Annotated in this window: 49 protein-coding genes and 1 pseudogene (2 of these 50 only partly in view); 37 read left to right on the top strand and 13 right to left on the bottom strand. The window is 70.0% G+C overall.

Going from position 1 to position 55,929, the window contains the following annotated elements; translation table 11 throughout:
* Positions 1 to 925 carry the 5' portion of a PQQ-dependent sugar dehydrogenase gene (locus AC07RV_RS37525; protein WP_296784288.1) on the bottom strand. Its footprint begins 293 nt before the window's first position, so only the first 925 of its 1,218 coding nucleotides appear in the window; the start codon lies at positions 923 to 925; its stop codon lies beyond the left edge, outside the window.
* Positions 926 to 1,039: 114 nt separating this feature from the next.
* On the opposite strand from AC07RV_RS37525, the gene AC07RV_RS37520 reads away from it, so the two are divergent.
* The gene (locus AC07RV_RS37520) at positions 1,040 to 1,969 is read left to right on the top strand and encodes a LysR family transcriptional regulator (protein WP_093340459.1); all 930 of its coding nucleotides are present in this window, start codon (positions 1,040 to 1,042) and stop codon (positions 1,967 to 1,969) included.
* A gap of 6 nt (positions 1,970 to 1,975) precedes the next feature.
* Here the strand turns inward: AC07RV_RS37520 and AC07RV_RS37515 are convergent, their stop codons facing one another.
* From AC07RV_RS37515 to AC07RV_RS37505, 3 genes are all read right to left on the bottom strand, one after another.
* Positions 1,976 to 2,413, bottom strand: coding sequence for a hypothetical protein (locus tag AC07RV_RS37515; protein ID WP_208510009.1), 438 nt, complete (start codon positions 2,411 to 2,413; stop codon positions 1,976 to 1,978).
* 8 nt (positions 2,414 to 2,421) lie between these two features.
* Entirely contained in the window at positions 2,422 to 3,222 is an 801-nt protein-coding gene (locus AC07RV_RS37510) for a hypothetical protein (protein ID WP_296784283.1), read from the bottom strand.
* A 98-nt stretch (positions 3,223 to 3,320) separates the two neighbouring features.
* A complete protein-coding gene (locus tag AC07RV_RS37505) occupies positions 3,321 to 4,394 on the bottom strand; it encodes a LacI family DNA-binding transcriptional regulator (protein ID WP_296784280.1) in 1,074 nt (357 codons plus the stop codon).
* 112 nt (positions 4,395 to 4,506) lie between these two features.
* On the opposite strand from AC07RV_RS37505, the gene AC07RV_RS37500 reads away from it, so the two are divergent.
* The 19 genes from AC07RV_RS37500 (at position 4,507) to AC07RV_RS37410 (ending at position 27,708) form a co-directional block, all read left to right on the top strand.
* The gene (locus AC07RV_RS37500; RefSeq protein ID WP_296784277.1) at positions 4,507 to 5,544 is read left to right on the top strand and encodes a TRAP transporter substrate-binding protein; all 1,038 of its coding nucleotides are present in this window, start codon (positions 4,507 to 4,509) and stop codon (positions 5,542 to 5,544) included.
* A gap of 9 nt (positions 5,545 to 5,553) precedes the next feature.
* Positions 5,554 to 7,455: a TRAP transporter large permease gene (locus AC07RV_RS37495; protein ID WP_296784274.1), complete on the top strand. Its 1,902-nt coding sequence runs from the start codon at positions 5,554 to 5,556 to the stop codon at positions 7,453 to 7,455.
* A 31-nt stretch (positions 7,456 to 7,486) separates the two neighbouring features.
* On the top strand, positions 7,487 to 8,026 hold the full coding sequence (locus tag AC07RV_RS37490; RefSeq protein WP_296784272.1) for a VOC family protein: 540 nt from the start codon (positions 7,487 to 7,489) through the stop codon (positions 8,024 to 8,026).
* Between the two features lie 2 nt (positions 8,027 to 8,028).
* Entirely contained in the window at positions 8,029 to 9,318 is a 1,290-nt protein-coding gene (locus tag AC07RV_RS37485) for a ribulose-bisphosphate carboxylase large subunit family protein (protein WP_296784269.1), read from the top strand.
* Positions 9,315 to 10,613, top strand: coding sequence for a four-carbon acid sugar kinase family protein (locus AC07RV_RS37480; RefSeq protein ID WP_296784265.1), 1,299 nt, complete (start codon positions 9,315 to 9,317; stop codon positions 10,611 to 10,613). The genes AC07RV_RS37485 and AC07RV_RS37480 overlap by 4 nt, the downstream gene beginning before the upstream one ends.
* Positions 10,614 to 10,814: 201 nt before the next feature.
* Positions 10,815 to 12,467, top strand: a complete 1,653-nt coding sequence (xdhA, locus tag AC07RV_RS37475; protein WP_296784262.1) for a xanthine dehydrogenase small subunit — start codon at positions 10,815 to 10,817, stop codon at positions 12,465 to 12,467.
* A 4-nt stretch (positions 12,468 to 12,471) separates the two neighbouring features.
* Positions 12,472 to 14,922 carry a xanthine dehydrogenase molybdopterin binding subunit gene (xdhB, locus tag AC07RV_RS37470; RefSeq protein ID WP_296784261.1) on the top strand — a complete coding sequence of 817 codons (2,451 nt, stop codon included), beginning with the start codon at positions 12,472 to 12,474 and terminating at the stop codon, positions 14,920 to 14,922.
* 193 nt (positions 14,923 to 15,115) lie between these two features.
* Positions 15,116 to 16,093 (top strand): LysR family transcriptional regulator, encoded by a 978-nt coding sequence (locus AC07RV_RS37465; protein ID WP_057592004.1) that lies wholly within the window; start codon positions 15,116 to 15,118, stop codon positions 16,091 to 16,093.
* A 141-nt stretch (positions 16,094 to 16,234) separates the two neighbouring features.
* Positions 16,235 to 17,536 carry an NCS2 family permease gene (locus AC07RV_RS37460; protein WP_093340442.1) on the top strand — a complete coding sequence of 434 codons (1,302 nt, stop codon included), beginning with the start codon at positions 16,235 to 16,237 and terminating at the stop codon, positions 17,534 to 17,536.
* Between the two features lie 148 nt (positions 17,537 to 17,684).
* A complete protein-coding gene (locus tag AC07RV_RS37455; RefSeq protein WP_203202314.1) occupies positions 17,685 to 19,226 on the top strand; it encodes an ABC transporter ATP-binding protein in 1,542 nt (513 codons plus the stop codon).
* Positions 19,219 to 20,364, top strand: coding sequence for an ABC transporter permease (locus AC07RV_RS37450; RefSeq protein ID WP_057591999.1), 1,146 nt, complete (start codon positions 19,219 to 19,221; stop codon positions 20,362 to 20,364). The genes AC07RV_RS37455 and AC07RV_RS37450 overlap by 8 nt, the downstream gene beginning before the upstream one ends.
* A 321-nt stretch (positions 20,365 to 20,685) precedes the next feature.
* Complete coding sequence (locus AC07RV_RS37445; RefSeq protein ID WP_093340438.1) at positions 20,686 to 21,606, top strand: ABC transporter permease; 921 nt, start codon at positions 20,686 to 20,688, stop codon at positions 21,604 to 21,606.
* Positions 21,607 to 21,656: 50 nt separating this feature from the next.
* Positions 21,657 to 22,829 carry a BMP family ABC transporter substrate-binding protein gene (locus AC07RV_RS37440; RefSeq protein ID WP_057591996.1) on the top strand — a complete coding sequence of 391 codons (1,173 nt, stop codon included), beginning with the start codon at positions 21,657 to 21,659 and terminating at the stop codon, positions 22,827 to 22,829.
* A gap of 76 nt (positions 22,830 to 22,905) precedes the next feature.
* Positions 22,906 to 23,298: a hypothetical protein gene (locus AC07RV_RS37435; RefSeq protein ID WP_296784255.1), complete on the top strand. Its 393-nt coding sequence runs from the start codon at positions 22,906 to 22,908 to the stop codon at positions 23,296 to 23,298.
* Positions 23,289 to 24,038, top strand: coding sequence for a 2-phosphosulfolactate phosphatase (locus tag AC07RV_RS37430; protein ID WP_296784253.1), 750 nt, complete (start codon positions 23,289 to 23,291; stop codon positions 24,036 to 24,038). Before AC07RV_RS37435 ends, AC07RV_RS37430 begins: the two co-directional genes overlap by 10 nt.
* 113 nt (positions 24,039 to 24,151) lie before the next feature.
* Positions 24,152 to 24,904 carry a hypothetical protein gene (locus tag AC07RV_RS37425; RefSeq protein WP_296784251.1) on the top strand — a complete coding sequence of 251 codons (753 nt, stop codon included), beginning with the start codon at positions 24,152 to 24,154 and terminating at the stop codon, positions 24,902 to 24,904.
* A 47-nt stretch (positions 24,905 to 24,951) separates the two neighbouring features.
* On the top strand, positions 24,952 to 25,473 hold the full coding sequence (locus AC07RV_RS37420; RefSeq protein ID WP_296784248.1) for an SMI1/KNR4 family protein: 522 nt from the start codon (positions 24,952 to 24,954) through the stop codon (positions 25,471 to 25,473).
* Positions 25,474 to 25,510: 37 nt separating this feature from the next.
* A complete protein-coding gene (locus AC07RV_RS37415; RefSeq protein WP_296784245.1) occupies positions 25,511 to 26,701 on the top strand; it encodes a glycoside hydrolase 100 family protein in 1,191 nt (396 codons plus the stop codon).
* An 89-nt stretch (positions 26,702 to 26,790) separates the two neighbouring features.
* Positions 26,791 to 27,708 (top strand): protein NO VEIN domain-containing protein, encoded by a 918-nt coding sequence (locus AC07RV_RS37410; RefSeq protein WP_296784243.1) that lies wholly within the window; start codon positions 26,791 to 26,793, stop codon positions 27,706 to 27,708.
* Between the two features lie 4 nt (positions 27,709 to 27,712).
* Here AC07RV_RS37410 and AC07RV_RS37405 read toward each other — a convergent pair whose 3' ends face one another.
* The 6 genes from AC07RV_RS37405 to AC07RV_RS37380 all read right to left on the bottom strand — a co-directional run bounded on the left by AC07RV_RS37405 (position 27,713) and on the right by AC07RV_RS37380 (position 32,029).
* The gene (locus tag AC07RV_RS37405) at positions 27,713 to 28,117 is read right to left on the bottom strand and encodes a nuclear transport factor 2 family protein (RefSeq protein WP_208508465.1); all 405 of its coding nucleotides are present in this window, start codon (positions 28,115 to 28,117) and stop codon (positions 27,713 to 27,715) included.
* A 65-nt stretch (positions 28,118 to 28,182) separates the two neighbouring features.
* A complete protein-coding gene (locus AC07RV_RS37400; RefSeq protein WP_296784236.1) occupies positions 28,183 to 28,521 on the bottom strand; it encodes a hypothetical protein in 339 nt (112 codons plus the stop codon).
* 13 nt (positions 28,522 to 28,534) lie between these two features.
* Positions 28,535 to 29,827, bottom strand: a complete 1,293-nt coding sequence (locus AC07RV_RS37395) for an NAD(P)/FAD-dependent oxidoreductase (RefSeq protein ID WP_296784233.1) — start codon at positions 29,825 to 29,827, stop codon at positions 28,535 to 28,537.
* On the bottom strand, positions 29,824 to 30,570 hold the full coding sequence (locus AC07RV_RS37390; protein WP_209544154.1) for an amino acid ABC transporter ATP-binding protein: 747 nt from the start codon (positions 30,568 to 30,570) through the stop codon (positions 29,824 to 29,826). Before AC07RV_RS37390 ends, AC07RV_RS37395 begins: the two co-directional genes overlap by 4 nt.
* On the bottom strand, positions 30,567 to 31,235 hold the full coding sequence (gene ehuD / locus AC07RV_RS37385; RefSeq protein ID WP_057591978.1) for an ectoine/hydroxyectoine ABC transporter permease subunit EhuD: 669 nt from the start codon (positions 31,233 to 31,235) through the stop codon (positions 30,567 to 30,569). Before ehuD ends, AC07RV_RS37390 begins: the two co-directional genes overlap by 4 nt.
* 14 nt (positions 31,236 to 31,249) lie before the next feature.
* A complete protein-coding gene (locus AC07RV_RS37380; protein ID WP_203202304.1) occupies positions 31,250 to 32,029 on the bottom strand; it encodes an ABC transporter substrate-binding protein in 780 nt (259 codons plus the stop codon).
* A 170-nt stretch (positions 32,030 to 32,199) separates the two neighbouring features.
* On the opposite strand from AC07RV_RS37380, the gene AC07RV_RS37375 reads away from it, so the two are divergent.
* Entirely contained in the window at positions 32,200 to 33,024 is an 825-nt protein-coding gene (locus tag AC07RV_RS37375) for an IclR family transcriptional regulator (RefSeq protein WP_093340419.1), read from the top strand.
* Between the two features lie 95 nt (positions 33,025 to 33,119).
* On the top strand, positions 33,120 to 34,190 hold the full coding sequence (locus AC07RV_RS37370; RefSeq protein WP_203202302.1) for an adenosine deaminase: 1,071 nt from the start codon (positions 33,120 to 33,122) through the stop codon (positions 34,188 to 34,190).
* Here the strand turns inward: AC07RV_RS37370 and AC07RV_RS37365 are convergent.
* Complete coding sequence (locus AC07RV_RS37365) at positions 34,145 to 35,473, bottom strand: MFS transporter (protein WP_296784225.1); 1,329 nt, start codon at positions 35,471 to 35,473, stop codon at positions 34,145 to 34,147. The genes AC07RV_RS37370 and AC07RV_RS37365 overlap by 46 nt on opposite strands.
* Positions 35,474 to 35,556: 83 nt before the next feature.
* Here AC07RV_RS37365 and AC07RV_RS37360 point away from each other — a divergent pair, with 83 nt between their 5' ends.
* The 3 genes from AC07RV_RS37360 (at position 35,557) to AC07RV_RS37350 (ending at position 40,132) form a co-directional block, all read left to right on the top strand.
* Positions 35,557 to 36,507: a LysR substrate-binding domain-containing protein gene (locus AC07RV_RS37360; protein WP_296784223.1), complete on the top strand. Its 951-nt coding sequence runs from the start codon at positions 35,557 to 35,559 to the stop codon at positions 36,505 to 36,507.
* A 119-nt stretch (positions 36,508 to 36,626) separates the two neighbouring features.
* The gene (locus AC07RV_RS37355) at positions 36,627 to 37,442 is read left to right on the top strand and encodes a helix-turn-helix domain-containing protein (RefSeq protein ID WP_296784220.1); all 816 of its coding nucleotides are present in this window, start codon (positions 36,627 to 36,629) and stop codon (positions 37,440 to 37,442) included.
* Between the two features lie 140 nt (positions 37,443 to 37,582).
* Positions 37,583 to 40,132: a penicillin acylase family protein gene (locus AC07RV_RS37350; protein WP_296784216.1), complete on the top strand. Its 2,550-nt coding sequence runs from the start codon at positions 37,583 to 37,585 to the stop codon at positions 40,130 to 40,132.
* A gap of 153 nt (positions 40,133 to 40,285) precedes the next feature.
* Here AC07RV_RS37350 and AC07RV_RS37345 read toward each other — a convergent pair.
* Positions 40,286 to 41,509, bottom strand: a pseudogene (locus AC07RV_RS37345) (MFS transporter); the annotation flags it as partial.
* Positions 41,510 to 41,656: 147 nt separating this feature from the next.
* Between AC07RV_RS37345 and AC07RV_RS37340 the strand changes: the two are divergent.
* The 7 genes from AC07RV_RS37340 (at position 41,657) to AC07RV_RS37310 (ending at position 48,758) form a co-directional block, all read left to right on the top strand.
* A complete protein-coding gene (locus tag AC07RV_RS37340) occupies positions 41,657 to 42,049 on the top strand; it encodes a carboxymuconolactone decarboxylase family protein (RefSeq protein WP_057591963.1) in 393 nt (130 codons plus the stop codon).
* Positions 42,050 to 42,122: 73 nt separating this feature from the next.
* Positions 42,123 to 43,232 carry a BMP family ABC transporter substrate-binding protein gene (locus tag AC07RV_RS37335; protein WP_296784210.1) on the top strand — a complete coding sequence of 370 codons (1,110 nt, stop codon included), beginning with the start codon at positions 42,123 to 42,125 and terminating at the stop codon, positions 43,230 to 43,232.
* Positions 43,233 to 43,496: 264 nt separating this feature from the next.
* Positions 43,497 to 44,033, top strand: coding sequence for an Rrf2 family transcriptional regulator (locus AC07RV_RS37330; protein ID WP_296784209.1), 537 nt, complete (start codon positions 43,497 to 43,499; stop codon positions 44,031 to 44,033).
* A 165-nt stretch (positions 44,034 to 44,198) separates the two neighbouring features.
* Positions 44,199 to 45,485: a guanine deaminase gene (gene guaD / locus AC07RV_RS37325; protein ID WP_296784206.1), complete on the top strand. Its 1,287-nt coding sequence runs from the start codon at positions 44,199 to 44,201 to the stop codon at positions 45,483 to 45,485.
* 72 nt (positions 45,486 to 45,557) lie between these two features.
* Complete coding sequence (gene dcd / locus AC07RV_RS37320; RefSeq protein ID WP_057591958.1) at positions 45,558 to 46,124, top strand: dCTP deaminase; 567 nt, start codon at positions 45,558 to 45,560, stop codon at positions 46,122 to 46,124.
* Positions 46,125 to 46,259: 135 nt separating this feature from the next.
* Positions 46,260 to 47,141 carry a KPN_02809 family neutral zinc metallopeptidase gene (gene ypfJ, locus AC07RV_RS37315; protein WP_296783251.1) on the top strand — a complete coding sequence of 294 codons (882 nt, stop codon included), beginning with the start codon at positions 46,260 to 46,262 and terminating at the stop codon, positions 47,139 to 47,141.
* Positions 47,142 to 47,294: 153 nt separating this feature from the next.
* A complete protein-coding gene (locus AC07RV_RS37310; protein ID WP_093340402.1) occupies positions 47,295 to 48,758 on the top strand; it encodes a DEAD/DEAH box helicase in 1,464 nt (487 codons plus the stop codon).
* Positions 48,759 to 48,821: 63 nt separating this feature from the next.
* On the opposite strand, the gene pdxR is transcribed toward AC07RV_RS37310, so the two are convergent.
* A complete protein-coding gene (gene pdxR / locus AC07RV_RS37305) occupies positions 48,822 to 50,360 on the bottom strand; it encodes a MocR-like pyridoxine biosynthesis transcription factor PdxR (RefSeq protein ID WP_296783256.1) in 1,539 nt (512 codons plus the stop codon).
* Between the two features lie 149 nt (positions 50,361 to 50,509).
* On the opposite strand from pdxR, the gene AC07RV_RS37300 reads away from it, so the two are divergent.
* The 5 genes from AC07RV_RS37300 to AC07RV_RS37280 all read left to right on the top strand — a co-directional run.
* The gene (locus AC07RV_RS37300; RefSeq protein ID WP_057591954.1) at positions 50,510 to 50,911 is read left to right on the top strand and encodes a nuclear transport factor 2 family protein; all 402 of its coding nucleotides are present in this window, start codon (positions 50,510 to 50,512) and stop codon (positions 50,909 to 50,911) included.
* Between the two features lie 28 nt (positions 50,912 to 50,939).
* Positions 50,940 to 52,391 (top strand): NAD(P)/FAD-dependent oxidoreductase, encoded by a 1,452-nt coding sequence (locus AC07RV_RS37295; protein ID WP_444814298.1) that lies wholly within the window; start codon positions 50,940 to 50,942, stop codon positions 52,389 to 52,391.
* Positions 52,392 to 52,600: 209 nt separating this feature from the next.
* Positions 52,601 to 54,202, top strand: coding sequence for an ABC transporter substrate-binding protein (locus AC07RV_RS37290; protein ID WP_296783259.1), 1,602 nt, complete (start codon positions 52,601 to 52,603; stop codon positions 54,200 to 54,202).
* 12 nt (positions 54,203 to 54,214) lie between these two features.
* On the top strand, positions 54,215 to 55,189 hold the full coding sequence (locus AC07RV_RS37285; protein ID WP_208512633.1) for an ABC transporter permease: 975 nt from the start codon (positions 54,215 to 54,217) through the stop codon (positions 55,187 to 55,189).
* Between the two features lie 29 nt (positions 55,190 to 55,218).
* On the top strand, positions 55,219 to 55,929 hold the 5' portion of the coding sequence (locus AC07RV_RS37280) for an ABC transporter permease (protein WP_093341230.1). The gene runs 210 nt beyond the window's last position; the window shows 711 of its 921 coding nt (coding positions 1-711); the start codon lies at positions 55,219 to 55,221; the stop codon falls past the right edge of the window.

Here is a 55,929-nt window from a genome sequence, read left to right as displayed (position 1 = left end):
CGGCGTGCGGGCCCAGCAGCGCGGCGGGCCTGGCGTAGTCGGCGCAGCTCTTGCCCCAGCCGAATTCCGAATCGAGGATGTTGCCCTGGTGGCAGTACGGATAGCCGAAGTGCTGGTCGGCCTTGGTCACCACGTTGAGCTCGTCGTTGGGCAGGTCCTCGGAGAGCCAGTCGCGCCCGTTGTCGGTGAACCAGAGGTTGCCGGTCTTCGGATCGAAGTCGAAGCCCACCGTGTTGCGCACGCCGCGCGCGATGGTCTCGATGCCGCTGCCGTCGAGGTTCATGCGGAAGATGCGCGCATGCGCGTCGTCGGGCTCGCAGAGGTTGCAGGGCGCGCCGACCGCGTAGTAGAGCTTCTCGTCGCGGATGCGCAGGTAGCGCCAGCTGTGGTCCTGGCCGCCGGGCAATTTGTCGTAGAGCACCACCGGCTGGCCCGGGTTGTCGAGCTTGTCCTCGATGCCGTCGTAGCGCTGGATCTGCTTGTGCGTGGCGAGGTAGAGCGCGCCCTTGTGGAATTCGATGCCGGTGGCGAACTCGGTCTTGTCGACGATGGTCTTCGGCTTGCGGTCGCCCTTCTCGGCGATCGCATAGACCTTGTTGCCTACGAACAGCGTGCTCACGAACACCGTGCCCTTGGCGCCCTGGCGCAGCGAGCGCGCATCGAGCACGCCCGAGGCCCAGGTCTCGACCTTGAAGCCGGGCGGCAGCTTGAACTTGGCGGTGGGCAACTGGTCGGCCGCGGTCGGGATCGGAAACGAAGGCACGGGCGCCAGCCGCGTGGCCGCGTCGTTCTTGGGCCGGCCCTTGGCCCAGCCGGGTTCCTCGGTGGGCGGCTGCTGGGCCCAGGCGGCGCCGGCCGCGAGGAGCAGGGAGGTTGCAAAGGTCGCGAGCACCGCTGACATCGAATGCGGGCGCAGTCTGGCCATGTCGTGTCTCCTTCTCGTTGTGGTGGCGCTTTCGTCGGGGGCGGCGAATTCACGCCGGGCGCCAGTGTGCGGAGCTTGCGGCCCGGCTTCAATAAAATAAGCGAGCTAAGCAATATGAACGGCATGCATATTGAAACCATAGACCTCAACCTGCTGCGTCTCTTCGATGCCGTCTACCGCGCGCGCAGCGTGAGCCGTGCCGCCGAGTCGCTGGGCCTGACCCAGCCCGCGGCCAGCCACGGCCTGGGCCGGCTGCGGCTGCTGCTGAAAGATGCGCTGTTCACGCGCGCCCCTGGCGGCGTGGCGCCCACGCCGCGCGCCGAGCGCCTCGCCGCGGCCGTGCAGGCTGCGCTCGCGCTGCTCGAGGAGGCGCTGCACGAGCCCGCGCGCTTCGAGCCGCAGGCCTCGCGCAAGGTCTTTCGTATTCACATGAGCGACATCGGCGAGGGCCGCTTCCTGCCCGCGCTGATGGCGCGGCTCGGCGAGCTCGCGCCCGGCGTGCGCATGGAGACGCTGCCGCTCGCGCCCGGCGAGATCGCGCCCGCGCTCGACAGCGGCCGCGTCGACTTCGCCTTCGGCTTCCTGCCCAAGGTGCGCGACACGCAGCGCCTGCATCTGCTGAAGGACCGCTACATCGTGCTGCTGCGCAAGGGCCATCCGTTCGCGCGCGGCCGGCGCACCAGCCAGGCGCTGATCGAGGCGCTGCAGACGCTCGAGTACGTGGCGGTGCGCACCCATGCCGAGACCCTGCGCATCCTGCAGCTGCTGAACCTCGAGGACCGCGTGCGCCTGACCACCGAGCACTTCATGGTGCTGCCGGCGATCGTGCGCGCCACCGACCTCGCGGTGGTGATGCCGCGCAACATCGCGCGCGGCTTCGCGCAGGAGGGCGGCTACGCGATCGTCGAGCCGGCCTTTCCGCTGCGCGACTTCACGGTGTCGCTGCACTGGAGCAAGCGCTTCGAGGCCGACCCCGCGAACCGCTGGCTGCGGCAGGTGATCGCGGAGCTGTTCGCCGAGCGCGCGGGCCGCGCCGAGCGCTGAACCGGCTCAGCGAAAGAACGCGCGCAAGTAGTCCGCCGCGGCGTCGGAGATGCCGACGATCTTGTCGGTGGCCTGGCGGTAGAACTTGAAGTTGAGCTCGGTCTCGGGCCGGCCGTCGTTCCAGTCGGCATGGGGCTTGAGTTCGCGCCGCCCGAGCGGGGCCTTGGCAAGCGCGGTGCGCCGCACCGCGATGCTCACGCGCGGCGTCTGCCGCTCGAGGTCGGGCAGCAGCGGCAGCGCCTCGGCCGCGGTCACGATGCCCATCGCGACCAGGCCGGCGCCGCCCGCGTTCTCGCTCGCGAACACGAACACCGTGTCACCGGGCGCGATCTGCTTGCCGCCGTACATGGTCTTCTGGGCCGCGAATTCGAAGCGCGTGGCGCGCGGGTCGGCGACCTCGGTCTTGATCGCGTAGCAGGGGCGTGGGGGCGGGGTTTGCGGCATCGGTCGTGTCACCAGAGTTTCCACCAGCTTTTCTTCGCGACCGGGTCGGCGGGTGGCGATGGCGGTGTCTGTTCGATGGTCCTTTCTTCGGCGAGGGGTGCCTGTTCCTGCGGCGCATCCTCAATGTCCGGTGGTTCAGGACAGCCGAGCCGGATCCATTCGGCGTACCGCAGGCCCAGGTATCCCGTGGCCCCTTTCTTCATCAGGGCCCGTGCCGCCTCGAGTCCCCGCGCCCGATATACGGCGCGAATGACGGCGGTCTCCTTCCTGGCTTGCCGGTCCAGGGCATCCGTCCAGGGCGGACGTGCCGGGAGGCTCACCGGTGGAAGCTCGTCGAGCATCTCTCGAACGCTGATCGCGTGGGCATGAGACTTCAACAGCTCCGGGGCAACGAGGCTGCAGCCCCCGCATGCGGCCATGGCTAGATGGATGCCCGGACGCGCATATTTCCACCGAGATTCCGCCTCGATGAGCAGCGGCAGGTACTCGGGCCTGGGCGCAAGAAGGGTCAGCAGCGCGCCATAGTTCGCGCCATGCCATCCGTGGGTGGACAACAGATCCTGTGCGATCGGAAGGTTCAACAAACCGGTTGCGCGGCGAAGGATGTAGAAAAGCTCCAACGGTTCGCACATGACTTCGGGGAAGAGCCGAAGGTACTTGCGATAGTTGGTCCCGTCCCGGACCAGCAGGGATATCTTGCCTTGGATGCGGTCGTCGCTGAGGGTGACTGGACTCCACGGGATGGACGCCATGAGCTCGAGCACGTCGGAATAGTTTGCCGACCAATAGCTGTAGAAGCTGGATTCCATGGCGTGACTGACTTTGCGTAGAGGCGAGCAAGGGGCGTGGCGCCGAATCTACCCGGTTGCTCGCGAGGAGCGCGGCGTTGCAATGGATGCACGGCGCCTCAAGGCAGGTTCTCGCGAAAGATCACCACGCTGCGCGTCGTCTCCACCCCGCTGAGCACGTCGCGCCCCTCGCGCAGGTTGGTGAAGATGCGCACGCAGCTCATCAGGGTCGCATGCGGGCTCTGCGTGATCACCGCGTCCATGCTGCCGTCGATCAGCAGCGCGCGCGTGTCGGGCGTGAGGCCGTGGCCGATGAAGGCCACCTTCTGGTCGCGCTGCGCTTCCTTGAGCGCGCGCGCCACGCCGTCGGAGGCGCCGCCGATGTTGTAGATGCCCGCGAGCTCGGGATGCTGCTCGAGCAGGGCGCGGGTCTGGCGGTAGTTCTTGTCGGCATCGTCCTGGCCCTCGCGCAGGCCCACCACCTGCAGCGGCTCGAACATCTCGTCGATCACCTGCAGGAAGCCGGCCTCGCGCTCCTGGTGCGCGCTGTAGCGCAGGCTGCCCGCGATCAGCGCGACCTTGGCGGCGCGCGCTCCGATGAAGCGGCCGATGAGGTAGCCCGCGGTGCGGCCGGCGGCGCGGTTGTCCAGCCCGATGTAGGCCGCGCGCTGCGAGTTCGCGAGGTCCGAGATCAGCGTCACCACCGGCACGCCGCGCGCGGCCAGCGCGGCCACGGCCTCGCGCACGGCCGGATGCTCGAGCGCCATCATCGCGATGCCGTCGCAGCGCCCGCCCAGGCGCAGCAGCGCGGCGGCCAGCGCCTCGGGGTTGAAGCTCTCGGTGAGCTCGGTGCGGCACACCACGTTGAACGGCGCCCAGTGCTCCTGCGCGTAGCCGACCATGTCGCCGAGCATGCGGATGAAGCGGTTGGTGCCGCTGGGCAGCAGGAACACCAGCCGCAGCGGCCGCGGCGCCAGCGCCGCGTAGAGGTCGCGCTCGGGCAGGTAGCCGAGCTCGGCGGCGGCCTTGAGCACGCGCTGCACGGTGGCGTCGCGCACGCCGGGGCGCTTGTTGAGCACGCGGTCGACGGTGGCGGTCGAGACCTGCGCGGTGCGCGCGATGTCGGCCACGGTGGCGCGCGCCGCGGCGCTATCGCCCGGCTCGGAGGATTGGTTTGAAGGGTTAACCCGCATACATCAAAAACCATCAAACCGTAGTTTGACGGTACAGGGTGAGGCCTATATCTTCGAGGAAATTCAATCAATGATGCATCAATTCGCATCATCCACACAACGGAGACACAGCATGGCACCGGTCACCCGCCGCAGCGCGATTCGCACCCTGTCCGCCCTTCCCGCCATCGCGGCCGTTCCGGCCGCCGGCGTGTTCTCGGCCCTGCCGCGCACGGCCCGCGCGGCGGAGTTCTCGTACAAGTACGGCAACAACCTGCCGCTGAGCCATCCGCTGAACATCCGCGCGCAGGAAGCGGCCGACCGCATCGCCAAGGAGACCAACGGCCGGGTCGAGATCAAGATCTTCCCGAACAACCAGCTCGGCGGCGACACCGACATGCTGGCCCAGGTGCGCTCGGGCGGCATCGAGTTCTTCACGCCCTCGGCGCTGGTGATCGCCACGCTGGTGCCGGTGGCCGCGATCAATGCGGTGGGCTTCGCCTTCGCCGACTACAAGCAGGTCTGGGCCGCGATGGACGGCAAGCTCGGCGCCCACGTGCGCGGCGCGATCGCCAAGTCGCGCCTCTATGCCTTCGAGAAGATGTGGGACAACGGCTTCCGCCAGACCACCAGCAGCAAGGCCGCGGTCGCCACCGCCAAGGACATGGACGGCCTGAAGATCCGCGTGCCCGTGAGCCCGCTGTCGATCTCCATGTTCAAGGGCCTGGGCGCCGCGCCCGCGAGCCTGCAGTTCAGCGAGGTCTACTCGGCGCTGCAGACGAAGATCGTCGATGCGCAGGAGAACCCGCTGCCGATCATCCAGGTCGCCAAGCTGTTCGAGGTGCAGAAGTTCTGCTCGCTCACCAACCACATCTGGGACGGCTACTGGTTCATCGCCAACGGCCGCGCCTGGGACGCGCTGCCGGCCGACCTGAAGACCATCGTCGCGCGCGCCATCAACGAGGCCGGCCTGCAGCAGCGCGAGGACATCCGCAAGCTCAACGAGTCGGTGGTCGGCGACCTGCAGGCCAAGGGCCTGACCATCAACCGCCCGGCGGCCGACAGCTTCCGCGCCAAGCTGCGCGACTCGGGCTTCTACGGCGAATGGAAGGGCCGCTTCGGCCCCGAGGCCTGGGCGCTGCTCGAAGAGGCCGTGGGCAAGCTGGCCTGAGCGTCACCCATGTCCTCGCACGTGCTTCCCGCCGACGCGCTCGCCCCCGGTGGCGCCGCCGCGTCCCATCCGAACGCGCTGGCGCCGCTGGCCGGCCGCCTCGACCGCTGGCTCGGCGGCACGGTGGAATCGCTGGCCGCGCTGCTGGTGCTGGCCGAGATCGTGGTGCTGTTCGCGGGCGTCACGGCGCGCTATGCCTTCCATGCGCCCCTGGTGTGGTCCGACGAGCTGGCCTCGATCCTGTTCCTGTGGCTGTCGATGCTCGGCGCCGTGGTGGCGCTGCGCCGCGGCGAGCACATGCGCATGACCGCCTTCGTGGCGCGGCTGCGGCCCGACACGCGTGCGCTGTTCGACACCTTCGCCATCACGGCCTCGGTGGCCTTCCTCGCGCTGGTGGCCTGGCCGGCCATCGACTACGCGCACGAGGAGTCCTTCGTCGTCACGCCCGCGCTCGAGATCAGCAATGCCTGGCGCGCCTCGGCCATCCCCGCGGGCATCGCGCTGATGGGGGTGGTGGCGCTGCTGCGCCTGCTGCGCGTGTGCACCTTGCGGCAGATCGCCGTGGCCGCGCTCGGCACCGTGGCGCTGGTGGCCGCCTTCTGGCTCGCGGGGCCGGTGCTGGCGCCGCTGGGCAAGCTCAACCTGCTGATCTTCTTCGTCGGCGTGGTGGCCTTCACCGTGTTCGCCGGCGTGCCGATCGCCTTTTCGTTCGCGCTCGCCACCTTCGGCTACCTTGCGCTGACCACGCGCACGCCGATGCTGGTGATGGTGGGGCGGCTCGACGAGGGCATGTCGCACCTGATCCTGCTGGCGGTGCCACTGTTCATCTTCCTCGGCGCGCTGATCGAGATGACCGGCATGGCGCGCGCCATGATCCAGTTCCTCGCCAGCCTGCTGGGCCATGTGCGCGGCGGCCTGTCGTACGTGCTGATCGGCGCCATGTATCTGATCTCGGGCATCTCGGGCTCGAAGATCGCCGACATGGCGGCCATCGCGCCGGTGCTGTTCCCCGAGATGACCCAGCGCGGCGCCAAGCCCGGCGACCTGGTGGCGCTGCTGTCGGCCACCGGCGCGCAGACCGAGACCATCCCGCCCTCAATCGTGCTGATCACCATCGGCTCGGTCACCGGCATCTCGATCGCGGCGCTGTTCACCGGCGGCCTGATGCCCGCGGTGGTGCTCGGCGCCATGCTCTGCGTGGTGGTCTGGTGGCGCTACCGCCGCGAGGACCTGAGCCGGGTGAAGCGCCACGGCGCGCGCGAGATCGGCAAGCTGCTGCTCGTCGCGCTGCCCGCGGTGCTGCTGCCCTTCGTGATCCGCGCCGCGGTGGTCGAGGGCGTGGCCACGGCCACCGAGGTCTCGACCATCGGCATCGTCTATTCGGCGCTGGTCGGCCTCTTGATCTACCGCCAGTTCGACTGGCGCCGGCTGCGCCCGATGCTGGTCGAGACCGCCTCGCTCTCGGGCGCCATCATCTTCATCGTCGGCTGCGCCACCGCCATGGCTTGGGGGCTCACGCAGTCGGGCTTCTCGCAGGACCTCGCCAAGCTCATGGCCGGCATCCCGGGCGGCGCCTACGGCTTCCTCGCGGTCTCGATCGTGGCCTTCATCGTGCTGGGCAGCGTGCTCGAGGGCATCCCGGCCATCGTGCTGTTCGGGCCGCTCTTGTTCCCGATCGCCAAGGCGGCCGGCGTGCACGAGGTGCACTACGCCATGGTCGTGATCTTCGCGATGGGCATCGGCCTGTTCGCGCCGCCCTTCGGCGTCGGCTACTACGGCGCCTGCGCCGTCAGCAAGGTCGATCCCGACGAGGGCATCCGCCACATCTGGGGCTACATGGCCGCGCTGCTCGCGGGGCTGGTGCTGGTCGCCGCGATCCCGTGGTTCTCCACCGGTTTTCTCAAAGTCTGACAACAACACGCACAACGGAGCGCGCAAGAAAATGAGTCGATTCCTCGGCGAGATCCGCCAACTGGGCTACGTGGTGCCCGACATCGAGGCCGCCATGGACTACTGGAGCCGCGAGCTCGGCGTCGGTCCCTGGTTCTACAACCCCAAGGTGCCGATCCGCAACTACCGCTACCGCGGCGAGGCGCACGAGCCGCACAACTCGGTGGCGCTGGCCAACTCGGGCTATGTGCAGGTCGAGCTGATCCAGACCCGCAACGACGTGCCCTCGATGTACCGCGACTTCCTGCGCGCGGGCCGCACCGGCCTGCAGCACGTGGCCTACTGGACCGCCGACTACGACGCCGACCTCGCGCGCCTCACGGCGCAGGGCTTCAAGCCGGTGATGAGCGGCGAGGTGGGCGAGCGCGGCCGCTTCATCTACTTCGACACCGAATACCACCCGGGCACCGTGATCGAGCTGTCGGAAGTGGCCGGGCCGAAGGGCAAGATGTTCGACCTGATCCGCGCGGCCTCCGAGGGCTGGGACGGCAGCGAGCCGGTGCGGCCCTTCCCCGACCTGTCGAAGCTCTGACGATGGCGCAGGCAGAACAGCGCATCCGCGCGCGCTACCGCATCGAGACGCCGCTCGAGCCGGCCGCGGTGGCCGAGGTGATGGCGGGCGAGCAGTCGTGCGGCACCTTCACGCGCGTCGAGGGCGAGACCGACGACCTGCGCGCACGGGCGCGCGCCACCGTCGAGGCCATCGCCGAACTCGAGCCGGCCGCGGCACCCAGCCTGCCCAATGCGCTGCTCGAGCGCCAGGGCCGGCGCGGGCCGTGGCGGCGCGCGCTGGTCGACATCTCCTTTCCCGTCGCCAACATCGGCGCCAACCTGCCGACGCTGGCGGCCACGGTCGCGGGCAATCTCTACGACCTCGGCGAGGTCACGGGGCTGCGGCTCGAATCGCTGCAGCTGCCCGCGGCCTACCGCGCGCAGTTCGAGCGGCCGAGCCACGGCGTGGCCGGCACCCGTCGCGCCACCGGCGTGGAAACGGGCGCGCTGGTGGGCACCATCATCAAGCCCAACGTCGGCTTCTCGGCCGCGCAGACCGCCGAGCTGGTGGCGCGGCTGTGCGCCGCGGGCGTGGACTTCATCAAGGACGACGAGGTCTCGGCCGATCCGCTGCATGCGCCGCTGGCCGAGCGCGTGCCGGCCGTGATGGCGGTGGTGCGCGACCATGCGCAGCGCACCGGCAAGCAGGTGATGGTGGCCTTCAACATCAGCGACGAGACCGACGCCATGAAGCGCCATGCCGACCTGGTCGAGCGCGAGGGCGGCAACTGCGTGATGGCCAGCCTCAACTGGTGCGGCCATTCGGGCATCCAGACGCTGCGGCGCCACACGCCGCTGGCGCTGCATGGCCATCGCAACGGCTACGGCGCGCTGTCGCGCCATCCGCTGCTGGGCATCTCGTTCCAGGCCTACCAGGCGCTGTGGCGGCTGGCCGGCGTCGACCACATGCACGTGCACGGGCTGCAGGGCAAGTTCTCGCAGCCCGACGAGGAGGTGATCGAGTCGGCGCGCGACTGCCTGGCGCCGTTGGTGGCGGGCGAGGGCGAGGGCGCCTTCGACGACCGCGTGATGCCTGCCTTCTCCTCGGGCCAGTGGGCCGGCACCGTGGCGCCGACCTGGGCCGCGGTCGGCAGCGACGACCTGCTGTTCATGTCGGGCGGCGGCATCCTGGCCCATCCGGGCGGGGCGGCCGCGGGCGTGGCGAGCATCCGCCAGGCCTGGGCCGCGGCGCGCGCGGGCGTGCCGGTGGCGGAGGCCGCGCGCGCGGCGCCGGAGCTGGCGCAGGCACTGGCCTTCTTCGGCGCCAAATGAGCACGCCGGTGCCGCTCGCCTACTACGGCGACGACTTCACCGGCGCCACCGACACGCTCGCGACCGCGGCGCGTGCCGGGCTGCGCACCTTGCTGTTCCTGCGCGTGCCCGACGAGGCGCTGCTCGCGCGCGCCGGCGCGCTCGACTGCCTGGGCATCGCGGGCGCGGCGCGCTCGATGGCGCCGGACGCGATGCGCGCCGAACTCGCGCCGGTCGCGCGGCTGATGGCCGGGCTCGGTGCGCGCGTGTTGCACTACAAGACTTGCTCCACCTTCGACAGCGCGCCCGGCGTCGGCAACATCGCCGTCGCCATCGAGGCGCTGCGCCCCGCCGCCGGCCAGCCCTGGACCGCGATCGTCGGCGGCCAGCCCAACCTCGAGCGCTACTGCCTGTTCGGCCACCTGTTCGCCGCGGCCGGCAGCGGCGGCACGGTGCACCGCATCGACCGCCATCCGACCATGAGCCGCCATCCGGTCACGCCGATGCGCGAATCGGACCTGCGGCTGCACCTTCAGGCGCAGGGCCTGGGCGAGACCGCGCTGCTGCCGTATCCACGCCATGCCGCGACGGGCGAGGCGCTGGCCGCCGTGCTGGACCAGCGGCCCGAGGCCGTGCTGTTCGACGTCGCGCGGCCCGAGGACCTCGAAGCCATCGGCGCGGCGCTGTGGCCGCTCGCCACCGCCGACGCGCCACTGCTGGCCGTCGGCCCGAGCAGCGTGGTGCAGGCCTTCGCGCCGCGGCTGGCGCAGGCGCCCGCGGCGCCGGCCGCCGTGGCGCCCGCGCGCGGCCCGGTGTTCGTGCTGGCCGGCAGCCTCTCGCCGGTCACGGCGCGGCAGGTGGCGGCCGCGCGGTCCTTCGAAATCGTCTGGCTCGACGCGGCGCGGCTGGTCGACCCCCATTCCGATCACCTGGCGCAGGCCGCGCGCGAACTGGCCGACCGGCTCTCGGCCGGCGCCCACGTGCTGGCCTGCACCGCCACCGAGGCCGCGCGCGCCGGCCACACCCGCGTGCCCGCGCGCGCGCTGGCCGAGGCCGGTGGCGAACTGCTGGCGAGGGTGCTCGCGGCCGTGCCGCTGTCGCGCGTGGGCGTGGCCGGCGGCGACACCTCCAGCCTCGCCGTGGGCGCGCTCGACGCCTGGGGGCTGTCCTATCTCGCGCAACTCGCGCCCGGCACCGCGCTGTGCCGGCTGCACAGCGAGGCGCCGGGGCTCGACGGGGTCGAGATCATGCTCAAGGGCGGGCAGATGGGGTCGCAGGGCGTGTTCGAACGGCTGGTGCACGGCACCGGCGGCTGAGCGGGCGCCAGGCCCGTTTTTTCGGCGCGGCCATGGCGCCCGCGCCGCCATGGCACGAGAATTGCCCCGAATCCAGGGTTTCCCCGTACGTCGCATACCGGGCCCTGCATACGCAATATGGGCACCACGGTATGCGTGCGGCGGCGCAAGCCGCTAACGTCCAGGCCTGGCCACCACGCGCCACCCCACGAGCACGACAGCATGAGTACCGAGAGCAGCAGCCACAGCCCCAGCCAGCCCATCCGATTCTTCCATCGCGGACAGGTCGTCGACGTCAGCGGCGTCCACCCGACCCGCTCGGTGCTCGACTGGCTGCGCGAGGACGCGCGTTGCACCGGCACCAAGGAGGGTTGCAACGAGGGCGACTGCGGTGCGTGCACCGTGGTGATCGGCGAGCTGGCCGAGGCCGGCGCGCCCGACGCGGTCGGCGGCCTGCGGCTGCAGACGGTCAATGCCTGCATCCAGTTCCTGCCCACGCTCAACGGCAAGGCGCTGTTCACGGTCGAGGACCTCAAGGACCAGTGCCAGTCCTCCCAGGCTGCGCAGGCGGCCCCCGCCCCCGCGCTGCAGGAGGGCGACAAGCGCCCGCACCCCGTGCACTGCCTGCACCCGGTGCAGCAGGCGCTGGTCGACTGCCACGGCTCGCAATGCGGCTTCTGCACGCCGGGCTTCGTGATGTCGCTGTGGTCGGCCTACGAACACCACCAGGCGCGCGGCACGCAGCCCTCGCGCCAGCAACTGGCCGACGACCTCTCGGGCAACCTGTGCCGCTGCACCGGCTACCGCCCGATCCTCGACGCGGGCCAGCGCATGTTCGACCTGCCGCCGGTGCGGCTGGACAGCCGCGCGGTGGTGGCCGCGCTCACCGCGCTGAACCCGCCCTCCGACGCCCCGGGCTTCGAGTACGCGGCCCCGCTGGGCGCGCGCATCGACCGCTTCCATGCGCCGCGCTCGCTCGAGCAGCTGGCCGCGCTGCGCGAGCAGAAGCCGCGCGCGCAATTGCTGTCGGGCTCGACCGACGTGGGCCTGTGGGTCAACAAGCAATTCCGCGACCTCGGCGACATCATCTACCTGGGCGACGTGCCCGAGCTCAAGACCGTCGAGGTCCGCGGCGACCACCTCTACATCGGCGCCGGCGCCTCGCTCGAGTCGGCCTTCGCGGCGCTGGTCGAGCGCGTGCCCAGCCTGGCCGACGTCTGGCTGCGCTTCGCCTCGCCGCCGATCCGCCATGCGGGCACCATGGGCGGCAACGTCGCCAACGGCTCGCCGATCGGCGACTCGCCGCCGGTGCTGATGTCGCTCGACGCCGAGATCGAGCTGCGCCGCGGCGCCGAGGTGCGCCGCATGCCGCTGCCCGACTTCTACGTCGACTACATGAAGAACCAGCTGCAGAGCGGCGAATTCGTGCAGGGCCTGTGGCTGCCGCTGGCCGCGATGCGCCGCCAGGTGCGCGCCTACAAGATCAGCAAGCGCTTCGACTGCGACATCTCGGCGCTGTGCGCGGGCTTCGCGCTCGAGCTCGAGCCCGGCGGCAACAAGGTCAAGGCCGTGCGCCTGGCGTTCGGCGGCATGGCCGCCACCGTGAAGCGCGCGGCGCAGGCCGAGGCCGCGCTGGTCGGCAAGCCCTGGACCCAGTCCAGCGTGAACGCCGCCAAGCTGGCGCTGGCGCAGGACTTCAAGCCGCTGTCCGACATGCGCGCCTCGGCCGACTACCGGATGCAGGTGGCGCAGAACCTGATCCAGCGCCTGTGGCTCGAGACCCGGGCCGAGGATGCGCTGCCCGGCAGCGCCACCAGCGTCTGGAGCGTGATGCCGCACGCCGCCACCGCCAAGCCGGCCGCGCAAGGAGTCTGAGACCATGAACAAGCCCCTCGATGCCCGCCTGCTGCAACCCGCAGAGGCCTTTGCCGACTACCTGAAGAACACCGCCGCCCGCATCGACCAGGGTGCCGAGGCGCTCGCCCACGACCAGGGCGTGCGCGTGGGCATCAGCCGCCCGCACGAATCGGCGCACCTGCACGTGGCCGGCGAGGCCACCTACATCGACGACATCCCCGAGATCGCCGGCACCCTGCATTGCGCGCTGGGCCTGTCGCCCGCGGCCAACGGGCGCGTCACGGCGCTGTCGCTCGACGCCATCCGCGCCATGCCGGGCGTGGTGTCGGTGCTCACGGCCGACGACATCCCGGGCACCAACGACTGCGGCTCGATCATCCACGACGACCCGATCCTGCTGTCCGTGAAGGACGGCGGCGAGATCCGCTACCTGGGCCAGCCGGTGTTCGCCGTGATCGCGCGCACCCGCGACGCCGCGCGCCGCGCCGCCGCGCGCGCCAAGGACGCGCTGACCATCGAGGCGCAGCCGCCGGTGCTCACGCCGCAGGACGCGCATGCGCGCGGCCAGTACGTGGTGCCGCCGATGCACATCGTGCGCAGCGGTGGTGCCGCCAACGGCGGCGACGAGGCCGCGGTGCGCGCCGCCATCGCGGCCGCGCCGCACCGCCACAAGGCCACGCTCGACGTCGGCGGGCAGGAGCAGTTCTACCTCGAGGGCCAGATCAGCTACGCGATCCCGAAGGAGGGCGGCGCGCTGCACATTTACTGCTCGACCCAGCATCCGAGCGAGATGCAGCACCTGGTCGCGCATGCGATGCACCTGCAGTCGAACGAGGTGCACGTCGAGTGCCGGCGCATGGGCGGCGGCTTCGGCGGCAAGGAATCGCAGTCGGCGCTGTTCGCCTGCGTGGCCGCGGTGGCCGCGAGCAAGCTGCGCCGCCCGGTCAAGCTGCGGCTGGACCGCGACGACGACTTCATGGTCACGGGCCGGCGCCACTGCTTCTGGTACGAGTACGAGGTGGGCTACGACGCCGAGGGCCGCATCCTCGGCGCCGAGATCACCATGGTCTCGCGCGCCGGCCACTCGGCCGACCTGTCGGGCCCGGTGATGACGCGCGCGCTGTGCCACTTCGACAACGCCTACTGGCTGCCCAACGTCAGCATGCACGGCTACTCGGGCAAGACCAACACGCAGAGCAACACGGCCTTCCGCGGTTTCGGCGGCCCGCAGGGCGCGATCGCGATCGAGAACATCATGGACTCGGTGGCGCGCGAGCTGGGCCGCGATCCGCTCGACGTGCGGCGCGTCAATTTCTACGGCAAGGGCGAGAACAACGTGACGCCCTACCGCCAGACCGTGACCGACAACATCGTGCACGAGCTGGTGGCCGAGCTCGAGGCCACGAGCGACTACCGCGCGCGGCGCGAGGAGATCGCCGGCTTCAATGCCGCGAGCCCGGTGCTCAAGCGCGGGCTGGCGCTGGCGCCGCTGAAGTTCGGCATCTCGTTCAACGTCAAGCACTTCAACCAGGCCGGCGCGCTGGTGCATGTCTACACCGACGGCTCGATCCTGGTGAACCACGGCGGCACCGAGATGGGCCAGGGCCTGAACACCAAGGTGGCGCAGGTGGTGGCGCACGAGCTCGGCGTGAGCTTCGAGCGCGTGCGCGTCACGGCCACCGACACGACCAAGGTCGCGAACACCTCGGCCACGGCGGCCTCGACCGGCGCCGACCTCAACGGCAAGGCCGCGCAGGACGCCGCGCGCCAGATCCGCGAGCGGCTGGCGCAGAGCGCGGCCGAGCGCCATGGCGGCGAGCCCGGCGCGGTGCGCTTCGCCAACGACAAGGTCGAGGTCAACGGCCGCACGCTGGCCTTCAGCACCGTGGTGGGCGAGGCCTATCTCGACCGCAAGCAGCTGTGGTCCGACGGCTTCTACGCCACGCCCGGCCTGAGCTGGGACAAGGACAAGATGCAGGGCCGCCCGTTCTACTACTACGCCTACGGCGCTGCGGTCAGCGAGGTGATCGTCGACACGCTCACGGGCGAATGGAAGCTGCTGCGCGCCGACATCCTGCACGACGCGGGCAAGTCGCTGAACCCGGCGGTCGACATCGGCCAGGTCGAGGGCGCCTTCATCCAGGGCATGGGCTGGCTCACGACCGAGGAGCTGGTGTGGCATCCGCAGAGCGGCAAGCTCACGACCCACGCGCCCAGCACCTACAAGATCCCGACCGCCAACGACTGCCCGCCGGTGTTCAACGTGCGGCTGTTCGAGGGCCAGAACTTCGAGGACTCGATCCACCGCAGCAAGGCCGTGGGCGAGCCGCCGCTGCTGCTGCCGTTCTCGGTCTTCTTCGCGATCCGCGACGCCGTGTCGGCCGCGGGCGGCCACCGCGTCGACCCGCCGCTGCGCGCGCCCGCCACGAGCGAATCGATCCTGCGCGCCGTGACGGCCGTGCAGGTGGGATGAGCGCCGGACACGCGGACAGCCGAACGCAGAAGACGCGAAGAACACGCGGAAGCCGCAGCAAGGAACCCGGGGAACATCGTCATGTCTTCCTTTTGCGATTTCCGCGCAAGCTTCGCGCCCTGCACGTCCGGCTGTCCGATCGCGAGGTCCGGCGGTATAACGGTCCGCATCGACCACTTCCGTGCGAGCGGCCATGAGAGACCAGGCGCTTTTCGACAAGATCGACCTTCACCTGATCCGGGTGCTGCACACCGTGCTGACCGACCGCAGCGTCTCGCGCGCCGCGATCCGGCTCGGGATGTACCAGCCGGCGGTGTCGGCCGCGCTCAAGCGGCTGCGCGAGCTCTCGGGCGATCCGCTGCTGGTGCGCTCGGGCTCGGGCATGGTGCCTACCGATGCGGGGCTGCGCATGATCGAGCCGGCCGCGAGCATCCTGCGCGCGGCCGAGATGCTGTTCTCCGATGCGCGCGGCTTCGACCCGCAATCGGCCAGCACCACCTTCCGCATCGCGGCCAGCGACTACATGGACCCGATCTTCCTGCCCATGCTGGTGGCGCAGGTCAAGCGCGAGGCGCCGCTGTGCCACATCGAGATCCATCCGCTGTCGCCCGACTCCGACTACCACGGCCACCTGTCGCTGGGGCAGGTCGACGTGGTGATCGGCAACTGGCTCAAGCCACCGGAGGACCTGCACATGGCACGCCTGTTCGGTGACGAGGTGGTGTCGCTGGTGAACCAGGACCATCCGGCGGTGCGCCGCGGCTGGGACCTCGAGACCTGGCTGCAGGCCGAGCACATCGCGCCCACGCCCATGCACCCGGGCGGGCGCGGCATCATCGACCAGATGCTCGACGAGCTCGGGCGCCAGCGCAACATCACGGCGCGCTGCGCGCACTTCGGGCTGATCCCCGACATGGTGGCCTCGAGCCTGCTGGTGCTGACCACCGGCCGCCAGTACTGCGAGCGCTTCGCCGCGCGGCTGCCGCTGAAGATCCTCGACTGCCCGGTCGCGCTGCCGCGGCTCATGTACTACCAGCTCTGGCACGAGCGCACCCACTCGTCGAGCTCGGCGCGCTGGCTGCGCGAATGCATCAAGGACGTGGCGGCCTCGCTGCGTCCGCCCACCCCGCCCGCGCGCGATGCGCGCGATCCGCCGCCCCTGGGCGCCTGACGGCGCCGGCCCCCTCACCAGAACCCCAAGGACCTCGAGGCGCGAGCGAGCTCGCGCCAGGGACGGGCTTGGCCCGCTTTTTCTTCAGAACAACGCCGCACGACGCGACACGAGACAACACATCCCGGAGACAAGAAACCCATGAACTGGATCGACAAGGTGTTCAAGCTCAACGAACACAACACCACCGTGCGCACCGAGGTCATCGCGGGGCTCACCACCTTCCTGACGATGGCCTACATCATCTTCGTCAACCCATCGATCCTTGGCGACGCGGGCATGCCCAAGGGCGCGGTCTTCGTGGCCACCTGCCTGATCGCGGCGCTGGGCACGCTGATCATGGGCCTGTACGCCAACTACCCGATCGCCATGGCGCCGGGCATGGGCCTGAACGCCTACTTCGCCTACGTGGTGGTGCTCGGCATGGGCTACACGTGGCAGACCGCGCTGGGCGCGGTCTTCATCTCGGGCTGCCTGTTCCTGATCGTCACGGTCACCGGGCTGCGCGAGCTGTTCATCCAGGGCATACCGCAGTCGCTGCGAACGGCGATCACGGTGGGCATCGGCATGTTCCTCGCGCTGATCGCGCTCAAGAGCGCGGGCGTGGTCGCGGCCTCGCCGGCCACCTTCGTGACGCTGGGCGACCTGCACTCGGCGCCGGTGGTGCTGGCCACGCTGGGCTTCCTGATCATCGTGGTGCTCGACAAGCTCAAGGTGCGCGGCGCGATCCTGATCGGCATCGTCACGGTCACGGTGCTGTCCTTCTTCTTCGGCGGCAACAAGTTCCACGGCGTGTTCGCGCCGCCGCCGTCGATCGCGCCCACCTTCATGCAGCTCGACATCCTGAGCGCGCTCAAGGGCGGCATCCTCAACGTGGTGCTGGTGTTCTTCCTGGTCGAGATGTTCGACGCCACCGGCACGCTGATGGGCGTGGCCAAGCGCGCCGGCCTGCTGGTGCCCGGCAAGATGGAGCGCATGAACAAGGCGCTCCTGGCCGACAGCGGCGCGATCTTCGCGGGCTCGCTGCTCGGCACCTCGAGCACCACGGCCTACGTGGAGAGCGCGGCCGGCGTGCAGGCGGGCGGGCGCACCGGCCTCACGGCCGTGGTGGTGGCGGTGCTGTTCCTGGCCTGCCTGATGATCTCGCCGCTCGCGGGCTCGGTGCCGGCCTATGCCACCGCGCCGGCGCTGCTGTTCGTGGGCTGCCTGATGCTGCGCGACCTGGTCGAGCTCGACTGGGAGGACACCACCGAGGTCATCCCCGCGGCCGTGACCGCGCTGGCCATGCCCTTCACCTATTCGATCGCCAACGGCCTGGCCTTCGGCTTCATCACCTACGCCGTGCTCAAGCTGTTCACCGGCCGGGCACGGGAAGTGCATGCCATGGTGTGGGTCATCGCCGCCATCTTCCTGTTCAAGTTCGTCTACGTGACGGGCCACTGAACCCGAAATCAGCCGAAGCCCCGGAGTCGGGGTCTTCCATCGCCCGGATTCCGTGGGCACGCTATTAAACTTATAGCTATCGACGTACATCGGAACCCGCGAGACGAGGCCCATTCCTGTACCGAACGAGACAACCCACGGAACCGGCATGACAACACCCAGACTCCAGCTCGCGCACATCACCAAGCGCTACCCGGCGGTGGTCGCCAACAGCGACATCTCGCTGGCGGTGCAACCGGGCGAGATCCACGCCGTGCTCGGCGAGAACGGCGCCGGCAAGTCGACGCTGATGAAGATCATCTACGGCTCGGTCAAGCCCGACGAGGGCAGCGTCGCCTTCGACGGCCAGCCGGTGAATCTGCGCAACCCGCAGCAGGCGCGCGCGCTGGGCATCAGCATGGTGTTCCAGCACTTCAGCCTGTTCGACACCCTCACCGTGGCCGAGAACGTCTGGCTGGGCCTCGACAAGTCGCTGGCGCTGGCCGACGTGGCGCGCAGCATCACGGCCAAGGCGAGCGAGTACGGCCTCGACATCGATCCCGCGCGGCCGGTCCACACGCTGTCGGTGGGCGAGATGCAGCGGGTGGAGATCATCCGCGCGCTGCTGACCGACCCCAAGCTGCTGATCCTCGACGAGCCGACCTCGGTGCTCACGCCGCAGGCGGTGGTCAAGCTGTTCGGGGTGCTCAACAAGCTGGCCTCCGAGGGTTGCAGCATCCTCTACATCAGCCACAAGCTGCACGAGATCCGCGAGCTGTGCACCGCCTGCACGGTGCTGCGCGGCGGCAAGGTCACGGGGGTGTGCAACCCGAAGAACGAGAGCAACGAGTCGCTGTCGCGGCTGATGATCGGCAGCGAGCCGCCGCCGCTCGAGCACCGGCCGGTGCATGCGGGCGCGGTGGCGCTGCGCGTGCAGGGCCTCACGCTGGCGCGCGAGGACCAGTTCGGCGTGGACCTCGAGGGCGTGTCCTTCGAGGTGCGCGCGGGCGAGGTGGTGGGCATTGCGGGCGTGTCGGGCAATGGCCAGAAGGAACTGCTCTACACGCTGTCGGGCGAGGACGTGCGCGCCGAGGCGGCGATGGTGCGGGTGTTCGACCAGCCGGCCGGCCGGCTGCGCCCGCGCGCGCGCCGTGCGCTGGGCCTGCACTTCGTGCCCGAGGAGCGGCTGGGCCGCGGCGCGGTGCCCACGCTGGGGCTCGCGCACAACCTGCTGCTGACGCGCGGCGACGCGGTGGGCCGTGGCGGCTGGATCCGCACCGGCGCGCTCGAGCGCCAGGCCAGATCCATCATCGAGCGCTTCAAGGTCAAGGCCGGCGGCCCGAAGGCGGCGGCGCGCTCGCTGTCGGGTGGCAACCTGCAAAAGTTCATCGTCGGCCGCGAGATCGATGCCAACCCGAAGCTGTTCATCGTCTCGCAGCCGACCTGGGGCGTGGACGTGGGCGCGGCCGCGCTGATCCATGCCGAGATCCTCGCGCTGCGCGACGCGGGCTGCGCGGTGCTGGTGATCAGCGAGGAGCTCGACGAACTCTTCAACATCAGCGACCGGCTGCACGTGATCGCCAAGGGGCGGCTGTCGCCCTCGATCGACCGCGCGGCCGCCACGCTGGCGCAGATCGGCGAATGGATGAGCGGGCTGTGGCCGGGCCCATCGGGCAAGAGCAACAAGAACCAGGAGGCGGCCCATGCTTAAGCTCGAACCCCGTCCGGAGCTCTCGCGCTTCTGGACCTTCGCTTCGCCGATCCTGGCGCTGCTGATCACGGTGCTGATCGGCGTGGCGCTGTTCGCCGCGCTGGGCAAGGACCCGGTCAAGGGCCTGCTGGTGTTCTTCTACGAGCCGATCAAGAACGGCTATGCGCTGGGCGAGCTGACGGTGAAGGCCACGCCGCTGCTGATCATCGCGCTGGGCCTGGCGGTGTGCTTCCGCTCCAACGTGTGGAACATCGGGGCCGAGGGCCAGTTCGTGTTCGGCGCGATCGCCGCGGGCGGCGTGGCGCTGATGGCCGACAAGACCACGGGTGGCTGGATCGTGCTGGCGATCCTGGTGGCGGGCACGCTGGGCGGCATGGTCTGGGCCGGCATCGTGGCCTGGCTGCGCGACCGCTTCAACGCGAACGAGATCCTGGTGAGCCTGATGCTGGTGTACGTGGCGACGCTGCTGCTGAGCTACATGGTGTTCGGCCCCTGGAAGGATCCCAACGGCTACAACTTCCCGCAGTCGAAGACCTTCGAGGCGGTGACGCAGATCCCGCGCCTGTTCAAGGGCTCGCGCGTGACGATCGGGGTGATCATCGCGCTGGTGGGGGTGGGTGCGCTGTGGGTGTTCCTGTTCCGCACGCGCGCGGGCTTCGCGCAGCAGGTCGGCGGCCTCGCGCCCGCGGCGGCGCGCTATGCGGGCTTCTCGGCGCGCCGCGCGGTGTGGATCGCGCTGCTGACCTCGGGCGGCGCGGCCGGCCTGGCCGGTGCGCTCGAAGTGGCGGGCCCGCTGGGTCAGCTCACGCCCTACGTGCCGGCTGGCTACGGCTTCGCGGCCATCATCGTGGCCTTCGTCGGCCGCCTGCATCCGGTGGGGATGGTGTTCTCGGCCATCCTGATGAGCATGTTCTACATCGGCGGCGAGCTCGCGCAGTCGCGGCTCGGGTTGCCGAAGTCGCTGACGGGGGTGTTCCAGGGGCTGCTGCTGTTCACGCTGCTGGCTTGCGATACCTTGATTGCCTATCGGGTTCGTCGCAAGGCCGCTGCGAAGGCTGCTGTGCTCACGACGAGTTCTTTGCAGGCGAGTACGCCTTTGACGGCGCCTGTTGCGCGTACGACCGAGGGGGCGCTGTGATGAATTCTTGTTCGTTGTTTGTGCAGATCGACCGATCGGGGTGGGCTCACGCCGACGGGGTACTCCCCTCCGCGAATGTCCCCCGGCCTGCGGCCTCCTCCTTGATTTCGCTGCGGGGAGTACCCCATCGACGTGAGCCTGGCGCAGGACGGTTGAACCGGCCCGCACAACGACTGCGCCTCCGTGCGCAGGGCAGTGGGTGCTTCCCGCAGCGAAATAAAGGAGGAGCCGAAGGCGGGGGACATTCGCGGAGGGAAGTACCCGCTGTCCTGTGCACGCGCCCCGAACGCATCCTCTCGAACACCAACAGGAGCTAAAAAGATGGACAGCTACGCACTCCTGCTCGGCTCCACCCTGAGCGCCGGCACCGTCCTCGCCATCGCCGCGCTCGGCCTGCTCATCAACGAGAAGGCCGGCATCGTCAACCTCGGCGCCGAGGGCATGATGCTGTGCGCCGCCATCGCCGGTTTCGCCACCGTGGTGACCACCCACAACCCCTGGCTCGGCCTGCTCGCCGGCATGGCCGCCGGGGCCCTGCTGGCCGCCTTCTTCGGCGTGCTCGTCATCTGGCTCAACACCAACCAGTACGCCACCGGCCTCGCGCTGAGTTTGTTCGGCGTCGGCTTCTCGGCCTTCGCGGGCATCAACTTCGTGCAGGCCAAGCTGCCCGAGAGCGCCAGCTATGCGATCCCCGTGCTGGCCGACATTCCGCTGCTCGGCCCCGCGCTGTTTCGCCATCACCCGATGGTCTACGTCGCCGTGCTGCTGACCGTCGGCCTGATCTGGTTTCTCTACCGCACGCGCGCCGGCCTCGTGCTGCGCTCGGTCGGCGAGTCGCCCGAATCGGCGCATGCGCTGGGCTATCCGGTGCGGCGCATCCGCCTGCTGGCCGTGATCGCGGGCGGGGCGCTGTGCGGCCTCTCGGGCGCGTACCTTTCCACCGTCTACACCCCGCTGTGGGTCGAGGGCATGGTCGCGGGCCGCGGCTGGATCGCGCTGGCGCTCACCACCTTCGCCACCTGGCGGCCGATGCGCGTGCTGCTGGGTGCCTACCTGTTCGGCGGCGTCTCGATGCTGGGCTTCCACCTGCAGAGCAGCGGCGTCGATGTGCCCTCGCAGTTCCTCAGCATGTTGCAGTACATCGCGCCCATCGTGGTGCTGGCCCTGATCTCGCGCAACCCCGCATTCATTCGCGTCAACATGCCGGCTTCGATCGGGAAACCGTTCTACCCCGGCTCATAATCGCGGTTTTCGTTTTTCCGCCAACCCGTCCTTTTTGAGGATTTCCGACAATGAATGATCTGAACAAGCGCTCCCTGCTCAAGCTCGCCGCCCTCACGGCGGTCGCTTCGGCAGCCTTGATCGGCTGCGGCAAGAAAGAAGAAGCGGCAGCACCGGCCGCCGCGCCCGCACCGGCTCCGGCACCCGCCGCCGCCGCGCCGGCCCCGGCAGCGCCGCTCAACATCGCATTCGCATACATCGGACCCGTGGGCGACGGCGGCTGGACCTTCGCGCACGACAACGGCCGCAAGGCACTCGAGAAGGAATTCGGCGACAAGATCAAGACCACCTTCGTGGAAAGCGTGCCCGAGGGCGCCGACGCCGAGCGCGTGTTCCGCGACATGGTCGGCCAGGGCAACAAGCTGATCTTCGGCACCACCTTCGGCTACATGGAGCCCATGCTCAAGGTGGCCAACGACAGCAAGGACGTCAAGTTCGAGCATGCCACCGGCTACAAGACCGCCGAGAACATGCGCACCTACGACAGCCGCACCTACGAAGGCGCGTACATGGCCGGCATCATCGCGGGCGCCATGACCAAGTCGAACACGCTCGGCGTCGTCGGCTCGGTGCCGATCCCCGAGGTGCTGCGCAACATCAACAGCTTCACGCTCGGCGCCCAGTCGGTCAACCCGAAGATCACGACCAAGGTCGTGTGGGTCAACGAGTGGTTCAGCCCGCCGAAGGAAACCGAGGCCGCCACCGCCCTCATCAACGGCGGCGCCGACATCCTGTTCCAGAACACCGACTCGCCGGCCGTGCTCAAGACCGCGCAGGAAAAGGGCAAGCGCGCCTTCGGCTGGGACTCCGACATGACCGCCTACGGTCCCAAGGCCCACCTGGGTTCGGCCACCATCAACTGGGCGCCGTACTACATCAAGGCCACCCAGGACGCGCTCGACGGCAAGTGGGCCACCGGCCAGGCGTGGTGGGGCGTCAAGGAAGGCGCCATCGACCTCGTGTCGATCGCCGAGGACGTGCCGGCCGAAGCCAAGGCCAAGGTCGACGAAGTCAAGAAGGGCCTGAAGGACGGCAGCTTTTCGATCTGGAAGGGCCCGATCCTCGGCCAGGACGGCAAGGAAGTGGTCGCCAAGGACGCGGTCGCCGACGACAAGTTCCTGACCGGCATCAACTTCTACGTCAAGGGCGTCGAAGGCAAGGTGCCGGGCGGCGACAAGAAGTAAACAAGCAGGCTGCTTCGCGTCGCGATGCAGGCAAGGCCGCCTTCGGGGCGGCCTTTTTTCATGGAGGATCCGTTCGATGCTGCGCAGTCTTCGCCCCTTCGTTGCCGCCGTCCTCGCGGCGCTGGTCTCGCTGCCCGCCGCCGCGGCCGGCGAGACGCCGCCGCGTTTCTCGAAGGACGAGCAACCGCTGCGCCAGGCCGTCGAGGATGCCGCGATGTGCTTCCACTTCGCCGGTGAATTCGGCGGCGATGGCTCGGCGCGCGACCGCGAGGTGAAGCGGGAGATGGCCAAGGTCTGCAAGGACGAGAGCCAGCAGCGCGTGATGCAGGCCTACCGCAAGAACCCGCGCGACCGGCGGCTCTATCCCGCGGTGCTGATGCTCGACGGGATGGTCAAGGGGCCGGCGCTGACCGAGGCCGAGAAGGCGCGGCTGTGCGCGGTGGCGAAGACGGAGCTGGTGTGTCCCTGAGCCCGTTCGCGCAGCACGGCTTCTCGGTGCGCCTCGAATGGGGCCTGGCGGCCATCGAGCGGCTCGGGCCCGACGCGGACTGCATCGTCGTCGTCGACGTCATGTCCTTCTCCACCTGCGTCAGCATCGCCGTGGACCGGGGCGCCATCGTTCATCCCTATCCCTGGAAGGACGAGAGCGCGCAGCGCTACGCCGAGGCGCGCGGCGCCGAGGTGGCCAGCGGCAGGCAGCGCTTCGCGCGGGGCTGGTCGCTGTCGCCGCAGTCGATGCTGGCGGCGCATCAAGGCCTGCGCCTCGTGCTGCCGTCGCCCAACGGGTCCGCCTGCGCCTACCGTGCGAAGGCGCTGGGCAAGGCCGTCTACTGCGCCGGCCTGCGCAACCTGCGCGCGACCGCGGCCGCCTGCGCGCCGCATGCGCGCGTGCTCGTGGTGCCCTGCGGCGAACGCTGGCCCGGCGACGCGGGCTTGCGCCCCAGCCTCGAGGACCACGTCGCGGCCGGCGGCATCGTCTCGGCGCTCGGGCGCGCGGACGCCTCGCCCGAGGCGTGCGCCGCCGCGCTGGCCTACGAGGGGCTCGGCGCGCAGCGGGCGCGGGTGCTGGCCGCATGCGGCTCGGCCGTGGAGCTGCGCGAACGCGGCTTCGTCGACGACGTCGCGCTGTGCCTGCAGGAGGACGCGAGCCGCATCGCCTGCCGGCTCGAGGGCGATCGCTTCGTCGCCGAACCGCAGCCGCAGGGCTGAGCGGCCGCGCCTGCGTCCTGGGCCTACAGCCGCGTTCCGGCCGCCCGGGGATACTCGGCACACGGCCGGCGTCGCGAGCGCCGCCGTTCCCTGTCGCCTCCCTGGGTTCACCGATGCGCAACTCGATCGACTTCACATCCTGGCAAGGCCTGCTCTCGACCCTGCTCGGCCTTGTGCTGGTGTCGCTGGTCGCGGTCGGCATCCGCATCGTCGTGATGCTCAGCGTGCAGCAGCGGCGCGAGCGGCAGAACCGGCAGATCAACGAGCGGCTCAAGACGCTGATCGCGGCCTACAAGGTGCTCGGCGGCTCGTTCACCGGCGAGCTCGCGGTCGACCCCAGCCATCTGCGCGAGCTGCGCACGCGCGGCCTGCAGGCCGAGGCCGAAGGCGGCGCCGACGCCGGCCTGCCCGCCTCGGACCGGCGCCGCCGCATCCGCGATGCGGTCGAGACCGCGCTGTCCGACGTGATCCTGCTCGGCACCGAGGAGCAGGTGCGGCTGGCCGCGAAGGCCGCGGCCGACATGGTCGCGGGCCGCAGCGTGGAGACGGCCGAGCTCGTGGTCTCGCTGCGCACCTTCATCCGCGCGGTGCTCGACCTCGATCCGGTGCCGCCGACGCTCGGCATCCCGAAGCAGGGGCCGCTGCGGCTCAAGGGCACGGCCACGCGCGGCGAGCGCGCGGGCGGTGGCGGCGGCAATGCCGGTGGTGGTGGCGGTGGCAAGGGCGGAGGAGGCGGCATGGGCGGCGGTGGCATGGGTGCCGGCATGGGCGCGGGCCTCGGGGCCGGCGTGGGCCTGCACCATGGCGCGGCCGAGGCCGAAGCGCTGCCCGCGTCGCTCGGCCTGCCGCGCGAGACCGATCCCTGAGATACGCCGCCATCGAACAGACACCTCCCACGTCCACAGTCATTCCCATGCTCGAACGCAGCGCAGCCCACTTCCCCCAGTTCTCCCGCCTCGCACCCGACTTCGATCTCGAGGACGTGCAGCCGCCAGCCACCGACGCCGAGATCGCGGCGCTCGAGCAATCGCTGGGCGTGCCGTTGCCGGAGTCCTACAAGCAACTGCTGCGCTGCAGCCGCGGCTTCATGCTGATGGGCGGTGTCGTGCAGTTCGGCGACCAGCATCCGTTCTTCCACGAGTTCGAGCCGCTCGATCGGCTCGGCGAAGCGCAGCGCGCGGTGATCAAGCGCCGCGGCGGCGACTGGCCGCCACCGTCGAACGGCATGCTGTGCTTCGCGGAGTTCTTCATGGAGGCCGATGGCGACCAGGTGCTGTTCGACGTGAGCCAGGGGCTGGTCGATGGCGAGTACCCGGTCGTCTACTACGCGCATGCCGCGTCGCCGGCCTCGGTGCGCGTGCTCGCGCGCTCGTTCGCCGAGTTCATGGAAGCCTTCCTGCGCTACGAGGAATTCGCCGACGAAGACGATGAATGAACGAGGATCCCTTGATTCGCGCACCGCGCCGACGCCCATGACCCACGATTCCCTCGACGCCCCTTCGCTCGCGCTCGTCGACGCCTGCAGCCAGGCCTCGCTCGCGCTGCTCGAAGCCAACCTCACGCCGCACGGCATCCTGGCCGCGAGCCGCACCGAGGCCGCGGTGGCGCGGCGCTACACGCGCATCTTCGGGCGCGACGCCGCGATCTGCGTGATGGCGATGTGCGGCAGCGGCGTGCCGGCGCTCGAGCAGGGCGCGGTCGCGAGCCTCGACGCGCTCGCGGCGCAGCAGGCGGCCAACGGGCAGATCCCGAAGTACGTCGACCCCGAGGGGCAGGACGCCGACTTCTGGTATCTGGGCTGCATCGACGCCACGCTCTGGTGGCTGATCGCGGTGGACCACGTGCGCCGCCACGGCAAGGTGGGCGCCACGCACTGGGCCGATGGCGTGCAGCGCGCGATCGGCTGGCTGCTGGCGCAGGAGCACCAGCACTTCCGGCTGCTGCAGCAGAACGAGGCCAGCGACTGGGCCGACATCATGCCGCGCTCGGGCTACGTGCTCTACACCAACGCGCTGTGGTTCGACGTCAAGCGCCGCTTCGCGATCGCGCAGGCCGACGAGACGCGGCACCACTTCAACCACCTGTTCAATCCGTTCCAGCGCGACCTGCCCGAATACCACCGCGCGCGGCTGCTGCAGCACTACGCGCGGCGCGGCCGGCGCGATCCGGGGCTGTACCTGAGCTTCGTCAACCTCGCGGTGGTGGGCGACGAGGGCGACGTGTTCGGCAACGTGCTGGCGATCCAGGCCGGGCTGGCCGACGAGGCGATGGCGCACCGCATCGTCAACACCATCGAGGGCGCGCGCGCGAGCGATCCCTACCCGGTGCGCGTGGTGCTGCATCCGCTGTCGCCGCAGCACGAGCTGTGGCGCGCCTACATGGGCCGGCACCGGCAGAACCTGGTGCACCAGTACCACAACGGCGGCATCTGGCCCTTCGTCGGCGGCTTCTGGGCCATGGCGCTCGCCAGGCTGGGGCTCGCGGCCGAGGGCTGGGCCGAGCTCGCGAAGCTGGCGCGGGCCAACGAGCTCGACGGCTGGCGCTTCACCGAGTGGTTCCATGGCCGCACGCTGGCGCCGATGGGCATGGCGGGCCAGAGCTGGAATGCCGCCACCTTCCTGCTGGCGCGGCGCGCGCTCGAGGGCGACGCCACGGCCTGGTGAGGGGGCGCTCGAGGGCGACCGGTTTCCGGTTGCGGCATACTCGCCACCCCCCGCAATCTCCAATCTGCCTCTCGCAAAAGACCCCCCGCATGGACAAGGAAGTCGACCCCAAAGTACTCGCCGTCATCGATGAGATGCGCCTCTCCGGCCCCCGGCTCACGCCGGTCGACATCGTCGCCAAGATGGGGGTGTTCGACGCGCGCGAGAAGGCCTCGGACCACGCCTGGCTCGCCACCGGCGACAACGTGATCGCCACCATCTGGGGCGAGTACGTGAACCTCGGCGATGGCGGGCGCTGGTTCTGCCTCGAGTCGCTCGACGTGCAGTTCCGCCCCGGCGGCGGCCCGCGCTCCGCGTTCCAGTCGCAGCGCGCCGCCGACCGCCTCGCGCTGCTCAAGCGCACCTTCGACGCCGGCCAGAATTTCCGCGCCGTGGTGCAGACCAACCGCATCGCCATCGGCGAGATCGAGACCAACCGCAGCGCCAAGGTCTCGACGCGCGTGCGCGACGACGCCGAATGGCACGTCGCGAGCTGGGAGCCCGAGCGCAAGTTCGCGGTGCTGGTGCGCGGCCCGCGCGGCTGGGTGCCCGACGAGGCCGCGATCCAGGCCGCTCGCGCCAAGGGCAACGTGCCCGACGAGGCCGTGGCCGGTGCCGACGGTGCCTCGAGGCTGGGCTCGGCCGACGCCGTGCAGGAGGCCGCCATGGACTACGTGATGCGCCACTTCAAGGGCTACGGCTACAACGCCGAGGACGTGCGCAGCCAGAAGACCGGCTACGACATCGTGGTGTCGAACTCGAAGGGCGCGACCCTGCTCAAGGTCACGGTCAAGGGCACGGCCTCGGGCTTCCCGACCTTCCGCCTCACGCGCGAGGAGCAGCTGAGCTCGGTCGGCGAGCCGCTGTGGCGCCTGCTGGTGGTGTCCGACGTGGCGACCACCACGGCCGCGCACAAGATCTACAAGCCCACCGAGATGACGCAGGCGCCGGGCTTCGAGCCGCTCTGAATCGTCAGGCCTGGGGCTGCTGCTGCGCGGCCTGCAGCTGCGCCGCCATCTTCTGGTGGATCAGGTTCACGGCCTTCAGCGGGCGCAGCATCACCTTGAACTCGGTGATCTTGCCCGCGTCGTTCCAGCGGATCATGTCGACGCCGTTGACCACGATGCCGTCGAGCTCCACTTCGAACTCGAGCACTGCGTCGCGCTCGGCCTTCACCTCGCGCACATAGCGGAAGCTCGGGTTGAAGAAGACCTCGAAGGCCGCGGCCAGGTAGCGGCGCGTGATCTCCTTGCCGACCTGCGGCTTGTGCACCACCGGCGAATGGAAGACGGCGCTCTCGTCGAGCAGCACGTCGAGCCCCGCCGCGTCGCGCGTCTTCACGAGCTGGTGCCAGGTGGAAAGGGTGTCGATCGACATGTCGTGTGTCCGATGCTGTGGGTGGATGGAGCACGCCATGGTATCGGCTGGCGGCCCTGGGCGTGCTATTCGTCGGCGCTCGAAAACGCCCTGAGCACGGCCACGCCCCTGAAGACACGCCAGAGCCCGAAGGGCACCAGCAGCGCGCTGGCCAGCCGATGCATCGGCGGCGCCAGGGACAGCGCGCCCCAGATCCCGAGCGCGGCGATGAACAGGCCGCCGACGATGTTGACCACGCCCCCGCCGAGCCACTGCACCTGGAGCAGCCGCGCCGTCAGCGACAGCATGCGATCGGCCACCTTCAGTCCGAGCCGGTCGGCCAGCACGTAGAGCCCGAGCAGCAGCAGCGGCGCCACGGCGATGCCGATCAGGAGATACGCCGCGATGCCGATCAGGGTGTGCATGCGGCCCAGCTTATCAAGCGAATCGATCGAGCAGGCTGTACCAGGCCACGCCCGCCGCGATGTAGAAGCGCTGCAAGCCATGCAGCGGGATCGGCTGGAGCGGTGTCACCGGGTACGGGAAATCCGCCCCCGGCTGCAACAGCCGCGCCGCCACGTGCCGGCCCATGCTGGTGGCCAGCGCGATGCCGCGCCCGTTGTAGCCCAGCGCGATCGTGAGGCCCGGCGCGGGCGTGTGCACATGCGGCATGAAGTCGCGCGTGACGGCGATGCGGCCGGCCCAGCGGTACTGGTAGCGCAGCGGGCCCAACTGCGGATACAGCAGCGCGAGCGAGCGCTCGAGGTGCGCGAAATCGGCCGGCCCCGCCGGATCGGCGAAGTGGCCGCGTCCGCCCATCAGCAGCCGGCCCTGCGCGTCCTTGCGGAAGTACAGCAACAGGCGCTGCGAGGTCGACGCGGTCTCGCCGCCCGGCAGGATGGCGTGCGCGGCCGCGCCCTGCAGCGGCGCGGTCGCGACGATGAAGCTGTTGGCCGCGAGCACCGTGCGCGAGAGGCCGGGCCACAGGCCGCCGGTGTAGCCGTTGGTGGCGATCAGCACCTGGTCGGCGACCACGCTCGCGCCGCTGGCCGTGGTCGCGTGCCACTGCGTACCGCGGCGCTCGAGCGAAGTGACCGCGCTGCTGCCGTGCACCGACGCGCCCGCCGCCTGCGCGGCGCGCACCAGCCCGCGCGTGTAGGCCAGCGGCTGGATGCCGCCGGCGCGGCCGTCGAGCCAGCCGCCCGCGAAGGCGTCCGTCCCCAGGCGCGCCGCGACCTCGTTGCGGTCGAGCATCTGCGTGGCTGCGCCGCGCCGCGCCCATTGCTCGGCGCGCGCATGCATGGCGGCGATGTGCTGGGGCGAATAGGCCACCTGCAGCCAGCCCTTGCGCACCGGCTGGCAGTCGATGCCGTGGCGTTCGATCAGCTCGAACACCAGGTCGGCCGAGCGCGAGACCGCGTCGATCAGCGGTTCGGCGCGCGCGGCGCCGTAGAGCCGCACGAGCTCGTCGGGATCGTGCTTGAGCGTGGGATTGACCTGGCCGCCATTGCGCCCCGAGGCGCCCCAGCCCGGCTCGTGCGCCTCGAGCACGCAGACCCTGGCACCGGCCTCGGCCAGGTGCAGCGCGGCCGACAGGCCCGTGAAGCCGGCGCCGACGATCAGCACGTCGGCGCGCCGCGAACCCGCCAGTGGCGGCGTCGGCGGTGCCGCTGGCGCGGTGGCGGCCCACAGCGAAGGAGGCAGCGTCGATGGCGATGTGGCGATGCTCACGCGCGCACCTCCGCCGACGGATGCAGCACGCGGCGCAGGAAGTCCTGCGTGCGCGCCTGGCGCGGCGCGCCCAGCACCTGCGCGGCCGGGCCTTCCTCGACGATGCTGCCGCTGTGCAGGAAGCACACGCGGTCGGCCACCTCGCGCGCGAAGCCCATCTCGTGCGTGACCACGATCATGGTCATGCCCTCGTCGGCCAGCGCGCGCATCACGCCGAGCACGTCGCCCACGAGCTCGGGGTCGAGCGCCGAGGTGGGCTCGTCGAACAGCATGGCCTCGGGCTTCATCGCGAGCGCGCGCGCGATCGCCACGCGCTGCTGCTGGCCGCCCGAGAGCTGCGCCGGCCAGGCCTGCGCCTTCTCGGCCAGCCCGACCTTGGCGAGCAGCGCGAGCGCTTCCTCGCGCGCCTGCGCCGGGTTCTGGCGCAGCACGTGCACCGGGCCCTCCATCACGTTCTCGATCACGGTGCGGTGCGGGAACAGGTTGAAGCGCTGGAACACCATGCCCATGCGGCTGCGCAGCCGGTGGATGGCGGGTGAGTTCCGGTCCACGCGCTCGCCGAAGGCGCGCACCTCGCCGCCCTCGTACGACTCGAGCCCGTTGATGCAGCGCAGCACCGTCGACTTGCCCGAGCCCGATGGGCCGATCAGGCACACCACCTCGCCCTTGTCCACGCGCAGGCTCACGCCCTGCAGCACGCGGTGCGCGCCGAAGCGCTTCTCCAGGCCTTCGACGTGGATCATGGCTTTCTCCTTCCGGCACCGAAGCGCGCCTCGAGCCGGCGCAGGCCCCAGACCAGCGGCAGGCTCATCAGCAGGTAGAGCAGCGCGACCAGCGTGTAGACCGTCATGTTCTGGAAGGTGGAGGAGGCGATCAGCTGGCCCGCGCGCGTCATCTCGGCCACCGTGATGGTCGAGACCAGCGAGGAGTCCTTGAGCATCATCACCAGCGTGTTGCCGTAGGGCGGCAGTGCGATGCGAAAGGCCTGCGGCAGGATCACGCGCCGCATGATCAGCGCCGAGCGCATGCCCATGGCCTGCGCGGCCTCGCGCTGGCCCGGGTCGACGGCCTCGATGCCGGCGCGGAAGTTCTCGGCCTGGTAGGCCGAGTAGGCGATGCCCAGCCCGATCACGCCGGCCTGGAAGGCCGTGAGCTGCACGCCGAACTCGGGCAGCACGAAGTAGATGTAGAACAGCTGCACGATGATCGGCAACCCGCGGATCACGTTGACGATCACCGCGCCGGTCCACGAGACGGCGCGCACCGGCGACAGCTTCATCAGCGCCAGCGCGAGGCCGAGCACGCTGCTCAGCAGGAACGACAGCACGGTGACCTGCACCGTGACCACCGCGCCCTGCAGCAGGATCGGCAGGAAGTCCTGCGCGTGTTGGAGAAACGAGGAGGCCATGGCTCAGCGCGCGCTCAGATGCCCCATTTCTGGACGATCTTCGCCAGCGTGCCGTCGGCCTTGATCGCGGCGATGGCCTTGTTCAGCCGCGCCAGCGTCTCGGTGTCGCCCTTGCGCACCACCAGGCAGACGTCGCCCACGTTCACCGGCTTGTAGCTGTCGACCAGCTTCACGCCCGGGAAGGTGTTCTGCCGGATCTGGTAGGCCATGATGGGCTGGTCGCCGAGGCCGGCCTTGATGCGGCCGAGCGAGAGGTCGCGCGTCATGTCGGCCACCGAGTCGTAGCTGCGCACCTCCTTGAAGATGCCCTTCTTGGTGAGCATGTCGAGGAACACGGTGCCGACCTGCGCGCCCACCACCTCGCCCTTGAGCTCGTCGAGCGTGGCGTAGGCGCGGGTGTCGTCGGCCTTGACGATCAGGCCCTCGCCGTACGAATAGACCGGGTCGCTGAAGTCGACCACTTCCTGGCGCGCGGGCGTCTTGAGCATGGCGGCCGAGACGATGTCGATCTTGCGCGCCGTGAGCGAGGGGATCAGCGCCGAGAACACGGTCTGCTGCACGTTGACCGTGAAGCCGCCCGCCTTGCCGACCGCGGTGACGGTGTCGACCATCATTCCCTGGATGCTGTTGCTCTTCACGTCGAGGAAGGTGAAGGGCACGCCGGTGGCGGTGGCGCCCACGTTGAAGCTGGCCGGGGCCGCGCCCTGGGCCGCCGCGAGCGAGGCGGCGCCGGCGATGCAGAGGCCGAGCGCGAGGCGGCGCAGCGGGCGGAGGTGGCGAACGATGCGATTCATGGAAGCACTCCTCAGGACAAGAGACAGAGAAAGGAAGGAAGCGGGGTCAACGCAACATGCATGCCAATAATCGATTTGATCGACTCTTTAATCAATAAATGAAAACCACTAGTCGAATTGATCGTATCGATATTCGATATTTCATCGGGCGCTGGCTATACTTCGACGCCATGGACCCCACGACCGCCCCCACCGGGACCGCCGACGACGCGGCGCCCGAGGACAGCCAGAGCCTTCTCTTCAACCAGTCGCTCGAGAAGGGCCTGGCCGTGCTGCGCGCCTTCAGCGCGCGCCGGCGCACCATGACGCTGGCCGACGTGGCAGCGGCCACCGACATCACCAAGAGTTCGGCCCAGCGCATGGTCTTCACGCTCGAGAAGCTCGGCTACCTGCGCAAGCATCCGAAGACGCGGCGCTACCAGCTCACGCCGCGCGTGATGGAGATCGGCTTCAACTACCTCGCGGCCAATGCGCTGATCGACGTGGCGAACCCGTACCTGTCGGAGCTCACCAAGGTGACGACCGAGACCTCCTGCCTCACCGAGCCCGACGGGCTGGACATGGTCTACGTGGCGCGCTTCGTGAGCGCGCAGTTCGTGCCGGTGCACATGCCGATCGGCAGCCGCATCCCGATGTACTGCACCGCCTCGGGCCGCGCCTTCCTGAGCGCGCTGCCCGAGGACGAGGCGCGCGCGCTGATCGAGGCCTCGGACCGGGTGGCCCACACCACCCACACGCTGACCGAGGTCGAGGCGATCCTGGCCACCTTGCGCCAGGCGCGGCTGCAGGGCTTCGCGACCAATGCCGAGGAGCTGTTCCTCGGCGACATGACCATCGCCGCGCCGGTGCTCGGCAGCCAGGGCCGGCCCGTGGCCTCGGTGCACGTGGTCGCGCCCACCAGCCGCTGGACGCTGGAGGAGGCGGTGCGCAAGCTGGCGCCCACCCTGCTGCTGTGCGCGCGCTCGCTCACGAGCTCGGCGCGCAGCCTCGATTGAGGCCATACGGTTTCGCGCATTGCGCGGCCGCGGGCAGCCTTTATGCTCGCGCGAACGCAACGCCCTACGGCGCCCCCCATGCGCCAGACCCCACCATGACCGACTTCCGCCCCGCCGCCGACCACCTGCGCTTCGACGCCATTCCCGCCGAGCGCCTGCCCGAGCTGCTGCGCGCCATGCCCAAGGCCGAGCTGCACATGCACATCGAGGGCTCGCTCGAGCCCGAGCTGATCTTCGCGCTCGCGCAGCGCAACGGCGTGGCCATTCCCTACGCCAGCGTCGAGGAGCTGCGCCAGGCCTACGCCTTCACCAACCTGCAGAGCTTCCTCGACATCTACTACGCGGGCGCGAGCGTGCTGCTCAAGGAGCAGGACTTCTTCGACATGGCCTGGGCCTACCTCGAGCGCGCCGCGGCCGACCACGTGGTCCACACCGAGATGTTCTTCGACCCGCAGACCCACACCGCGCGCGGCGTGGCGATGCAGACCGTGGTCGACGGCCTGCACCGCGCCTGCGTCGAGGCGAAGGACAAGCTGGGCGTGAGCGCCTCGCTGATCCTGTGCTTCCTGCGCCACCTGAGCGAGGAGGAGGCCTTCGAGACCCTGGAGCAGGCGCTGCCCCATCGCGACAAGTTCATCGGCGTGGGGCTCGACTCGAGCGAGGTCGGCCATCCGCCCGAGAAGTTCGCGCGCGTGTTCGCGCGCTGCCGCGAACTGGGCCTTCACCTCGTGGCCCATGCGGGCGAGGAAGGCCCGCCCGAATACGTGTGGAGCGCACTCGACGTGCTGAAGGTGGAGCGCGTCGACCACGGCGTGCAGAGCGCGAAGGACCCGGCGCTGATGCAGCGGCTGGCGCAGGACCGCATCCCGCTGACCGTGTGCCCGCTGTCGAACCTCAAGCTGTGCGTGTTCCCCGACCTCGCGCAGCACAACCTCGGCACCCTGCTCGACGCGGGACTGGTCGCCACGGTGAACTCCGACGACCCGGCCTACTTCGGCGGCTACATGAACCAGAACTTCACGCAGACCTTCGAGGCCACCGGCCTGGGCGCGCGCCACGCCTGGCAGCTCGCGGCCAACAGCTTCGAGGGCAGCTTCATCGACGAGGCCGCCAAGCGCGCCTACGTGGAGCGGCTCAACGCCGTCTTCGCCGACTTCGGCGCCTGACAGGCACCGGCGGAGGTCGAAGGCGCGCGCGGCGCCAGCAGCGGCACCGCGACCAGCGCGCAGCCGGCCGCCGCCAGCCACACCAGCGGCCAGCCCTGCGCCGCCATCAGGTGCGGGATCGAGAACGGCGTGACGAAGCAGACCAGGAACACGCTGGTGTTCGCCATGCCCAGCGCCGTGCCGGCGCGCGCGGCACCGGCCAGCGTGGCGAGCTCGGTGTAGGCCACGCCGTGCCAGGCCGAGACGCAGATGCCGCTCACGCCCAGCAGCACGACCAGCGCGATGCGCAGCGCCGGAGACTCGGCCGCGACCTGCGCGCCGGTGCAGAACACCAGCAGCGCGAGCAGCGCGAACAGCGCCACGCTGAGGCTGGCGCAGGCGCGCAGGTAGGCCGGCCGGTTGCCGCGCCGGTCGGTCCAGCGCCCGCTCCACACGCGCATCGCCATCGCGCCGGCCTGCAGCGTGACCATGGCGGCGGTGATGGTCGCCAGGCCCGCATGGCCGAAGTCGTGCAGGAACACCGTGCCGAAGGACAGCACCGCGAACTGCGGCGCGCAGAGGATGCCGATGCCCGCGACGATGCGCCACACGCGCGCATCGCGCAGCGGGCCGGTGCGCGGCGCGCTCGATGACGTCGATGCGATGGCGGGCCGCGCGGCGCGCTCGGGCGGCGGCTCGTGCACCCAGGCCCAGGCCATCCAGGCGCTGAGCGCGCACAGCAGCGCGAGCACGCCGTAGAGCGCCGCGAAGCCGAGGTGCAGCGCGAGCCACGGCAGCACCAGCGCGCCGATGGCGCCGCCCAGCGGCACGGCGGTCTGGCGGATGCTCATCGCGAGGCCGCGCTCGCCGGCCGCGAACCAGGTCATCACCGCGCGGCCGCTGGCGCCGTTGACGCTGCCGCCGAGCAGCCCGACCAGCAGCAGCCCGCCGCCGAGCAGGCCCAGGCCCGGGACGTGGCCGGCCGCGGGCGCGGCCCACAGCGCCATCGCCGCCAGGGCCAGCGCGGTGGCGCCCAGGCCCAGCAGCAGTACCGGGCGGTCGCCCCAGCGGTCGGTCAGCAGGCCCCAGGGCAGCTCGCTGACCGCGATGCCCAGGCCCATGAGGCCGAGCACCAGGCCGAGCGTGGCGTTGTCGAGCTGGTAGCCCGAGCGCATCAGCACGGCGGTCATCGGGATGCCGCTGAAGGCGACCGAGAAGGCGGCGTTGGCCGCGACACCAGCGCTCAGCACTTTCCAGCGGTGGCGCGGCGGGAGCGGGGTGGGGGAAGGGGCGGAATGGGTCATAGGCGACGCAGTCTCCGCGCTTGCGAAGGTTTTGAAAATCAGAAAATAATCGTCGCATCGTTCGAAAAAACAGGATGGTTGCGATGTCCCAGGTGATGTTCGATCTCGACGTGCTGCGCAGCTTCTCGACCGGCGTGGCGCTAGGCAGCTATGCGCGCGCGGCCGACCGGCTCGGCCGCTCGACCTCGGCGGTCAGCGCCCAGCTCAAGAAGCTCGAGTCGCAGGCCGGCACGGTGCTGTTCCGCAAGGCCGGCCGCGGCCTGGAGCTGACCGACGCGGGCGAGACCCTGCTGGCCTACGCGCACCGGCTGCTGGCGCTCAACGAGGAAGCGGGCGCCGCAATGCGCGGCGTCGACCTCGAGGGCTGGGTGCGGCTCGGGCTGCAGGAGGATTTCGGCGAGACGCTGCTGCCCGCGGTGCTGGGCCGCTTCGCGCGCGCCCATCCCAAGGTGCGCATCGAGGCCTGCGTGGCGCGCAGCGGCGACCTGCGCGAGCGGCTCGAGCTCGGCAAGCTCGACCTCGCGCTGGCCTGGGACGCGGGCGAGCAGCCGATCTCCGCCCATGCGCAGCGCGTGGCGCGGCTGCCGCTGCAGTGGATCGGCCCGGTCGATCCGGCGATGTGCGATGCCCCCTGGTGGAAGGAGCGCGAGCGCGGCGCGGCCAGCGCGCGCAAGACGCAGGAGCCGCTGCCGCTGGTGCTGCTCGACGCGCCCTGTCCGCTGCGCGCCATCGTCACCGACGCCCTCGACCGCGCGGGCGTGCCCTGGCGCCATGCCTTCGCGAGCAGCAGCCTGGCCGCGCTGTGGGCCGCGAGCTCGGCCGGCCTCGGCCTCTCGGTGCGCACGCCCTTCGGCCTGCCGCGCCAGGTGCGGGCCATCGACCGCACGCTGCTCGGCCTGCCCGCGTTGCCGCAGATGTCGCTGTCGCTCTACCGCGCGCAGGCGCAGGCGGAAGCGCCGGCCGCGCGGCTGGGCACCTTGCTGCTGGAGGCGGTGCGCGAGCATGTGCAGGGCGAGGGGAGCGTGCTGCACTGAGCCCGGGGCCGGGCCGACCGTTCTTCGGCGCAGTGAGGGCAATGCCTCATACCGCCTGCGCGTGGATCGCCCCAGAATGGGGCGCAGAAGACAAGAGACAAGACGAGACAAGCCGGTCCATGGCCACCCCGAAGAACTTCCTGCACCTGTGGGACGACAGGTTCCTCTACATCACGCCGGCGATCCAGTCGGGCCTGACCGCGCGCTCCTCGGCCACGGTGCTGGCCTCGGTGAGCGGGCATCCGTTCATGCTCGAGGCGGCCGACGGCACGCGCACGTACTGCACCGCCGCCGTGGTGGCGCCGCACGTGGCGCGCCGGCTCGCGGTCGAGGGCTGCGGGCTGCTGTCGCTCAACATCGATCCGGCCTCGGTCGCCTACCGCATGCTCTCGCGCCAGCTCGGCGGGCACGGCATCCAGGTGCTCGATGCGCGCCGCTTCGGCCGCCTGCGCGATGGCTTCGAGCCCGCGCAGGCCGGCGCGCTCGACGATGCCGCGCTGCAGGCGCTGAGTCGCGGCCTGGTGGAGACCATCACCGGCAGCCCCGAGCGCCGCATGCCCAACGATCCGCGCATCGAGCGCGTGCTCGACGCGATCCGCCATCGCGCGGGCGCGGTGTCGCTGCGCGAGCTGTCGGCCGTGGCCTGCCTCTCGCCCGACCGGCTCACCCACCTGTTCGCGCAGCAGGTGGGCGTGTCGATCAAGCGCTATGCGCTGTGGACCAAGGTGCGGCGCACGGTCCAGCAGTTCACCGGCCAGCGTCCGCTGACCGACGTCGCGCTGACCAGCGGCTTCACCGACGCGGCCCACATGAGCCGCACCTTCAAGAGCTACTTCGGCCTCGCGCCCTCGTTCCTCGCGGGCAAGGTCGAGGTCAGGGCCGACGAGCAGGCCTCGCAGGCCTGGGGCCACGGCGCGGCCCCGATGCATTCCTGAGCGCCTGCTGAAGCGGCGCCTGCGCGTGGTCGCGCGGCCGCAATACAGCGGCTTCGTTCAAGCCAGCCCCTTGCGCGCTGCCTAAGCTGGCGACGCTCCATCAAGAGAGCATGACCGAGCATTCACAGGAGACATCCGACATGAGACAAGACAATCCGCGCGGCCGGAGGCGGCCGCTCGCCCTCGCATTCACAGCCACCTCGCTGGCCGCGGCGGCCACGCTGCTGGTCGCCTGCGGCGGCGGCGGTGGAGGCGGCGGCGGCTTCTTCCCGATCGGACCGATCAACCCGCCGCCGGCCGAGAACGCCACCTACAAGGCCGAGATCCGCCGCACCGCGATGGGCGTGCCGCACATCAAGGCCGACAACTGGGCCGGCGCGGGCTACGGCTACGGCTATGCGCAGGCGCAGGACGACCTGTGCACCATGGCCAACTCCTTCCTCACCTACCGCGGCGAGCGCTCGCGCTACTTCGGCGCCGACGCGCAGATCCCGTTCAGCAGCACCATCGGCCGGCCGAAGAACATCGACTCCGACTTCTTCCACAAGCACGTGATCTCGGACGACGTGGTGGCGGCGATGCTCAAGCAGCAGCCGGACACGCTGCTCAAGCTGGTGGACGGCTTCGCCGCGGGCTACAACCGCTACGTGCGCGAGATCAAGGCCGGTGGCAGCGCCGGTGCCAACGCGGCCTGCCGCAACGAGCCCTGGGTGCAGAGCGTGACGCGCGAGGACATCTTCCGCCGCATGTACTCGGCCAACCTCGCGGCCGGCCTCAGCAACTTCCTGCCGGCGATCGCGAACGCCACCGCGCCGGCCGCGGCGAAGATGGCGAAGGCCGGCGGGCGCGGTACCGCCACCGGCGGCATCACGCAACTGGCCGCGGCGGAACTGCGCCGGCCCGACTTCCAGGTCGGCGGCCACGAGGGCGTGGGCAGCAACATGATCGGCTTCGGCACCAGCGCCACCGGCGATGCGAGCCCGCTGCTGTTCGGCAACCCGCACTGGTACTGGCGCGGCCCGGACCGCTTCTACCAGGCGCAGCTCACCATCCCGGGCCAGCTCAACATCAGCGGCACCTCGTTCCTCGGCATCCCGGTGATCCTGATCGGCTTCAACGACAACATCGCCTGGAGCCACACGGTGTCGACCGCGAACCGCTTCGGCCTCTACCAGCTCACGCTCGCCTCGGGCGACCCGACCAGCTACATGCGCGACGGCGCGGCGGTGAAGATGCAGGCCGCGAGCATCACGGTGCAGGTCAAGCAGTCGGGCGGCGGCGTGGTGCCGGTGACGCGCACGCTGTACAAGTCGGAGTACGGCCCGATCGCGAACCTGGCGAGCATGAACGCGGCGCTGGGCTGGAGCCAGGCCAGCGCCTTCGCGATCCGCGACGTCAACGCCGACAACTTCCGCCTGTTCCGCAACTGGCAGCGCTGGAACCAGGCCAAGTCGCTCGACGAGTTCATCGCGATCCAGAAGGAGGAGGTCGCGATCCCGTGGGTCAACACCGTGGCCGTGGGCCGCGGTGCCGCGAAGGCCTGGTATGCCGACATCGGCGCCATCCCCAACGTGTCGGCCGAGCAGACGGCGCAGTGCACCACGCCGGTCGGCCTGGCGCTCGCGGACGCGCTGCCGGGCGTGCCCGTGTTCGACGGTTCGCGCAGCGCCTGCGACTGGCAAAGCGACGCCGATTCGCCGCAGAAGGGCATCATCGGCGCCGCGCGCCTGCCCAGCCTGCAGCGCGACGACTACGTGGCCAACATGAACGACAGCTACTGGCTCGCCAACCCGAAGGCGCCGATGACGGGCTACCCGCCCATCATGGGCCCGGCCGGCACGCAGGAGGTGAGCTTCCGCACCCGCATGGGCAACCTGCTGGCGCAGGGGCGCATCGACGGCAGCGACAGCTACGGCGCCAAGGGCGCGACCGCCGACACGGTCAAGCGCATGGTGCTCAACAGCCGCGCGCTGACGGCCGAGCTGTTCAAGGACCAGGCGCTGGCGATGGTGTGCGCGAAGGCGACCATCAACGTCGCGGCCGACCCGCTGGACAACGCGGCCATCGGGCGCGACATCGACGTGAGCGGCGCCTGCGCCACGCTGCGGGCCTGGAACAACGCCGGCACCCGCGATGCGCGCGGCGCCCACGTGTGGGACGAGTTCTGGGATCGCGCCGAGCGCCTGCCCGCGGCCTCGCTCTACGCCGTGCCCTTCGACCCGGCCGACCCGATCCACACGCCGCGCGACCTCAAGCCCGGTGCCGCCGCGGCGCTGTCGACGGCTTTCGGCGCCGCCGTCGCGAAGGTGCAGGCCAGCGGCTTCGCGGTCGACGCGACGCGCGGCGAGGTGCTGTTCGCCACCCGTGGCGGCCAGAAGATCCCGCTGTACGGCGGCTGCGGCGGTCCGGGCTACTTCACGATCTCGTGCTCGGACAACCCGCTCGACAAGGGCGGCTACAGCATGGACAACGACCCGAACGGCAACAGCTACATGCAGATCGTGCGTTTCCCGGCCGGTGGCGTGGAAGCCCATACCTTCCTGACCTTCTCGCTGTCGGACGATCCGGCCTCGGCGCACAACGCCGACTACACCCGCGCCTACAGCGCCGGGCAGTGGCTCAAGGTGCCGTTCTCCGAAGCCGAGATCCAGGGCGATGCGGCGCTGAAGACCAGTTCGATCAGCGAATGAGCGAGTGAGGCGCGGAACACCGTTCGTCGGAACAGCCACGAAAGGTTGAACTTCGGCGAACGGGCCCGCTCCCATCCTTCACTGCGTTGCCGAGGTGCGGGCCCCAAAGCCCCGCCTCGGTTTTTTTATGGGCGCGCGATCGCCGCCCGCTCAGCGCCGCTTGGCGGCCCAGTTCCACGCCGCGCCGGCCGCCATCAGCACGCAGGTGCCGAGGAACACGGCGCGCATGCCGATGTGGCCGCCCACGAAGCCGCCGAGCAGCGGCCCCGCGACCTGGCCGGTGTACTGGGCCGAGGTCGAATAGCCGAGCATGTTGCCGGCCACGCGCTCGGGCACGTTGTGGCGGATCACGCTCGCGATGCAAGGCAGGAGGCCGCCGAGCGACAGCCCCATCAGGAAGCGCAGCACGACGAGCTGCCAGCCCGAGGTCACGAAGGCCTGCGGGATCAGCAGCAGCGCCGACACCGCGAGGCAGCCCACGATCACGTTCCAGTGGCCCACGCGGTCGGCCAGCTTGCCCAGCCGCGAGGCCGACAGGATGCTGCCGAGCGCTGCGGCCGACATCACGAAGCCGGCCATCATGGTCACGCGGTCCGGGTCCTCGACCAGCGTCGCCACGTAGACGGTGATGATCGGCTCGATCGACATGTTGGCGAGCATCAGCAGCATGCCGGTGAACAGCATCGCGACCAGCGGCCCCTTGTCGGGCACGGCGGCCCAGCCGGCGCCGGCATCGCCGCCCTTGGCCGCGGCGGTGCGCGGCTTTTTCTCCTCGCGGATCAGGAAGGCCGTGGCGAGGAAGGCCACGAAGATGATCGCGCCGGCCGCGAAGAAGGTGGCGCGGATGCCGATCAGCGGCGGCAGCGCGCCGCCGACCAGCGGCCCCACGAGGTTGCCGGCCATGATCGCCGAAGACATCGTGCCCAGCGCCCAGCCGGTGCGGTCCTTGGGCGTCTGCGTGGCGACCAGCACCATCGAGCCCGAGGCGTAGCCGCCGAGCAGGCCCGCGAGCAGCCGCAGCCCGACCAGCTGCCAGACGTTGCCGGCCACGCCGATCAGCGCCATCGCCACCGCCATGCCGAGGCTGGCGCGGATCAGCATCGGCTTGCGCCCGTAGCGGTCGGCCAGCCAGCCCCACAGCGGCGCCACCAGCGCCGCACTGAGGAAGGTCGCGCCATAGGCCGCGCCCGACCACTGCACGATCGCCGCATGGTCCTTCACGCCGAGCTGCTCCACGTACAGCGGCAGGAAGGGCAGCAGCAGCGTCATCGCCACGATGGTGGTGAAGGAACCGAACATGCAGACGACCAGGTTGCGTCGCCAGTGGGTGGAATGCGTGAACGCGGCGGTGGAGGAGGGCTGTGCGTCGGTCGTCATGGGGTGGCGGAATTGTCCCGCCGCCCGTGCGCCCTGGCGCCTGCCGATTGGCGGCGGCAGCCATCGCGGCTGTGCACGGGTGGCGGCGCGGCCGCGCGGCTTTCGCTCTAATGGGCGTCCGGCCACAGACCCCCAGGAGAACACCGCATGAAACCCCAGCCCATCGAATACGCGAACGCCCCGGACGAGGTCCGCGCCGTGTTCGACGACATCAAGGCCACGCGCAACGTGCCCGACGTCAACAACTTCTGGAAGTACCTCGCGAACGACCCCGCCACCTTGCGGCGCACCTGGTCCAGCCTCAAGGAGGTGATGGCGCCCGGCGCGCTCGACCCGGTGGTCAAGGAGATGGTCTACCTGGCCGTGAGCGTCAGCAACGGCTGCAACTACTGCATCGCGAGCCACCACGCGGGTGCCGAGAAGGCCGGCATGACGCCGGCGATGTTCGCCGAGCTGATGGCCGTGGTCGGCATGGCCAACGAGACCAACCGGCTGGTCAACGGCTACCGGGTGCCGGTCGACCCGGCCTTCGACAAGTAAAATGCCCGCCCCTGCACCGGGCGTCCCGGCCGGTGCAGGGATTTCTTTTTCCGGGGCCATGTAGAGGAACACCATGTACAAAAACCTCGCGGGCCGCGCCTTGGTGGCGTGGCTGACCGCCTGTTTTCTGTTGTCCGCCCACTCCCGGGCCCACTCCCAACCCCAACCCGCGCCGCCGCTGAAGATCGGCTTCGTCTACGTCACGCCGCTGACCGAGGCCGGCTGGGTGCGCCAGCACGACGAGGGCCGCAAGGCGGTGGAAGCGGCGCTCGGCGCCCGCGTCAAGACCACCTATGTCGAGAACGTCGCCGAGGGCGCCGATGCCGAGCGCGTGATCCGCGACCTCGCGCAGCAGGGCCACCAACTGATCTTCACGCCGAGCTTCGGCTACATGGAGCCGACGCTCAAGGTGGCGCGCGACTTCCCCGAGGTGAAGTTCGAGTCGATCACCGGCTACAAGACCGCGCCCAACGTGGCGACCGCCAACGCGCGCTACTACGAGGGCCGCTACCTGGCCGGTGTGGCGGCCGGGCGCATGACGAAGAGCAACGTCGCGGGCTACGTGGCCGGCTTCCCGATCCCCGAGGTGCTGCAGGGCATCAACGCCTTCACGCTCGGCATGCGCTCGGTGAATCCGAAGGCCACCGTGCGCGTGGTCTGGCTCAACGAGTGGTTCGATCCGCCGAAGGAGCGCGACGCGGCCATGACCCTGTTCAACCAGTCGGTGGACGTGATCGCCTTCCACACCGGCTCGACCGCGGTGATGGCGGCGGCCCAGGAGCGCGGCAAGCTGGCGATCGCCTACCACTCCGACATGCGCAAGATCGCGCCCGACGCCCAGGTGGTCGCGGTCACGCATCAGTGGGGCGGCTATTACACGCAGCGCGCCCGCGCGGTGCTCGACGGCAGCTGGAAGAGCGCCAACCTCTGGGGCGGCGTGAAGGAAGGAATGATCCGGGTCGGCGATTTCGGCACCAAGGTGCCCCAGGCCGTGCAGCAGGAGGTGCTGGCGCGCCAGCAGGACATCGCGGCCGGCCGGCTGCAGCCGTTCCGCGCCGTGGCGGCCGAGGTGCGCGACAACGAGGGCCGCATCGCGATCGCCAAGGGCAGCCAGCTGTCCGACGAGCAGATCCTGCGGATGAACTGGCTGGCCGAGGGCGTGCAGGGGCGGATCGCGCGCTGAGCGGAACGCCTGTCGACGGGTTCGGGAACCGAATGCGGTTTTTCGTGTCGAATCGCTCTATGCCGGTTTTCGGGAAGGCTTCAGTGCTTTTCCGGTGCCAAAAAGGCAGATCTTTCGCCGACAATGGCGGGATCTGCCGGCAGTCGGTCCGCGAGGCCCGATACTCCGGCGTCGAGTTTCTGGAAGAACGTATAACAACAAAGGAAGCTTCGCCACGGGGCCGCAATGGCCTCACGTCTACAAGAAGCACGAAGGAGAGATGAGATGCGTCTCACCACCAAGGGCCGCTTTGCGGTCACCGCCATGATCGACCTGGCCCTGCACCAGACCACCGGTCCGGTCACGCTGGCTGCCATCAGCTTGCGACAGAAGATTTCGATGTCCTATCTGGAGCAGATGTTCAGCAAGCTGCGCCGGCACGAACTGGTCGCCTCCACGCGCGGCCCGGGCGGCGGCTACTCGCTGGGCCGCAAGGCCGCGCGCATCACGGTGGCCGACATCGTGTTCGCGGTCGACGCCGCCGAAGCGGCGCCGTCCTCGGCCTCCGCGAGCGAGGAAGAAGGCGTGCGCTGCACCGCGCACGAACTCTGGGCATCGCTCAACAGCCGCATGGTGGAGTTCCTCGACTCGGTCACGCTGCAGCACCTGATGGACGAGCAGATCGCGCGCAACGCGACCCAGGCCAAGGCGCCGGCGGTGGTCCGCCACGCGACTTCGCGCCAGGCCGCGCCCAGCGTGGCCCGCCCGACGAACGTGCCGAACTCGGTGTTCGCGCTGGGCAAGATGCTCGCGAAGTCCTGAGCTTCCGAGGTCTGGAGCGTCTGAGTTTTCCGCCGGGCCGCGACGGCCCGGCTTTGCCGTTTCCGGCCCTGCCCTCGGGATAACCCGCAGGCCGCGCGCCATATAGCGCTCATACGCGCATGGAAATTGCGGCGGCGCGAGGCTGCATTACGCTCGGCCTCCACGATGAAAAAAGCCTACCGCGCCTCCCTGCTGCGCTTCGACGCCGCCGGTCTCCCCCAGTTCGACGAAGACGGCCTGCTGGTCGTCGGCCCCGATGCCGCCGGCCGCCAGCGCGTGCTCGATGCGGGCAGCCACGCCGCCGTGGCGCCGCGCCATCCCGAGGTCCACACCACGCACCTGCCGGGGCGCATCCTCGCGCCGGGCTTCGTGGACATGCACATCCATTTTCCGCAGACCGACATCATCGGTTCGCCCTCGCCGGGCCTGCTGCCCTGGCTCGAGAACTACACCTTCCCGGCCGAGAGCCGCTTCGTCGACCCGGCCCATTCGAAGGAAGTGGCCGGCTTCTTCCTCGACGAGCTGCTGCGCAACGGCGTCACCACCTCGCTGACCTTCGCGACCTCGCACGTGGCCTCGGTCGATGCCTTCTTCGAGGACGCCCGGCGCCGCGGCCTGCGCATGATCACCGGCAAGGTGCTGCAGGACCGCAACTCGCCCGACGGCGTGCGCGACCGGACCGAGCAGAGCCTGATCGATTCCGAGGCGCTGATCCGCAAGTGGCACGGCGTCGACCGGCTCGGCTACGCCATCACGCCGCGCTTCGCGCCCGCGAGCACCGACGCGCAGATGCGCGGCGCCGGCGAGCTGGCCGCGAAGTACGCCGATACCTGGATCCAGTCGCACGTGGCCGAGAACCGCGACGAGGTGGCCTGGGTGCGCGAGCTGTATCCGCAGGCGCGTTCCTACCTCGACGTCTATGCCGGCTTCGGCCTGATGCGCGAGCGTGCCGTCTACGCGCACTGCATTTACCTCGACGACACCGACCGCGCGCTGCTGCGCGAGACGAAGACCGCCGCGGCCGTGAGCCCGACCAGCAACCTGTTCCTGGGCAGCGGCTTCTTCGACTTCGGCAAGGCCGACCACGTGGGCCACCCCTACGGCCTGGCCAGCGACGTGGGCGGCGGCACCAGCTTCAGCCCCTTCCACACCATGATGGCCGCCTACTACGTGGGCCGCGAGGGCCAGACCAAGGCCGGCCTGAGCATCGCGCCTTCGGAGCTCTGGTGGCGCCACACCGGCGGCGCGGCGCGCGCGCTGGGGCTCGACGGCGTGGTCGGCAACCTGCAGCCGGGCTGCGAGGCCGACTTCCTGGTGCTGAACCCCAAGGCCACGCCGCTGCTGGAGCGCAAGACCGCGCGGGCGAACGGCCTCGAGGAACTGCTGTTCGCGCTGATCGTGCTGGGCGACGACCGGCTGGTCGAGCGCACGGTGATCTCGCAGGCGGGGTAGGGCGGGGCAGGCGGGCCGCGCCGGCGGCCATGCCACAATTCGCGCCCGTTCCCCCCGCAGCAGCGACCGCATATGAGCATCAAGAGCGACAAATGGATCCGGCGCATGGCCGAGCAGCACGGCATGATCGAGCCCTTCGAGCCCGGCCAGGTGCGCGAGTCCGACGGCCACAAGATCATCAGCTACGGCACCTCGAGCTACGGCTACGACATCCGCTGCGCGCCCGAATTCAAGGTCTTCACCAACATCCACAGCACGGTGGTCGACCCGAAGAACTTCGACGAGAAGAGCTTCGTCGACATGCACGGCGACTACTGCATCATCCCGCCCAACAGCTTCGCGCTGGCGCGCACCGTCGAGTACTTCCGCATCCCGCGCAACGTGCTGACCATCTGCCTGGGCAAGAGCACCTATGCGCGCTGCGGCATCATCGTCAACGTCACGCCCTTCGAGCCCGAATGGGAAGGCTACGTGACGCTGGAGTTCAGCAACACCACGCCGCTGCCGGCCAAGATCTACGCGGGCGAGGGCTGCGCCCAGGTGCTGTTCTTCGAGAGCGACGAGGTCTGCGAGACCAGCTACAAGGACCGCGGCGGCAAGTACCAGGGCCAGCGCGGCGTGACGCTGCCCAAGACCTGATCGCGTTGTCGCGCGCGTCTCCCTCGAGCGCGCGCGGCCTGCGCTGACGCCCGGTTACCCCGGCGCCTCCCGGGGCCGCTACCATCCGGCGATCACCGGCCAAAACCCCAGCAAGAGGCCGGCAAGGAGCATGCGATGAGATGGGAAGGCAACGAGCAATCCGACAACGTGGAAGACCGCCGCGGCGAGGGCGGTGGTGGCGGCGGCTTCATCGGCGGCCGCGGGATCGGCATCGGCACCATCGCCGTCGCGCTGATCGCGGGCTGGGTCTTCGGCATCAATCCGCTCACCGTGCTGAGCCTGCTCAGCGGTGGCGGCGGCCCGGCACCGGTGCAGCAGCAGCAACAGGGCCCGGCGCCCAAGCCGCCGGCCAACGACCGCGAGGCCGCCTTCGTCAGCACCGTGCTGCGCAACACCGAGGTGGTCTGGAGCGACATCTTCCAGAAGAACGGCGGCACCTACCATGCGCCGCGCCTCGTGCTGTTCCGCGGCGCCACGCCCACGGCCTGCGGCACCGGCGAATCGGCCATGGGGCCGTTCTACTGCCCGGGCGACAAGAAGGTCTACATCGACCTCGGCTTCTACGACACGCTCAAGAACCAGCTCGGCGCGCCGGGCGAGTTCGCGCAGGCCTACGTGATCGCACACGAGGTCGGTCACCATGTGCAGGACGAGCTCGGCATCACGGCCAAGGTCGACGGCATGCGCCGCCGCCTGAGCCAGAGCCAGAACAACGCGATGAGCGTGCGCGTCGAGCTGCAGGCCGACTGCTTCGCGGGCATCTGGGCGCACCACTCGCAGGAGTCGAAGAAGTGGCTCGACCCGGGCGACATCGAGGCCGCGATGAATGCAGCGCAGAAGATCGGCGACGACGCCTTGCAGCGCTCCGCGGGGCGCGCGGTGGTGCCCGACAGCTTCACCCACGGCACCAGCGCGCAGCGCCAGCGCTGGTTCGGAACCGGCTACCAAACGGGCAGCGTGCAGGCCTGCGACACCTTCAACGCGCGCAACCTCTAAGAGTTGCACACGATTGCCTGACAGCGTGGCGTCTTGGACCGCGCGCCAGTGCTCCATTGTTTGCTATTGAATAAATAGCAATGCCGCGAAAGCGGGCGTTGTCATCGCGCGGTCACTGCCGTTTTTTGCGGCAGTGCGACAATAGCGGGCTCAATGACAAGTTCCTTCTCCAACTTATCGCTGGCGGCTCCGCTGGCGCGTGCCGTGGCCGAAATGGGCTACGAGACCATGACGCCGATCCAGGAGCAGGCCATTCCGGTCGTGCTTTCGGGCCAGGACGTGATGGGCGCAGCGCAGACCGGCACCGGCAAGACCGCGGCGTTCTCGCTGCCCCTGCTGCAGCGCATGCTCAAGCACGAGAACGCCTCCACCTCGCCCGCGCGGCATCCGGTGCGGGCCCTCGTGCTGCTGCCCACGCGCGAACTCGCCGACCAGGTGGCGCAGCAGATCAAGCTCTATGCCAAGTACACCAACCTGCGCAGCACGGTGGTGTTCGGCGGCATCGACATGAAGCCGCAGACGCTGGAGTTGAAGAAGGGCGTCGAGGTGCTGGTGGCCACGCCGGGCCGGCTGCTCGATCACATCGAGGCCAAGAACGCGGTGCTCAACCAGGTCGAGTACGTGGTGCTCGACGAGGCCGACCGCATGCTCGACATCGGCTTCCTGCCCGACCTGCAGCGCATCCTCAGCTACCTGCCCAAGCAGCGCACCACGCTGCTGTTCTCGGCCACCTTCTCGCCCGAGATCAAGCGCCTGGCCGGCAGCTACCTGCAGAACCCGGTGACCATCGAGGTGGCGCGTCCCAACGAGACCGCCTCCACCGTCGAGCAGCACTTCTACAGCGTGTCCGACGACGACAAGCGCCGCGCGCTCAAGCAGATCGTGCGCCAGCGCGGCATCACCCAGGCCTTCGTGTTCGTCAACAGCAAGCTGGGCTGCGCGCGGCTCGCGCGCACGCTCGAGCGCGACGGCCTGCGCACCTCGGCGCTGCATGGCGACAAGAGCCAGGACGAACGCCTGAAGGCGCTCGCCGCCTTCAAGGCCGGCGAGGTCGACCTGCTGGTGTGCACCGACGTCGCGGCCCGCGGCCTCGACATCAAGGACGTGCCCGCCGTCTTCAACTTCGACATCCCGTTCAATGCCGAGGACTACGTGCACCGCATCGGCCGCACGGGCCGTGCCGGCGCCTCGGGCCTGGCCGTGAGCTTCGCGAGCGGCGGCAACGACGCGCGCCTGGTGGCCGACATCGAGAAGCTGATCAAGAAGAAGATCGAGCTCGAGCCGGTCGAGTTCGAGGAAGACCGCCCGCGCGGCCGCATCAACGACGGCCGTCGCCACTGGCGCGAAGAGGGCGAGGCCGGCGACGCGCGCGACGTGCTCGACCAGCCGCGCGAACGCGGCTACGGCAGCGATGCACGGCGCGGCGGCGGACGTCCGCACCGCGCGCCCTCGGCGCCGCGCGATCCCTTCTTCGACCAGCCCTACGAGGCCGGCAACAGCGAGGCCGCACCGGCCTGGGAAGCCGCTGCCAAGGCGCCCGCGCGCACCGGCGTGTCGAGCAACATCAAGAGCAAGCGCAAGATCGCGGCGCTGTTCAAGACGCCCGAGCCGAGCTGATCGGCTCGCCGATCGCTAAGCAACGAGGCCGCGCATGTCGCGGCCTTTTTCATGGGCGCTCGTTCAGTGCGTGCGCCCGCCCGCGGGGCGCCGCTCGCCGCGCGCGGCCGCGAGTTCTTCCACGGCCAGCCCCAGCGCGCGGATGCCGGCCGAGATCTGCGCCGCCGGGATCGACGACAGCCGCAGCCTGAAGAAGGGGCATGGGTAGGGCGGCTTCGCGAAGAACACGTCGCCGGCCTCGATCAGCACGCCGTGGCTGCGCGCCATCAGCGACAGCTCGCCCGCATCGACCCAGGCCGGCGCGCGCACCCACAGCGACGCGCCGCCCTGCGGCAGCCTGAACTCGAAATCGGGCAGGTGGTCGCGCAGCGCCTGCGCCGCCAGCGCGAGCCGTTCCTGCATCGCGTGGTTCACGCGCCGCGCATGCGACTCGTGATGGCCCAGCGAGAGGAACAGCGCATAGGCATGCTGCAGGAAGGCGCTCGGATGCCGCACCATCGCATGGCGGATGGCGCGCAGCTCCTTGATCAGCGCGCGCGGCGCCACGATGAAGCCCAGCCGCAGCGCGGGCGACAGGCTCTTCGACACCGAGCCCACGTAGATCACGCGCCCGGTCTTGTCCAGGCTCTTGAGCGCCGGCATCGGCGTGCCCTCGTAGAGGTTCTCGGCCTCGTAGTCGTCCTCGATGATCACGAAGTCCTGCAGCTCGGCCTTGCGCAGCAGCCACTGGCGGCGCTCCAGGCTCAGCGTGGCGGTGGTCGGGCTCTGGTGCGAGGGCGTGACGAACAGGTAGTCGGCCGCGGGCAGCGCATCGACCACCAGCCCGTCTTCATCCACCGCCACCTCCACCCACTTGGGCTGGCGCAGCGAGAAGCTGTTGCGCGCATGCGGATGGCCGGGCTCCTCGAGGCCCACGCGCGTGTGGGTGTCGAACAGCGTGTCGGCCAGCAGGTAGTAGGCATGCTGCGCGCCGAGCGTGACGATGATCTCCTCCTTGAGCGCGAACACGCCGCGCTTGGGCAGCAGGCGCGTGCGGATCTGCTCGATCAGGTCGGGCACGTCGTCGGTCTCGAAGTCGGGCGTCCAGTGCTGCAGCTGCGAACGCGCCAGGCTGCGCGCGCAGCACTCGCGGAAGTCCTCGGTCGGAAATAGCAGCGGGTCGTGCTGGCCGTAGACGAAGGGATAGGGATAGTCGCGCCAGCGCTCGGGCTTGGACAGCGTGGGCTGGTCCACCAGCGAGCGCAGCACGCGCGCCGACCAGTCGGGCGGCTGGCCCGACTGCCCGCTGCGCCCCACCAGCGGTTCGGCCGGTGCCGCCGCGGGCGGGCGCGCATTGCGCGCCACGAACACGCCACTGCGCGGACGCGCCTCGAGAAAGCCTTCGTCGATCAGCTGCAGGTAGGCCGAGGTCACGGTGTTGCGGCTCAGGCCCAGCAGCACCGCGAGCTCGCGCGAGGAGGGCAGCGAGGCGCCCGCGCTCAGGTGGTCCTCGAGGATGGCCTGCACCACCGCGGCGCGCAGCCGCGCCTGCAGCGGCAGCGCGGGCTGGTCGGGCAGCGCGAAGAGCTGTGCCCACTGGGTGGCTCGGGGATGGCTCGCCATGGTCGCCGCAGTTTAGGGCAGGGCTTGCGCTGGCGCGCAGGGCGGTGCGCTCTGGCTCGGTCGAATCCCCGCATCTGGCCCTATCGCGCACCCCGCCCGCTGCCTACCCTCGGCTCCATTCATTCCCCAAAGACTTTCATCCGAGCGCCATGTCCTCTTCCTTCCCGCCCGTGACCACCGACACCCTCGCCGCCTTCAGCGCGGCCTGGAACCGCCACGACATCGATGCGCTGATGAGCTTCATGAGCGACGACTGCGTGTTCCAGACCGCCGCCGGCCCCGATGCCTGCGGCACCCGCCACACGGGCACCGAGGCCGTGCGCAAGGCCTTCGCGGCGGCCTGGCAGGCCGTGCCCGACGCGCAGTGGATCGACGGCGTGCACTTCGTGCACGGCGACTTCGGCACCTCGCAGTGGACCTTCACCGGCACCGCCGCCGACGGCAGCCGCATCGAGACCGACGGCATCGACGTCTTCACCTTCAAGGACGGGAAGATCCAGCTCAAGAACGTGTTCCGCAAGGCACGCCCGAACCTGCCCGCGGCGAAGTAGTCCGCGCCACGCCTTCTTCGGAGCGCCCATGACGATGACCGGCACCGCCACGTCCTTCACCGCCCCCGAGGCCGTGCCCGCCACGCCCTCGCGGCCCTACGACCCGCGCTACGACCCGCTGCTCGCGCCCGACCCCGGCGCCGGCCGCGCCTATGCGCCCACCTGGTGGGTCGCGAGCGCGGGCACGCCGCCCGAGGACGACGGCCCGCTGGTGCAGGACATCGACGTCGACGTGGCGATCGTGGGCTCGGGCGCCACCGGCATGTCGACCGCGCTCTACCTCGCGCAGGAGCACGGCATCCGCGCCACCGTGCTCGAGGCCAACCAGGCGGCCTGGGGCTGCTCGAGCCGCAGCGGCGGGCAGGGCCAGAACGCCAGCGGCCGCCTCAAGCGCTCGCAGTGGATCGCGCGCTGGGGCTTCGATACCGCGAAGAAGCTCGACGCCGAGATCCGCGCGGGCTTCGAGAACTTCAAGGCGCTCACGCAGCAGATCGACTGCGATGCCTTCGACGGCGGCCACCTCTACCTCGCGCACCGCCGCGAGAAGCTGCCGGTGCTCGCCGCCGAGGCCGCGCTGATGCGCGACACCTTCGGCTATGCCACGCGCATGATGAGCGCCGAGGAAGTGCGCAGCGACTACTGCGACGAGCGCGAGACCGTGGGCGCGATGTTCGAGGCCGAGGGCGTGGGCATCCATCCGCTGAAGTTCACCTTCGGGCTGCTGCGGCGCGCGCGCGCGCTCGGTGTGAAGGTCCACACCTCGAGCCCGGTGCAGGGCTGGCAGACCATCGACGGCGTGCACCACCTGCGCACGCCCGGCGGCACGGTGCGCGCGCGCCGCGTGGCGGTGTGCACCGGCGGCTACACGGGTCAGGCGCTGAGCCCGCTGCTGAAGAACCGCGTGATGCCGATCCTCTCGAACTCGGTGGTCACGCGCGAGCTCACCGAGGCCGAGTTGAAGGCCACCAACTTCCGCTCCAAGACCTTCCTCACCGACACGCGCACGCTGCGCTTCTACTACCGGCTGCTCGAGGGCAACCGGCTGCAGATCGGCAGCCGTAGCTCGGTCAGCGGCGCCGATGCCGAAGCACCGGTGCACCTCAAGCTGCTCACCGACGCGATCGCGCGCAAGTTCCCGCCGCTCGCCAACATCCGCATCGACCACTCGTGGTGGGGCTGGGTCGACATGAGCCACGACATGATGCCGCGCATCACGCAGCCCGATGCGTCGAAGAAGATCTGGTACGCGGTGGGTTATGGCGGCAACGGCGTCTCGTTCTCGACCTGGGCCGGCAAGCGCCTGGCCGAGCGCATCGCGGGCCGCGATGCGGGCCGCGAGGTGTTCGAGCTGCCGATCTACGATTCGCCGCTGCCTTTCCCCAACGTGATGGGCCTGGTCGAGTCGCAGGCCTTCGCGCCGTTCCGCCGCATGGGCCAGCGCATGCTCTACAAGTGGTACTGGCTCAAGGACGAGAAGTAGCGCGCGAGCGCCATCGCGCTCCCGCATCCGGTGCGCCTTCCCGCAAACGGCGCATCGCACGCCGCACAACGGGGCAAACCCGCAGCGTCTGGCCCTGCGGATCGGTGCCACGTGGCTCTTCGTGGCACCTGCTCGCGGGCCTATCGTCGATCTCGTCGGCGCCACACCGCGCGCCGCTTCTTCTTCGAGTAGCCATCCAGAGGTCCCGCATGCCGTTTCCGCTTTCCCGCTTCACGCGCCGTGTCACCCTGTTGTCGGCGGCCTCGCTGGCCGCGCTCGCGCTGTGCTCCCTGCCCGCCGCGGCGCAAGAACCCAAGCGTGGCGGCACGCTGGTGATCGGCAGCACGCAGACGCCGCGCCACCTCAACGGCGCCGTGCAGTCGGGCATCGCGACCGCGCTGCCCTCGGCGCAGATCTTCGCGAGCCCGCTGCGCTTCGACGACAAGTGGAACCCGCAGCCCTATCTGGCCGAATCGTGGAAGCTCGCCGACGACGCGAAGTCGCTCACGCTCAACCTGCGCAAGAACGCGGTGTTCCACGACGGCAAGCCCATCACCTCGGCCGACGTCGCGTTCTCGATCATGGCCATCAAGGCCAACCATCCCTTCACCACCATGCTGGGCCCGGTCGAGAAGGTCGACACGCCCGATCCCTACACCGCCATCATCCGCATGAGCGCGCCGCATCCGGCGATCGTGCTCGCGATGTCGCCCGCGCTGTGCCCGATCCTGCCCAAGCACATCTACGGCGACGGCACCGACCTCAAAAACCATCCGCGCAACAGCACCGACGTGGTCGGCTCGGGCCCGTTCCGCGTCACCGAGTTCAAGCCCTCGCAGCGCATCGTGATGGAGCGCTTCGACAAGTTCTTCCTGCCCAACAAGCCCTACCTCGACAAGGTCATCGTGAGCATCACGCCCGACATGGCGAGCCTGGTGCTGGGCGTGGAGCGCGGCGACATCCAGATGCTGCCCTTCGCGACGCTGCCCACCGACCTCAAGCGCTTCGCCAACGACCCGCACGTGTCGCTCACGCCCAAGGGCTACGACGGCATCGGCCCGCTCAACTGGCTGGCCTTCAACACCGCGAAGAAGCCGCTGTCCGACCTGCAGGTGCGCAAGGCCATCGCGCACTCGATCGACAAGAACTTCATCACCAAGGCGCTGATGGGCGGCTTCGCCACCGTGTCCGACGGCCCGCTGGTGGCCAGCAGCCCGTTCGCGGTCAACGACCTGGTGCGCTATCCGCTCGACCTCAAGAAGGCCGGCGAGATGCTCGATGCCGCGGGCTACAAGGCCGGCGCCAACGGCGAGCGCTTCAAGCTCACCATCGACTACCTGCCCGGCGGCGACGACCAGCAGAAGAACGTGGCCGAGTACGTGCGCGGCCAGCTCAAGAAGGTGGGCATCACGGTGGAGGTGCGCGCCTCGGCCGACTTCCCGGCCTGGGCCAAGCGCCTGGCCACGCACGACTTCGACATGTCGATGGACGCGGTCTTCAACTGGGGCGATCCGATCATCGGCGTGCACCGCACCTACCTGTCGACCAATATCAAGCCCATCGTCTGGACCAACACCCAGTCCTACGCCAACCCGAAGGTCGACGAGCTGCTCAACACCGCCGGCGGCCTGACCGACCCGACGCAGCGCAAGGCCTACTACGCCACCTTCCAGAAGATCGTGACCGACGAGCTGCCGATCGAGTTCATCAACCAGGTGCCCTACCACACGATCACCAGCAAGAAGGTCGGCAACGTGCCCACCACCATCTGGGGGCCGCTGTCGCCGCTCGACGAGGTCTACTTCAAGTAAGGCGGGGCGCACATGGGCATGCTCCGCTACGCCGCCTCGCGCCTGCTGCAGGGCCTCGCCCTGGTGCTCGCGGTGGTGGTGCTGAACTTCGTGCTGGTGCACGCGGCGCCCGGCGACCCGGTCGAGACCATCGCGGGCGCCAGCGGAGGCATGTCGGCCGAGCTCATGGCCGAGCTGCGCACGCAGTACGGCCTCGACCGGCCGCTGCCGGTGCAGCTCGGCGTCTACCTCGGCAAGGTGCTGCGCGGCGACCTCGGCTATTCGTACTTCTTCAACCTGCCGGTCACGCAGATGATCGCCGAGCGCGTGCCCGCCACCTTGCTGCTGGTGCTGAGTTCGGTGCTGCTGGCCTTCGTGGTCGGCACGGCGCTCGGCGTGCTGTCCTCGCGCCGGCCCAACGGGCTGCTGTCGCAGTTCATCACCGTGCTGTCGCTGGTGGGCTTCGCGGCGCCGGTGTTCTGGATCGGCATCATGCTGGTGATCCTGCTGGCCTCGGTGTTCCCGATCCTGCCGGTGGCCGGCATGCGCTCCATCGACGCCACCGGCGGCGGCCTGGCCGACGTGCTCGACGTCGCGCACCACCTGGTGCTGCCCACGATCACGCTGAGCCTGGTCTATCTCGCGCAGTACAGCCGGCTCGCGCGTTCCTCGATGCTCGACGTGCTCGGCTCCGACTTCATCCGCACCGCGCGCGCCAAGGGCCTGGCCGAGCGCGTGGTGCTCTACAAGCATGCGCTGCGCAACGCGCTGCTGCCGGTGGTGACGGTGCTCGGGCTGCAGTTCGGCAACGTGCTCGCGGGCGCGATCCTGGTCGAGACCGTCTTCAACTGGCCGGGGCTCGGCCGCCTGGCCTTCGACTCGGTGCTGCGGCGCGACTACCCGACCATCCTCGGCGTGCTGCTGTTCTCCTCCATCGTGGTGGTGGTGATGAACCAGCTCACGGACCTCTGCTACCGCCTGATCGATCCGCGCATCAAGACCGCGTGACGCCTCCCCCGATGAATGCGACCTCCACGATGACCCTCGACCCAGACCCGGCGCCGGCCGCGAAGCCGGCGGCGCCCGCGCGCACGAGCGCCACCGCCGGCCCGCGCGCCGAACACCCCGGCATCGAGGCCGCGCGCATGTTCCTGCGCAACCCCGCGGCCATCGCCGGCATGGTGCTGCTCTTGATCGTGCTCGCGGTCGCGATCGCCGGCCCCTGGCTCTATCCGGCCGATCCCTTCGAGATCAAGGCCGCGCCGCTCACGCCGCCGTTCAGCGAAGAGGCCTGGCTCGGCAGCGACTACCTCGGGCGCGACGTGCTCACCGCGCTGATCTACGGCGGCCGCGCCACCCTGCTGGTGGGCGCGGTGGCGGCGCTGTTGTCGGTGCTGATCGGCATCACGCTCGGCGCCTTCGCCGGCTACTACGGCGGCAAGGTCGACGCGGTGCTGATGAAGATCACCGAGTTCTTCCAGGTGCTGCCCGCGCTGCTGTTCGCGATGGTGGTGGTGACGCTGTTCTCGCCCACGCTGGTCACGGTCACGCTGGCCATCGGCGTCGTGAGCTGGACCGGCACCGCGCGGCTCACGCGCGCGGAGTTCCTCAAGTACCGCGGGCTGGAGTTCGTGCGCGCCGAGCGCGCCATCGGCGCGCGCGACGCCCGCATCATCTGGAAGGTGATCTTGCCCAATGCGCTGCCGCCGCTGGTGGTGTCGGCCACGCTGGCGATCGGCGCGGCGATC

The organism is Variovorax sp. GW821-FHT09B01 (genome assembly GCF_059418345.1).
Note: the sequence above shows the minus strand (reverse complement) of the source record. Positions and strands in the feature narration are given on the sequence as shown.

What these genes read in the sequence shown, in the direction of transcription:
- AC07RV_RS37480 (WP_296784265.1), top strand. Translation starts at nt 9,315, where the DNA reads ATGAGCACGCCGGTGCCGCTCGCCTACTACGGCGACGACTTCACCGGC.
- AC07RV_RS37455 (WP_203202314.1), top strand. Translation starts at nt 17,685, where the DNA reads ATGACAACACCCAGACTCCAGCTCGCGCACATCACCAAGCGCTACCCG.
- AC07RV_RS37370 (WP_203202302.1), top strand. Translation starts at nt 33,120, where the DNA reads ATGACCGACTTCCGCCCCGCCGCCGACCACCTGCGCTTCGACGCCATT.
- AC07RV_RS37340 (WP_057591963.1), top strand. Translation starts at nt 41,657, where the DNA reads ATGAAACCCCAGCCCATCGAATACGCGAACGCCCCGGACGAGGTCCGC.
- AC07RV_RS37425 (WP_296784251.1), top strand. Translation starts at nt 24,152, where the DNA reads ATGCGCAACTCGATCGACTTCACATCCTGGCAAGGCCTGCTCTCGACC.
- AC07RV_RS37350 (WP_296784216.1), top strand. Translation starts at nt 37,583, where the DNA reads ATGAGACAAGACAATCCGCGCGGCCGGAGGCGGCCGCTCGCCCTCGCA.
- AC07RV_RS37365 (WP_296784225.1), bottom strand. Translation starts at nt 35,473, where the DNA reads ATGACCCATTCCGCCCCTTCCCCCACCCCGCTCCCGCCGCGCCACCGC.
- AC07RV_RS37485 (WP_296784269.1), top strand. Translation starts at nt 8,029, where the DNA reads ATGGCGCAGGCAGAACAGCGCATCCGCGCGCGCTACCGCATCGAGACG.
- xdhA (WP_296784262.1), top strand. Translation starts at nt 10,815, where the DNA reads ATGAGTACCGAGAGCAGCAGCCACAGCCCCAGCCAGCCCATCCGATTC.
- AC07RV_RS37420 (WP_296784248.1), top strand. Translation starts at nt 24,952, where the DNA reads ATGCTCGAACGCAGCGCAGCCCACTTCCCCCAGTTCTCCCGCCTCGCA.
- AC07RV_RS37295 (WP_444814298.1), top strand. Translation starts at nt 50,940, where the DNA reads ATGACGATGACCGGCACCGCCACGTCCTTCACCGCCCCCGAGGCCGTG.
- AC07RV_RS37450 (WP_057591999.1), top strand. Translation starts at nt 19,219, where the DNA reads ATGCTTAAGCTCGAACCCCGTCCGGAGCTCTCGCGCTTCTGGACCTTC.
- AC07RV_RS37335 (WP_296784210.1), top strand. Translation starts at nt 42,123, where the DNA reads ATGTACAAAAACCTCGCGGGCCGCGCCTTGGTGGCGTGGCTGACCGCC.
- AC07RV_RS37355 (WP_296784220.1), top strand. Translation starts at nt 36,627, where the DNA reads ATGGCCACCCCGAAGAACTTCCTGCACCTGTGGGACGACAGGTTCCTC.
- AC07RV_RS37500 (WP_296784277.1), top strand. Translation starts at nt 4,507, where the DNA reads ATGGCACCGGTCACCCGCCGCAGCGCGATTCGCACCCTGTCCGCCCTT.
- AC07RV_RS37515 (WP_208510009.1), bottom strand. Translation starts at nt 2,413, where the DNA reads ATGCCGCAAACCCCGCCCCCACGCCCCTGCTACGCGATCAAGACCGAG.
- AC07RV_RS37415 (WP_296784245.1), top strand. Translation starts at nt 25,511, where the DNA reads ATGACCCACGATTCCCTCGACGCCCCTTCGCTCGCGCTCGTCGACGCC.
- xdhB (WP_296784261.1), top strand. Translation starts at nt 12,472, where the DNA reads ATGAACAAGCCCCTCGATGCCCGCCTGCTGCAACCCGCAGAGGCCTTT.
- guaD (WP_296784206.1), top strand. Translation starts at nt 44,199, where the DNA reads ATGAAAAAAGCCTACCGCGCCTCCCTGCTGCGCTTCGACGCCGCCGGT.
- ypfJ (WP_296783251.1), top strand. Translation starts at nt 46,260, where the DNA reads ATGAGATGGGAAGGCAACGAGCAATCCGACAACGTGGAAGACCGCCGC.
- AC07RV_RS37300 (WP_057591954.1), top strand. Translation starts at nt 50,510, where the DNA reads ATGTCCTCTTCCTTCCCGCCCGTGACCACCGACACCCTCGCCGCCTTC.
- AC07RV_RS37505 (WP_296784280.1), bottom strand. Translation starts at nt 4,394, where the DNA reads ATGCGGGTTAACCCTTCAAACCAATCCTCCGAGCCGGGCGATAGCGCC.
- AC07RV_RS37290 (WP_296783259.1), top strand. Translation starts at nt 52,601, where the DNA reads ATGCCGTTTCCGCTTTCCCGCTTCACGCGCCGTGTCACCCTGTTGTCG.
- AC07RV_RS37390 (WP_209544154.1), bottom strand. Translation starts at nt 30,570, where the DNA reads ATGATCCACGTCGAAGGCCTGGAGAAGCGCTTCGGCGCGCACCGCGTG.
- AC07RV_RS37520 (WP_093340459.1), top strand. Translation starts at nt 1,040, where the DNA reads ATGAACGGCATGCATATTGAAACCATAGACCTCAACCTGCTGCGTCTC.
- AC07RV_RS37440 (WP_057591996.1), top strand. Translation starts at nt 21,657, where the DNA reads ATGAATGATCTGAACAAGCGCTCCCTGCTCAAGCTCGCCGCCCTCACG.
- AC07RV_RS37460 (WP_093340442.1), top strand. Translation starts at nt 16,235, where the DNA reads ATGAACTGGATCGACAAGGTGTTCAAGCTCAACGAACACAACACCACC.
- AC07RV_RS37490 (WP_296784272.1), top strand. Translation starts at nt 7,487, where the DNA reads ATGAGTCGATTCCTCGGCGAGATCCGCCAACTGGGCTACGTGGTGCCC.
- dcd (WP_057591958.1), top strand. Translation starts at nt 45,558, where the DNA reads ATGAGCATCAAGAGCGACAAATGGATCCGGCGCATGGCCGAGCAGCAC.
- AC07RV_RS37400 (WP_296784236.1), bottom strand. Translation starts at nt 28,521, where the DNA reads ATGCACACCCTGATCGGCATCGCGGCGTATCTCCTGATCGGCATCGCC.
- AC07RV_RS37495 (WP_296784274.1), top strand. Translation starts at nt 5,554, where the DNA reads ATGTCCTCGCACGTGCTTCCCGCCGACGCGCTCGCCCCCGGTGGCGCC.
- AC07RV_RS37410 (WP_296784243.1), top strand. Translation starts at nt 26,791, where the DNA reads ATGGACAAGGAAGTCGACCCCAAAGTACTCGCCGTCATCGATGAGATG.
- AC07RV_RS37435 (WP_296784255.1), top strand. Translation starts at nt 22,906, where the DNA reads ATGCTGCGCAGTCTTCGCCCCTTCGTTGCCGCCGTCCTCGCGGCGCTG.
- AC07RV_RS37380 (WP_203202304.1), bottom strand. Translation starts at nt 32,029, where the DNA reads ATGAATCGCATCGTTCGCCACCTCCGCCCGCTGCGCCGCCTCGCGCTC.
- AC07RV_RS37375 (WP_093340419.1), top strand. Translation starts at nt 32,200, where the DNA reads ATGGACCCCACGACCGCCCCCACCGGGACCGCCGACGACGCGGCGCCC.
- AC07RV_RS37405 (WP_208508465.1), bottom strand. Translation starts at nt 28,117, where the DNA reads ATGTCGATCGACACCCTTTCCACCTGGCACCAGCTCGTGAAGACGCGC.
- AC07RV_RS37360 (WP_296784223.1), top strand. Translation starts at nt 35,557, where the DNA reads ATGTCCCAGGTGATGTTCGATCTCGACGTGCTGCGCAGCTTCTCGACC.
- AC07RV_RS37310 (WP_093340402.1), top strand. Translation starts at nt 47,295, where the DNA reads ATGACAAGTTCCTTCTCCAACTTATCGCTGGCGGCTCCGCTGGCGCGT.
- AC07RV_RS37330 (WP_296784209.1), top strand. Translation starts at nt 43,497, where the DNA reads ATGCGTCTCACCACCAAGGGCCGCTTTGCGGTCACCGCCATGATCGAC.
- AC07RV_RS37465 (WP_057592004.1), top strand. Translation starts at nt 15,116, where the DNA reads ATGAGAGACCAGGCGCTTTTCGACAAGATCGACCTTCACCTGATCCGG.
- ehuD (WP_057591978.1), bottom strand. Translation starts at nt 31,235, where the DNA reads ATGGCCTCCTCGTTTCTCCAACACGCGCAGGACTTCCTGCCGATCCTG.
- AC07RV_RS37285 (WP_208512633.1), top strand. Translation starts at nt 54,215, where the DNA reads ATGGGCATGCTCCGCTACGCCGCCTCGCGCCTGCTGCAGGGCCTCGCC.
- pdxR (WP_296783256.1), bottom strand. Translation starts at nt 50,360, where the DNA reads ATGGCGAGCCATCCCCGAGCCACCCAGTGGGCACAGCTCTTCGCGCTG.
- AC07RV_RS37510 (WP_296784283.1), bottom strand. Translation starts at nt 3,222, where the DNA reads ATGGAATCCAGCTTCTACAGCTATTGGTCGGCAAACTATTCCGACGTG.
- AC07RV_RS37445 (WP_093340438.1), top strand. Translation starts at nt 20,686, where the DNA reads ATGGACAGCTACGCACTCCTGCTCGGCTCCACCCTGAGCGCCGGCACC.